At 70.9% G+C, this 57671-nt stretch carries 43 protein-coding genes (2 of these 43 cut by a window edge); 12 read left to right on the forward strand and 31 right to left on the reverse strand.

Going from position 1 to position 57671, the window contains the following annotated elements:
• The 16 genes from ACIBI9_RS44825 to ACIBI9_RS44900 all read right to left on the reverse strand — a co-directional run.
• On the reverse strand, positions 1–1278 hold the 5' portion of the coding sequence (locus tag ACIBI9_RS44825) for a hypothetical protein (RefSeq protein ID WP_397232088.1). The gene continues 735 nt to the left of window position 1, outside the view; 1278 of the gene's 2013 nt are visible here — the first part of the coding sequence; the start codon lies at positions 1276–1278; its stop codon lies beyond the left edge, outside the window.
• Positions 1275–2276 (reverse strand): DUF5605 domain-containing protein, encoded by a 1002-nt coding sequence (locus tag ACIBI9_RS44830; protein WP_397232090.1) that lies wholly within the window; start codon positions 2274–2276, stop codon positions 1275–1277. Before ACIBI9_RS44830 ends, ACIBI9_RS44825 begins: the two co-directional genes overlap by 4 nt.
• A 5-nt stretch (positions 2277–2281) precedes the next feature.
• Positions 2282–3682 carry a DUF5060 domain-containing protein gene (locus tag ACIBI9_RS44835; RefSeq protein WP_397232092.1) on the reverse strand — a complete coding sequence of 467 codons (1401 nt, stop codon included), beginning with the start codon at positions 3680–3682 and terminating at the stop codon, positions 2282–2284.
• Positions 3679–5109: an ABC transporter substrate-binding protein gene (locus tag ACIBI9_RS44840; RefSeq protein ID WP_397232094.1), complete on the reverse strand. Its 1431-nt coding sequence runs from the start codon at positions 5107–5109 to the stop codon at positions 3679–3681. The genes ACIBI9_RS44835 and ACIBI9_RS44840 overlap by 4 nt, the downstream gene beginning before the upstream one ends.
• On the reverse strand, positions 5106–6287 hold the full coding sequence (locus tag ACIBI9_RS44845) for an exo-alpha-sialidase (RefSeq protein WP_397232096.1): 1182 nt from the start codon (positions 6285–6287) through the stop codon (positions 5106–5108). Before ACIBI9_RS44845 ends, ACIBI9_RS44840 begins: the two co-directional genes overlap by 4 nt.
• Complete coding sequence (locus ACIBI9_RS44850; RefSeq protein ID WP_397232098.1) at positions 6284–7324, reverse strand: exo-alpha-sialidase; 1041 nt, start codon at positions 7322–7324, stop codon at positions 6284–6286. The genes ACIBI9_RS44845 and ACIBI9_RS44850 overlap by 4 nt, the downstream gene beginning before the upstream one ends.
• Positions 7321–8361 carry an ABC transporter ATP-binding protein gene (locus ACIBI9_RS44855; protein ID WP_397232100.1) on the reverse strand — a complete coding sequence of 347 codons (1041 nt, stop codon included), beginning with the start codon at positions 8359–8361 and terminating at the stop codon, positions 7321–7323. Before ACIBI9_RS44855 ends, ACIBI9_RS44850 begins: the two co-directional genes overlap by 4 nt.
• On the reverse strand, positions 8358–9353 hold the full coding sequence (locus ACIBI9_RS44860; RefSeq protein ID WP_397232102.1) for an ABC transporter ATP-binding protein: 996 nt from the start codon (positions 9351–9353) through the stop codon (positions 8358–8360). The genes ACIBI9_RS44855 and ACIBI9_RS44860 overlap by 4 nt, the downstream gene beginning before the upstream one ends.
• A gap of 114 nt (positions 9354–9467) precedes the next feature.
• Entirely contained in the window at positions 9468–10616 is a 1149-nt protein-coding gene (locus ACIBI9_RS44865; RefSeq protein WP_397232104.1) for an ABC transporter permease, read from the reverse strand.
• A 6-nt stretch (positions 10617–10622) separates the two neighbouring features.
• Positions 10623–11621: an ABC transporter permease gene (locus tag ACIBI9_RS44870; protein ID WP_397232106.1), complete on the reverse strand. Its 999-nt coding sequence runs from the start codon at positions 11619–11621 to the stop codon at positions 10623–10625.
• Between the two features lie 9 nt (positions 11622–11630).
• Positions 11631–13613 (reverse strand): ABC transporter substrate-binding protein, encoded by a 1983-nt coding sequence (locus ACIBI9_RS44875; protein ID WP_397232108.1) that lies wholly within the window; start codon positions 13611–13613, stop codon positions 11631–11633.
• A gap of 15 nt (positions 13614–13628) precedes the next feature.
• Positions 13629–15950: an Ig-like domain-containing protein gene (locus ACIBI9_RS44880; protein ID WP_397232110.1), complete on the reverse strand. Its 2322-nt coding sequence runs from the start codon at positions 15948–15950 to the stop codon at positions 13629–13631.
• A gap of 787 nt (positions 15951–16737) precedes the next feature.
• Complete coding sequence (locus ACIBI9_RS44885) at positions 16738–17760, reverse strand: sugar-binding transcriptional regulator (RefSeq protein ID WP_397232112.1); 1023 nt, start codon at positions 17758–17760, stop codon at positions 16738–16740.
• Between the two features lie 561 nt (positions 17761–18321).
• Positions 18322–19215 carry a nucleoside hydrolase gene (locus ACIBI9_RS44890; protein ID WP_397232114.1) on the reverse strand — a complete coding sequence of 298 codons (894 nt, stop codon included), beginning with the start codon at positions 19213–19215 and terminating at the stop codon, positions 18322–18324.
• A gap of 56 nt (positions 19216–19271) precedes the next feature.
• Complete coding sequence (locus ACIBI9_RS44895; RefSeq protein ID WP_397232116.1) at positions 19272–20387, reverse strand: hypothetical protein; 1116 nt, start codon at positions 20385–20387, stop codon at positions 19272–19274.
• Between the two features lie 657 nt (positions 20388–21044).
• A complete protein-coding gene (locus ACIBI9_RS44900; protein ID WP_397232118.1) occupies positions 21045–22400 on the reverse strand; it encodes a pectinesterase family protein in 1356 nt (451 codons plus the stop codon).
• A gap of 46 nt (positions 22401–22446) precedes the next feature.
• Here ACIBI9_RS44900 and ACIBI9_RS44905 point away from each other — a divergent pair, with 46 nt between their 5' ends.
• The 5 genes from ACIBI9_RS44905 (at position 22447) to ACIBI9_RS44925 (ending at position 27074) form a co-directional block, all read left to right on the forward strand.
• The gene (locus ACIBI9_RS44905) at positions 22447–22710 is read left to right on the forward strand and encodes a hypothetical protein (protein ID WP_397232120.1); all 264 of its coding nucleotides are present in this window, start codon (positions 22447–22449) and stop codon (positions 22708–22710) included.
• A gap of 283 nt (positions 22711–22993) precedes the next feature.
• Entirely contained in the window at positions 22994–24277 is a 1284-nt protein-coding gene (locus ACIBI9_RS44910; protein ID WP_397232122.1) for an ABC transporter substrate-binding protein, read from the forward strand.
• Positions 24278–24495: 218 nt separating this feature from the next.
• Positions 24496–25356 carry a carbohydrate ABC transporter permease gene (locus ACIBI9_RS44915; RefSeq protein ID WP_397232124.1) on the forward strand — a complete coding sequence of 287 codons (861 nt, stop codon included), beginning with the start codon at positions 24496–24498 and terminating at the stop codon, positions 25354–25356.
• 2 nt (positions 25357–25358) lie between these two features.
• Positions 25359–26177: a carbohydrate ABC transporter permease gene (locus ACIBI9_RS44920; protein WP_397232126.1), complete on the forward strand. Its 819-nt coding sequence runs from the start codon at positions 25359–25361 to the stop codon at positions 26175–26177.
• Between the two features lie 18 nt (positions 26178–26195).
• On the forward strand, positions 26196–27074 hold the full coding sequence (locus tag ACIBI9_RS44925) for a nucleoside hydrolase (RefSeq protein WP_397232128.1): 879 nt from the start codon (positions 26196–26198) through the stop codon (positions 27072–27074).
• Positions 27075–27089: 15 nt separating this feature from the next.
• On the opposite strand, the gene ACIBI9_RS44930 is transcribed toward ACIBI9_RS44925, so the two are convergent.
• On the reverse strand, positions 27090–28613 hold the full coding sequence (locus ACIBI9_RS44930) for a serine/threonine protein kinase (protein ID WP_397232130.1): 1524 nt from the start codon (positions 28611–28613) through the stop codon (positions 27090–27092).
• A 259-nt stretch (positions 28614–28872) separates the two neighbouring features.
• Between ACIBI9_RS44930 and ACIBI9_RS44935 the strand changes: the two genes are divergently transcribed.
• On the forward strand, positions 28873–31227 hold the full coding sequence (locus ACIBI9_RS44935) for an ATP-binding protein (protein ID WP_397232132.1): 2355 nt from the start codon (positions 28873–28875) through the stop codon (positions 31225–31227).
• Positions 31228–31229: 2 nt separating this feature from the next.
• Positions 31230–33332 (forward strand): ATP-binding protein, encoded by a 2103-nt coding sequence (locus ACIBI9_RS44940; protein WP_397232134.1) that lies wholly within the window; start codon positions 31230–31232, stop codon positions 33330–33332.
• A 22-nt stretch (positions 33333–33354) separates the two neighbouring features.
• On the opposite strand, the gene ACIBI9_RS44945 is transcribed toward ACIBI9_RS44940, so the two are convergent.
• Entirely contained in the window at positions 33355–34392 is a 1038-nt protein-coding gene (locus ACIBI9_RS44945) for a LacI family DNA-binding transcriptional regulator (RefSeq protein WP_397232136.1), read from the reverse strand.
• Between the two features lie 143 nt (positions 34393–34535).
• Here ACIBI9_RS44945 and ACIBI9_RS44950 point away from each other — a divergent pair, with 143 nt between their 5' ends.
• Both ACIBI9_RS44950 and ACIBI9_RS44955 read left to right on the forward strand, forming a co-directional pair.
• The gene (locus ACIBI9_RS44950) at positions 34536–36509 is read left to right on the forward strand and encodes an alpha/beta hydrolase (protein ID WP_397232138.1); all 1974 of its coding nucleotides are present in this window, start codon (positions 34536–34538) and stop codon (positions 36507–36509) included.
• Between the two features lie 81 nt (positions 36510–36590).
• Complete coding sequence (locus ACIBI9_RS44955) at positions 36591–37031, forward strand: hypothetical protein (protein WP_397232140.1); 441 nt, start codon at positions 36591–36593, stop codon at positions 37029–37031.
• On the opposite strand, the gene ACIBI9_RS44960 is transcribed toward ACIBI9_RS44955, so the two are convergent.
• The 7 genes from ACIBI9_RS44960 to ACIBI9_RS44990 all read right to left on the reverse strand — a co-directional run bounded on the left by ACIBI9_RS44960 (position 37021) and on the right by ACIBI9_RS44990 (position 47560).
• Complete coding sequence (locus tag ACIBI9_RS44960) at positions 37021–39924, reverse strand: glycosyl hydrolase (RefSeq protein ID WP_397232142.1); 2904 nt, start codon at positions 39922–39924, stop codon at positions 37021–37023. The two genes, ACIBI9_RS44955 and ACIBI9_RS44960, sit on opposite strands and share 11 nt — an antisense overlap.
• A gap of 108 nt (positions 39925–40032) precedes the next feature.
• Positions 40033–41847, reverse strand: a complete 1815-nt coding sequence (locus ACIBI9_RS44965) for a right-handed parallel beta-helix repeat-containing protein (protein ID WP_397232144.1) — start codon at positions 41845–41847, stop codon at positions 40033–40035.
• Positions 41844–42611, reverse strand: a complete 768-nt coding sequence (locus ACIBI9_RS44970) for a hypothetical protein (protein WP_397232146.1) — start codon at positions 42609–42611, stop codon at positions 41844–41846. Before ACIBI9_RS44970 ends, ACIBI9_RS44965 begins: the two co-directional genes overlap by 4 nt.
• 8 nt (positions 42612–42619) lie before the next feature.
• On the reverse strand, positions 42620–44554 hold the full coding sequence (locus ACIBI9_RS44975; protein WP_397232148.1) for a hypothetical protein: 1935 nt from the start codon (positions 44552–44554) through the stop codon (positions 42620–42622).
• Positions 44555–44556: 2 nt separating this feature from the next.
• Complete coding sequence (locus ACIBI9_RS44980; RefSeq protein ID WP_397232150.1) at positions 44557–45363, reverse strand: carbohydrate ABC transporter permease; 807 nt, start codon at positions 45361–45363, stop codon at positions 44557–44559.
• On the reverse strand, positions 45360–46202 hold the full coding sequence (locus ACIBI9_RS44985; RefSeq protein ID WP_397232152.1) for a carbohydrate ABC transporter permease: 843 nt from the start codon (positions 46200–46202) through the stop codon (positions 45360–45362). The genes ACIBI9_RS44980 and ACIBI9_RS44985 overlap by 4 nt, the downstream gene beginning before the upstream one ends.
• Positions 46203–46288: 86 nt before the next feature.
• A complete protein-coding gene (locus ACIBI9_RS44990; protein WP_397232154.1) occupies positions 46289–47560 on the reverse strand; it encodes an ABC transporter substrate-binding protein in 1272 nt (423 codons plus the stop codon).
• Positions 47561–47721: 161 nt separating this feature from the next.
• Between ACIBI9_RS44990 and ACIBI9_RS44995 the strand changes: the two genes are divergently transcribed.
• Entirely contained in the window at positions 47722–48810 is a 1089-nt protein-coding gene (locus ACIBI9_RS44995) for an FCD domain-containing protein (protein ID WP_397232156.1), read from the forward strand.
• 126 nt (positions 48811–48936) lie between these two features.
• On the opposite strand, the gene ACIBI9_RS45000 is transcribed toward ACIBI9_RS44995, so the two are convergent.
• On the reverse strand, positions 48937–51339 hold the full coding sequence (locus ACIBI9_RS45000; RefSeq protein ID WP_397232158.1) for a glycosyl hydrolase family 95 catalytic domain-containing protein: 2403 nt from the start codon (positions 51337–51339) through the stop codon (positions 48937–48939).
• Between the two features lie 193 nt (positions 51340–51532).
• Here ACIBI9_RS45000 and ACIBI9_RS45005 point away from each other — a divergent pair, with 193 nt between their 5' ends.
• Both ACIBI9_RS45005 and ACIBI9_RS45010 read left to right on the forward strand, forming a co-directional pair.
• Positions 51533–52411, forward strand: a complete 879-nt coding sequence (locus tag ACIBI9_RS45005; RefSeq protein ID WP_397232160.1) for an aldo/keto reductase — start codon at positions 51533–51535, stop codon at positions 52409–52411.
• A gap of 3 nt (positions 52412–52414) precedes the next feature.
• Positions 52415–53245, forward strand: coding sequence for an amidohydrolase family protein (locus ACIBI9_RS45010; protein WP_397232162.1), 831 nt, complete (start codon positions 52415–52417; stop codon positions 53243–53245).
• Here the strand turns inward: ACIBI9_RS45010 and ACIBI9_RS45015 are convergent.
• The 5 genes in view from ACIBI9_RS45015 to ACIBI9_RS45035 are tightly spaced (each overlapping or abutting the next) and all read right to left on the reverse strand, a layout consistent with a single transcriptional unit that may run on beyond the window.
• The gene (locus ACIBI9_RS45015; RefSeq protein WP_397232164.1) at positions 53242–54282 is read right to left on the reverse strand and encodes an aldose 1-epimerase family protein; all 1041 of its coding nucleotides are present in this window, start codon (positions 54280–54282) and stop codon (positions 53242–53244) included. The genes ACIBI9_RS45010 and ACIBI9_RS45015 overlap by 4 nt on opposite strands.
• Complete coding sequence (locus ACIBI9_RS45020) at positions 54279–54977, reverse strand: SDR family NAD(P)-dependent oxidoreductase (RefSeq protein ID WP_397232166.1); 699 nt, start codon at positions 54975–54977, stop codon at positions 54279–54281. Before ACIBI9_RS45020 ends, ACIBI9_RS45015 begins: the two co-directional genes overlap by 4 nt.
• A complete protein-coding gene (locus tag ACIBI9_RS45025) occupies positions 54974–55990 on the reverse strand; it encodes a hypothetical protein (RefSeq protein WP_397232168.1) in 1017 nt (338 codons plus the stop codon). The genes ACIBI9_RS45020 and ACIBI9_RS45025 overlap by 4 nt, the downstream gene beginning before the upstream one ends.
• Positions 55978–57168 (reverse strand): CaiB/BaiF CoA transferase family protein, encoded by a 1191-nt coding sequence (locus ACIBI9_RS45030; RefSeq protein WP_397232170.1) that lies wholly within the window; start codon positions 57166–57168, stop codon positions 55978–55980. Before ACIBI9_RS45030 ends, ACIBI9_RS45025 begins: the two co-directional genes overlap by 13 nt.
• A protein-coding gene (locus ACIBI9_RS45035) for an enoyl-CoA hydratase/isomerase family protein (protein ID WP_397232172.1) crosses the window boundary here: on the reverse strand, positions 57168–57671 show its 3' portion. 261 nt of this gene lie beyond the right edge of the window; only the last 504 of its 765 coding nucleotides appear in the window; the start codon falls outside the window, past its right edge; it ends in the stop codon at positions 57168–57170. Before ACIBI9_RS45035 ends, ACIBI9_RS45030 begins: the two co-directional genes overlap by 1 nt.

Here is a 57671-nt window from a genome sequence, read left to right on the forward strand (position 1 = left end):
GGCGGCGGCGTCCTCCACGGCCTCCTCCCACGCGGGCGGGACCGGCAGCCCCGCCTCACGGAAGTGCAGCGCGATCGCGGCCAGGTCGGCGACCGTCTCGCCGTGGGCGCGGCTGGAGACGAAGTCCGCGCCGTCCTTGCGGAACATCTCCCACCTGCCGCCGTCGAGCAGGTACCGGCCGTGCCGCAGCCCCGGGGTCGGCGTCCGGCTGCCCTCGACGTAGAAGTCCGCCGCCCGGCGGGTCCGCTCCGGGCGGCCGAGCAGGGCGTCGCACAACGCGAGCTTGAGGCACTGGCCGGTCCAGCCGTACAGGTACGACCGGGGCCGTCCGTGGCGGGTGCCCTCGTAGGCGAGGTAGCCGTGGCCGGCCCAGCGCGCGTCCATGGCGCCGGCCTTGAGCTGGACGATGTCCTCCCGGGCGAGCGGACGGGCACCCTCGTCGTCCTGGTAGAGCCGGGTGTGCACGAGCTTCCTGAAGCCGTGGCCGCGCGGCTCGACCGGGCCCCAGTCGAGGGTGTGCCTGGTGCTGATCGTCTCGCCCGGGGCCAGGGTCCGGTAGCCGACCGGGTCGTCGGCCACCTCGGCCTTGCTGACGTAGCAGACGTCGGGCCTGCCGTCGAACATGATCACGCCGGTCATGGCCGCCACCGTCAGGCCCGGCGACCTGATGACGCCCAGGGAGTCGTAGGTGACCTTGCCCTCCGCGTCGCGGCGGGGGGCCGGGTGGGCGAAGAGGCTGACGTACCGGCCGGACCAGGCGGCGTTGACGGCGGGGACGGGCAGGCGGTCCTGCTCGCACACGAACCCGCCGCCCGGCTCGACGCGGGGGACCCTGCGGCGGGGATCGGAGGAGGGGTTGCCGTTGTAGAGGACGCCGGGCATGGTGACGTTGGCGTCGGCGGTGGGGAGGGGGAGCAGGAGGCCCGCCGCCACGTCGGTCACCTCGTGCTCGGAGTCGTTGGACCAGGTGGCGGTGAGGGTGAGCAGGCCGTCAGGGGTGAAGGCCAGCTCCAGTCGGGCACCGAGCGGCCCCGTCCGCGCCGTCACCACCATGGCCTCGCCCCGGGGCTCGAGGTGGACGGAGCCCGGGTGCTCGACGTGCCAGGGGCGGCCGGTGGAGGCGGTGAGCAGGCCGCGCAGCGGCGCCCGCAGGTGCGGGCCGTCCGCGTCGCGGTGGCGCAGCCGCACCTCGGGACCGCCCTCGCCGGGCACCACCTCGACGACCTTCCCGCCCGGCTCGGCGAGGGCGGCGACGACACCGGGCGCCGGTGCCGTCATGGGCGCCGCCTGAGGCGGACGGCCTGGGCCCCGATGGCCGGCAGCGGGACCGTCAGCGTCTCGCCCTCCTGGATCCCCAGCGAGGCGACCGTCATCTCCCACGTGTCGATCACCTCGACCTCGTACCGCCCGGCCGGCACCTCGTACACCCGCTCCGGGAACCGGTGCTCCCCGCAGTACTCCAGGTAGAACTCGCCGGGCACCTCCAGCATCGGCGCGTCCCGATCCCGGTAACGCGCCTGCGCGGGCGTCCCGGCGATCACCTCCCGCAGCAGCCCCAGCCGCGCCACGGCCGAGCCCGCCAGCGTGCCGCCGGCCTCCGACCAGGTCAGCCCCTCGTCGTCGAGGTACGACTCCCCGTGCGTGACGTACCGGCGCCGCACCGACCCGTCCCAAGCCTGGGCGACGACCTCCTCGGGGGTCAGGCTGTGCCATGGATCGTCCGAGTCCCCCTCGTACCCGCACATGTCCATGAGCACCGGCTTGTAGTGGTCGCGCGTCCGCACCCAGGCGTCGCGCGGGCTGCGCGCGGCCACGCTCCCGTGCGTGAACGCGCGCCGCCACAGCAGCGGCGACCCCGCCTCGGCGGTGATCGACAGCGGGTGGTGCCCGGGGTCCTCCTCGGCGACCAGGTCCGCGAGACGTACCCAATCGTGTTCCGAAATTTCGGGGAAAAGGGTGGGGTCGGCCGCCAGCGACCACCACACGTTCGCGTGCCCGGCCAGCCGTGGCACCACCTCCGCCACCAGGCGCGCGGCCGCGTCCACGTCGCCGATGCCGTCGGAGGGGTGCAGCAGGACGAGCTCGGCCGTCACGCCGATCGCCCCCAGCTCCGCCACCCGCTCCTCCAGCGAGTCCAGCGAGCACCGGGTCGCGAACGCCGCCATCCGCACCCGGTCGAACGGCGACGACTCCAGCGTGGCCAGCGTCCGCGCCCGCCGCTTGTCGCCCTGCAGGTGCCAGCCGAGCGCGGTGGTGGCCATCGGACCGATGTTCATCGGCATCACACCCTCGTCATCCGCAGTGTCATCCGCAGGGCCAGGTACGGCCGGCCCGGCAGCCCGACGCACACCCGGTCCCGGTGCACGCCGTCCACCGGGGTGACGGTCATGTTCCAGGTGTCGATCAGTTCCACCTCGTACTCCCCGCCGGGCAGCTCGACCGTGACCTCGCGGGGCCGGCGCCGCCCGAGGTAGCGCAGGTGCACGCCGTCGCGGCGGGTCTCCATGACCTCGCGCAGGAACGCGATCCTGGCCGGGCTCTCCCCGCGCAGCGTGCCGCCGTTGCCGACCCACGGCCGGCCCGGCCCGCCGGTCACCACCTCGCCGTGCCCGACGTACCCGCCGCGCACCATGCCCTCCCAGAACCGGTCCACCAGCTCGGGCCCGCTGATGTTGCCCCAGCGTTTGCCGGCGTCCCCCTCGTAGGAGATCTCGTCGATCACCACTGGCTTGGGGCACGTACGCAGCCACCCGTCCGTCAGCGTGGCGTCCCAGTGCTGCACGCTCTGGTGCGTCACCCACGGCTTGGTGAAGTCGTACAGGGACGCGACCTCGTACATCCGCGTCCCGTTGTGGATCGACCGCAGATGCTCGTACGGGTCCAGCCGCACGATCGCCCGCAGCAGGTCGTCCCAGTCGGCGACGGACTTGGCGTGGTTGAAGTCGTACTCGTTGGCGACCGACCACCACACGTTGCGGTAGGCCGCCAGGCGGGCGACGACGTACCGCAGGTACGCGTGGTCGACCTCGCGCCCCATGTCCTCCACCCCGCGCAGACCCTCGTCGTACGGGTGGAAGAGGATCACGTCGGCCTCGACCCCGATGTCCCGCAGGTCCCGGATCCGGGCCTCCAGGTGCCGGAAGAACACCGGGTTGAAGCGCGTCTTGTCCAGCCCGCCGGGGTCGTCCCCGGCGAAGGGCACCTCGGGCGGCGACATCCGCCCGGTCGGCAGCACGCACATGCGGAGCTTGTTGAACGGCGAGGCCGCCAGCGTCCGCAGCGTCTCGCGCTCGCGGTCCTCCTCCATGTCGTGCGTCCAGTGGTAGCAGGTCGTCCCGAACGGCAGGTACGGCGTCCCGTCGGCGTACGCGAAGCCCGTCCCCACGGCCCGCACGGGCCCGTGGTTGCCGGCGGAGGCGGGCGTCACCTCGAAGCCGCCCGCGTGCCCGTCCAGTTCGCTCACGTTGCTGACGGTCGTGAACCGCCACGGACCCACCGCGTCCGGCATGAACCGGACGCGGTAGACACCGTCGCCGTCGTAGAAGCCCTCGGCCTCCACGACGCGGTTGCGGTAGCGGTACCGGGCCGACAGGCGAACCTCCGCGAAGGGGTTGCCGCCTGCCGGTCCGGCCAGCTCGATCTCGTGGACGTCCCAGCGCTCCACGGTCGCGGGAAAGGTCACCAGTCCTTCCCAGCGGCGGCCTGCGCCTTGATGTAGGCGGGGATGCCGTCCTGCTCGGTGACGGTCAGCGACTGCTCGGGCGTCATGCCGTCGCGCAGGACGTGCTGGCGGAAGACCTGCCACAGGGGCAGGTCCCAGTACTCGGTGTTCTGGTAGTTCTGCACGGTGGCGTTCTCACCCCAGTAGACGGCCGAGGTGTCGAGGGCCGCCAGCTCGGGGACGCTCTTGCCGAAGTTCGACACGACGGCGTCGGTCTGCAGCACCGCCTTGATGCCCTGCTTCGACAGCTCCGTCTGGGCCTCCTCCGACACCAGCCACTTCACGATCTGCAGCGCCTGGTCCTTGTGCGGCGCCGCCGGCGGGATGAACGCGGCCCGGGTGTTGGGCTGGTAGACCGCCTTCGAGCCCGCCTTGAGCACCGGCACCGTGGAGACGCCGATGGAGACGCTCTTCGCGTCCTCCTTGAACTGCTCCTCGTCCCCGTCCTCGATGAACAGCTCCCGGCCGGCGTACATGTTCAGCCGGGACAGCGTCTCCACCGCCATCGCCAGGTGGCCCGGCTTGGCCATGTCGCCCTTCAGGAAGTCGTTCACGGTGGTGAACTCGTTGCGCGGGATCATCAGGAACCGGTACAGGCTCTCCACCTGCTGCTTCCACCCGGCGCCGGTGATGCTCACCTTGACGTCCTCGGGCTTGGGCTCCTCGCTCCTCGTCGGCAGGAACGGGTAGAGCCCGAGCTGGTTGAACTCGAGGTACTGGTCGGGGTGCTGCATGTAGCCCTTGTAGTGGTCGAGCCCGTCGTCCCGGGTGAGCTTCTTGGCCAGCCGGTACGCCTCGTCGTACGTCTGGCCCGCCTTGGGGTACGGCACCCGGAACTTGTCGAAGATCTTCTTGTTGTAGAGCAGCACGTGCTCGTCGATGAACAGCGGCACCCCGTACACGCCGCCGTCGGAGCGCGACTTGACCAGCTCGACCGTCGCCTTGTTCAGCTTGCTCAGGTCGATGCCGGCCTGCTGCAGCGACGGGGTCAGGTCGCCGACCCAGCCCAGCGGCTCCAGGTCGCGGTCGATGCGGGTTCGCGGGTCGTCGATGACGATGTCGGGCGTGACGCCGGCCTTCTTGAGGTCCTCGTAGCGGACCGGGTAGTCCCAGGTCGCGTACTTGATCTTGACGTCGGGGAAGGCGGCGCGCAGCTTGTTGCCGATGACCTCGTCGAAGACCTTGCTCGCCTGCCGGCTCTCGTCGGCGGTGGCCTCGAACGGCTTGTAGTTGGCCGCGAAGACGAACAGCTCGTCGTCGCAGACGCTGAACGGCTTGTTGTACTTGTTCGGCACGTCCTTGCAAGCTGCCGCCGAGGCGTTGGCGGGGGCGGCGACGACGGTCATGGCGAGGGCGAGCAGCGCGAGCCCGCGGGCCTTGTTGTTCATTCAGACTCCCCGTTGGAAGGCGTGTAGCTGCACTGGCGCACGACATTCCGCCGGACGCCGTTCTTGAATTCGGTGATCGTGTGCTCGGGCCAGTTCGACAGCAGGCCCACGGCGTCACGGAGGTAGGACTCGTTGAAGACGACGTGCCGGATGTTGTTGCGGTTGTAGGAATAGACCATGTGGATGAAGCCGTCGCTGCTCTGCGTCATCACCGGATAGGTGAACTGCGGCCCCGACTGCGCCTCCACGTCGACGGAGTTCTCCCAGGTGCGGCCCTTGTCGGGAGACAGCGACACCCGCATGGGGGAGCGGTGCTCGACCCAGGGGTTGTAGGCCAGCACCAGCTTGCCGTTGTCCAGCTTGAGCGCGGCGATCCGCGAGTTCGGGTTGCCGATGGGCTCGGCCACGGGCGCGCTCCAGGTGCGGGCGAAGTCGGTCGACACGCTCTTGTAGATCGCGCCGTCGCCGGTGCGCATGTAGGCGACCAGCTTGCCCGGCTCCACCTCGACGACCGTCGGCTGGATCGAGCTCTTCGCCGTCTTGATCCAGCTCGTGTGCTCCTCCGGATACGCCTTCCACGAGCTCATGTCCTGGCTGAAGACGTAGAAGCCGGAGCTGGACTCCGCCTCGTCGTAGATCGGCAGCAGCACCTCGCCGTTGGACATCCGGATCGGGTTGGTGCCGACCATCCATCCCCACTCCTTGCGGATGTAGGTCGGCTGGCTCCAGGTGTGGCCGCCGTCGTCCGAGGTGATCAGCCGGATCGGCGCCTGCTCCCAGCCGTGCCCCTCGATCGTCACGAAGAACAGGTAGAGGCGCTTGCCGTCCGACCACAGGACCGGGTTGCCGTCGGCCTTGCCCGCCTCGTCGAACACCACCTCGGGCTTGGACCAGGTCTTCTTGCCCACCGCCAGGCGCGACAGGTAGAGCGCCTGGTTGGGCGCGCCCTCCGAGGTGCCGCCGTAGTAGACGGTCAGGATGTCGCCCGTCGGCGCCTGCGCGATCGCGGCCGCGTGCACCTTGGGCACGTTCGGGTCGGGGGCGGCCACGTCCTGGCGGCAGGCGTACGAGCCGGTCGGCTCCACCCGCACCACGCCGCCGCCGTCATCGGTGAGGTACGACGGGACGGCCACGGCCGCCGCCAACGCGCCGTACAAGATGCTCTGCCTGAATCTCATGGCTGGCCAATCTCCAGGTATTTGATGGTCTTCCGCAGGTAGGAAAAGGCGACGTGGAGGCGTCCGCCGCCGCCGTCGATGACGCTCGGGTAGGAGTAGCCGAGCTCGTTCTGCCAGTACTCGGAGTCGGCGTCCTGCAGCACCCGCCGGTGCGGCCAGCGGTCGCCGCCGTCCTCCGACACCGCGAGGACCAGCGGGGTGCGCAGCGCCTTCCTGCGCCGCTCCCCGTTCTTGGTCACCCATCTGAACTGGTCGCGCTCCAGGTTCGCGTCGTTGTAGACGAGCGCGAGCCGGCCATCCACCCTCGTGAGCTGGACGGAGGAGTCGTTGTTCGGCAGGTCGGTCCGTTCGGGAGCCGACCACGTACGGCCGTCGGCGGAGGCCGAGGCGTGGATGCGGCCCGCCCTCCGGTCCCTGAACAGCGCGAGCAGCCGGCCGTCCGGCCGCCGCGCGATCGTCATCTGCACCAGGTCGCGGCTGCCGGGGACCGGGTGCTCGGCCCACGTGCGCCCGCCGTCAGCGCTGACCTCGACGACGCTGCGGTCGCCGGAGGCCCCGCAGTGGTAGGCGGGCAGCAGCCAGGTGCCGTCGTCCTGGATCAGCGGCGGGTGCCGCACGAAGATCCCGGGCTCGGCGAGCAGCACCCGGGGCTCGCTCCACGTACGTCCGGCGTCCGCCGAGGTCCTGGCCACGACGTGCGCGCTCTTCTGGTCGTACGGCTCGCTGGAGGTGTGCAGCAGCCAGAGCAGCCCGTCCGCCTCGAACAGCACCGGGTTCTGCTCGCTGCGCTCCGGGTCGGCGGCGATCACCTGGGGCGGTTCCCAGCGGTCGCCGGTCAGCCGCGACAGCACGACGTCCGTGCCGGGGTGGCCTTCCTCGGGGCCGCTGAACCAGGTGCACAGCAGGTCGCCGGCCCGGGTGCGCAGCAGGTTGGCCGCGTGGTTGTCGGGGCCGTGCGGCGCGGGCAGCAGCGCCTCGCGCACGCCCGGAAGGTCTGTCGATGGCCGGATGATGCCGTCGAAGCGGGGATCCGTCATGCCTTCACCTCCCGCACGTCCGGGTCCGGCACGCCGCGCAGCTCCAGCTCCTCGGCCAGGTGGCAGGCCACCCGGCGGCCGCCGACCTCGCGCAGCGGCGGCGGCTCCGTACGGCAGGTGTCCCTGGCGTACACGCAGCGCGGGTGGAACGGGCAGCCCGGCGGCACGTGCGCCGGGTCGGCGATGTCGCCCAGCAGCTTGATCCGCTCCCGGTGCCGCTTGGCCGCCGGGTCCGGGTCGGGCACCGCCGACAGCAGCGCCTCGGTGTACGGGTGCAGCGGCCGCGTGTACAGCTCCTCGGTGGGGCCCTGCTCGACGACCTTGCCGAGATACATGACCGCGACCACGTCCGAGACGTGCTCGACGATGCCCAGGTCATGGCTGACGAACAGATAGGCCAGGCCCGAGTCCTCCCGCAGGTCCGTCAGCAGGTTCAGGATCTGGGCGCGGACCGAGACGTCCAGCGCGCTCACGGCCTCGTCGGCCACCACCAGCCGGGGCGACAGGGCCAGCGCCCGCGCGATCCCGACCCGCTGCCGCTCGCCGCCGCTGAAGGCGTGCGGGTAGCGGTTGGCGTACTCGGGGCGCAGGCCCACCCGGTCGAGCAGCTCGCCGACGCGCTCGTCGATCTCCTCCTTGGAGCCGCACCTGTGCGCCCGCATCGGCTCGCCGATGATCTCGCGCAGGGTCTTGCGCGGGTTGAGCGAGGAGTGCGGGTCCTGGAAGATCATCCGCACCTGCGCCCGGTACGGCTTGAGCTCCTTCTCCTTCAGCCCCGCCACGTCGATGACCGAGCCGTCCGGCTGCCGGTAGAGCATGCGCCCGCCGGTCGGGTCGTGCGCCCGCACGATGCACCGGCCGAGCGTGGTCTTGCCGCAGCCGGACTCGCCGACCAGGCCGAGCGTGCTGCCCGGCTCGATGGTCAGGTCGACCTTGTCCACCGCCTTCACCGCGCCCACCTGGCGGCCCAGCAGCCCGCTGCGGATCGGGAAGTGCTTGGTCAGCCCCTCGATGCTGAGCAGGGGTTCCGTGCTCACGCTTCCTCCTCGTAGAGCAGGCAGGAGACCTCGCGGTCGGCCATGGGGACCCGGCGCGGCAGCACGACGTCGCACTTCCCGGCCACGACGGAGTCGCAGCGCGGGTGGAACGCGCAGCCGTCAGGGCGCGCGTACGGCGGGGGCACCATGCCCTTGATCGCCGTCAGCCGGGTCCGCGAGGCCCGCCCGAGCCGGGGCATCGAGCGCAGCAGCGCCCGCGTGTACGGGTGCCGGGGCGCGGCCAGCACCTGCTCGGCCGCCCCGTACTCCACGACCCGGCCCAGGTACATGACCGCCATGCTGTCGGCCACCTGCGCGGCCACCCCCAGGTCGTGGGTGATCAGCATGATCGCCATGCCGAAGTCCGCCTGCAGGTCCCGCAGCAGCTCCAGGATCTGCGCCTGGGTGGTCACGTCCAGCGCCGTCGTCGGCTCGTCGGCGATGAGCAGGCTCGGCCGGCACGACAGCGCCATCGCGATCATCGCCCGCTGCCGCATCCCGCCGCTCAGCTCGAACGGGTACGCGTCCACCCGGCGCTGCGGCATGGGGATGCCGACCCGGTCGAGCATCTCGATCGCGCGCTGCCGGGCGGCGGCCTTGCCGACGTTCTCGTGCAGCCGGACCGCCTCGACGATCTGGCTGCCGATCGTGTGCACCAGGCTCAGCGAGGCCATCGGCTCCTGGAACACCATCGCGACGTCCCGCCACCTGACCTGCCGCAGCAGCCTGCGGTTCGCGCCGACCAGCTCGACGGGGCCGCCCTCGCGGTGCAGCGTGATCCGCCCGCCCTCGATGTGGCCCGGCGGGTCCACCAGGCGCAGGATCGAGCGGGCCATGACGCTCTTGCCGCAGCCGGACTCGCCGACGATGGCCAGCGTCTCGCCCCTGCGCACCCGCAGGTCCACGCCGTCCACCGCGCACACCACGCCGTCGTCGAGCAGGAAGTGGGTACGCAGGTCCTCGATCTCAAGCAGCACGTCGTCTGCGGCCACGCCGAGCCCTCCTGTTGCTGTGCCGATGGTCGCGCTCACTGTCGCCCTCCGCGGTTACGCCAGAAGGGCTTCCTTCTCCGGGCTCGGCTCGCCGCTCCGTGCCGATGGTCGCGCTCACTGTCGCCCTCCGCGGTTACGCCAGAAGGGCTTCCTTCTCCGGGCTCGGCTCGCCGCTCCGTACGGATCGGCGGCGTCCCGGAGCCCGTCACCGAAGAAGTTCATGGCCACCACGACCACCACCACCGCGACGCCCGGCGCCAGCAGCCAGGGGGCGTTCGCGACCACGCGGACGTTCTGGGCGCCCTCCAGCAGCACGCCCCAGCTCACCGCCGGCGCCTGCAGGCCCAGCCCGAGGAAGCTCAGGCTCGTCTCGCCGAGGATCATGCTCGGGATGGCCAGCGACAGCGACGCGATGATGTGGCTGGCGAACGACGGGATCATGTGCCGGAAGATGATCGACAGCCGGCCCACGCCGTCCAGCCGGGCGGCCATGACGAAGTCCTCCTCGCGCAGCGACAGGAAGCGCCCGCGCACGTCCCTCGCCAGCCCGGTCCACCCGATCAGCGACAGGATCACCGTGATGGCGAAATACCTGGTCAGCGGCCCCCAGTCGGTCGGGAGCGCGGCCGAGAGCGCCATCCAGAGCGGCAGCGTCGGGATCGCGATCAGGAACTCGATGACCCGCTGCACGGCGTTGTCCACGCCGCCCCCGAAATATCCGGATATGCCGCCTATGAGCATGCCGAGTAAGAAGCTGACCGCCACCCCCACCAGGCCGATCGACAGCGACACCCGGGCCCCGTGGATGAGCCGGGACAGCAGGTCGCGCCCGTTCTGGTCGGAGCCCAGCAGGAAGACCGGCTCGCCCTTGGTGACCGGGCCGATCAGGTGGAGGTCCGACGGGATCAGGCCCAGCAGCTCGTACTCGTCGCCGTGCACGAACAGCCCGACGTCGATCCGCCTGCCGGGGTCCTCGGTGTAGCGCTGCTCGTACGTCTTCGGGTCGCGCTCGGTGCGGTAACCGTTCACGTACAGGCCGAGGTCGCCCGAGAAGCGCAGCACCTGCGGCGGCGCGTACGTCATCGACGTGTTCGCGGTCGCGCTGGACATCGGCGCGAAGAACTCCGCGAAGATCGCCACGAAATACACCGGCGCCAGGATGGCCATCCCGGCCAGCGCGAGCCGGTGCCTGCGGAACTGCCGCCACATCAGCCGCCACTGCGGCAGCGTTCCCACTTCCTTGGTCGGTCGCCTGAGGAACATGCGGCGCTACTCTCTCTTGTACCGTTTGCGGATTCGCGGGTCCCACCACGCCAGCGCCAGGTCGCTCACCACGGTTCCGATCACGGTCAGCGTGCTGAGGATCATGATGAAGCTGCCGACCAGGTACATGTCCTGGTTCATGACGCCGTTGAGCAGCAGCGGGCCGCCGGTCGGCAGGCTCATGACCACCGACACGATCGTCTCCCCGCCGATCAGGCCGGGCAGCAGCCAGCCGACCGTGCTGAAGAACGGGCTGAGCGACATCCGCACCGGGTACTTCAGCAGCAGCTTCCACTCCGGCAGGCCCTTGGCGCGGCCAGTGTGCACGTACGGGCGGTAGAGCTCGTCCAGCAGGTTCGCCCGGGTGATCCGGATCATGCCGGCGGTGCCCGACACGCCGATCACCACGATCGGCACCCACAGGTGGCCGAGCAGGTCGAGGACCTTGCCCAGGTTCCAGGCGGCGTCCTGGAACTCGGGGGAGAACAGGCCGCCGACGCTCTGGCCGAAGAAGCGGAAGCCGACGTACATCAGGACCAGCGCCAGCATGAACTCCGGCACCGCCATGCCGATGAACCCGAGGAACGAAAAGCCGTAGTCGCCCCACGAGTACTGCTTGACCGCGCTGTAGATGCCGATCGGGAACGCGATCGCCCAGACCATGAGTAGCGAGCTGATCGACAGCACCGCCGACAGCGCCACCCGCTCGCCGATGAGCGTGGAGACCGCCTGGTTCCAGGCAAACGATTGACCAAAATCGCCGTGCAGGAGGATCGCCGTGATCCAGCGCCAGTACTGCAGCAGGAGCGGGTCGTCGAGGCCGTACCGGTGCCTGAGGTTGGCGATCTCCGCCGGGGTGATGCCCTCGCCGCCCGCCTGCGCGTTGGCCACGAGCGTCGAGACGTAGTCGCCCGGCGGCAGGTTGATGATGACGAACGTGACGATCGAGATCGCCCAGAGCGTCACCACCACGTACACCAGGCGGCGGCCGAAGTAGCCCAGCACGTCGGCCCCTCAGAGGGAGTACTGCTCGGGCTGGGTCGGCCCGGGGTTGGTGGGGGCGGCGGCCATCGAGTCGGGCACGTTCTTGAAGCTGTTCGACACGATGCCGTACTCGTCCGGGTACGTGCTGATCCCGATCGCGTAGAACTGCTGCGCCGCGATCTCCACGACCTTCTTGGCGGACTCGATCGCCTTGGCGGGGTCGTACTCGGTGCGCATCTTGGTGAACGCGTCCAGCTGGTCGCGCACCTCCTTGGGCGGCTCGTCGCCGGTCTTGCCCTTGCTGCCGTACCACTGCGCCCAGCGGATGGCGTAGCGGGCGCTGCCGGAGTTGCTCGGCACGTAGTAGTGGTCGCCGCCGGTGCCCGTGATGATGTCGAAGTCGCTGCAGGTGTACGCCGAGGCCTGCGGCTGGTTCGCCATCGTGCGCTCGGTGAACAGCGTGCCCGCGACCGGGTCCACCCGGAGCCCGACCCCGACCGCCTCCCAGCCCTTCTTCACGAACTCCAGCGCCTCGGTGTGGTGCGGGAAGTCGGTGCTGGCCATGACCGTGACGACCAGCGGCTTGCCGTCGGGGCCGAGGCGCTTGCCGTCGGCGTCCTTCTTGGTCAGCCCGGCCTTGTCGAGGTGCTCGTTCGCCTTCGCCGCGTCGAACTCGGTGTACTGCTTGGCGAACGCCTCGTCGTAGACCACGTTCCGCTTGGACGGGGCGGCCTGCCACGGCTCGCCCTGGCCCGCGTACACGCCGTCGATGATCTCCTTGCGGTTGATCGCGTACGACAGCCCGATCCTGAAGTCCTTGTCCTGGAACAGCTTGCGCAGGCCCTCGTCCGCGATGGTCTGGTTGAACTGGATGATCATCGTGTTGCTGAGCCGGCTCGGCACGTCGAACAGCCGGTACTTGCCCTTGGCGGCGTTCTGGGAGACCAGCGGCTTGTTCTCCGGCGTGTTGAAGTTGCGCAGCTGCATGCCGATCTCGCCGTTCATGATCTTCAGCAGCTCGACCTCGACGTCGCCCAGCACCTCCGCCCGGTAGCGGTCGATGTACGGGAGCTGGCGCCCCTGCTGGTCGACCTTCCAGTAGTACGGGTTGCGCTCGGCCACCAGCGCCGTGCCCTTGCCGACCGGGTTGCTCACCTTCCAGGCGTGCAGCGTGGGCTGGTCGGCGTTGTGCCACGGGTCCTGCTTCAGCATGAACAGCTGCGTCCAGTCCTCGAGCTGCTCGTCCTTGGCGAGCTGGTCGACGTCCGGGTTGTACTTCTTGTGGAACTGCTTGAGGTAATGCTTGGGCAGCAGGAACCCGATCGGGCCGGGCCGCTCGAACGTCGCGACCGCGATCTGGAACAGGAAGCCCGCCTTCGGCTCCTTGTAGACGTAGCGGACGGTCCGGTCGTCCACCTTCTCGACCTTCACCCGCTCGGTGGTGCTGCCGTTCTCCAGGTAGAGGTCGTAGATGCCGGTGGTGTGCAGGTCGTGGTACGTGGCCACGTCCTCGAAGGCGAACATCAGGTCGTCGGCGGTGCACGGCTGGCCGTCCGACCACTTGAGGCCCTCGCGGAGGCGGAAGACGTATTCCCGGCCGTCGTCCTTGACCTCGAACTCCGCCACGTTGGCCACGATGTCGTCGGGACCCTTCTGGCCGCTCGTGCCGGGCTTGAGCCTGACCAGCGGCTCGTAGCCGAGGGTGTTGGTCAGCCAGTCGATGTCGTCCTCGCCGACGATGGCCGAGGCCCAGGTGCCGCCGTACTTGCCCGGCTCCTTCAGCGGCGTGACGACGAGCGGGTTCTTCGGCAGGCGCTGCTCCAGCGGCGGCAGCTTGCCGCTCTTGACCAGCTGCGCCAGCGCCGGGGACTCCTTGGCGGACATGTCGGCGGCCTGGGCGGCGCCGCCCGTGTCGGGGCTGGTGTCGAAGAAGCTGCAGCCGGAGGCGGTCGTCAGCAGGAGGAGACCGCCGCCGCGGAGGAGGTTTCTCCTCGTCAACGGGTGCTGGGTCATAGGGGGTGCTCCGTTCTAACGATTGACCTTCACCAGGCTGAAGGTCGCCGTGGTGTAGGGGTGTACGCCGTTCGCCTCCTGGTTGCCGTCCACGGCCAGGCCGACGTAGAACCGGCTGGTTCGCATGACGATGCGCTCGTAGCCGATGCGCGTCCAGTTCAGCGAGTTGTCCGAGAGGAAGGCCTCGAACTCGTTGTCGCCGCCGGTCGGCAGGCTCCGGCAGACCAGGCGCAGCCAGTACGGCTTCTTCGACAGCGGATCCTCGCTGAGCGCCGGGTAGACGCCGACGCTGGGCTCCTTGCCGGTCGAGGCGACCCTGATGGCCTTGGCGCGCATGCCGCCGCCCACGTCACCGTTCGCCGCGTAAGCGATGCCGGCCATCATGAACGGCGAGTTCGGGGCGAGGTCCTGGCGCACCATGATCCCCGCCACGGCCTCGACGTGCGCCGCGCTCACGCTGTCGACCCGCGCGGTGATCTCGATGACCTCGCCGCGCTTGCTGAACCCGACCGCCTGGTAGGCGAAGTGGAAGGAGTCGTTCCAGCCTGCGATCTTCCCGGACCCCTTGAGCGTGAACACGTCGTCCTTGAGCGCCGTGCTGCCCGGGATCGGCACCCTGCCGACGTCCTGGACCTTCCATCCCGTGTGCGTCCTGGTGCGGGTGACGTGGATCGGCACGAGCGAGGAGGTGGTGGCGGTCCCCGTGCTGTCGGTGGCCCTGGCCGTGAGGCAGTGGTCGCCGTCGGTGGCGTCCGCCCAGGTCGCCTGGTACGGCGCCGTCGTCGCTTCGCCGATCTTCTCGTCACCGTGGAAGAACTCGACCTTGGCGATGGACGCGCCGTCCAAGGCCTTGGCGGCGGCCTGGACGACGACGGACTGCTTGTCCTGCGCCGCCGCGAACACCTGGTCGACCTTGGGGGAGGTGATCGCCACCTCGGGGTTGCGGGCCCCGGCTCGCTGGACGGAGTTCAGGTAGCGTTCCAGGTTCGTGTACCCGCTGCCGTCCACGGCCTTGGCGTCCTCGGCGTTCTCCGGGTTCAGCCCCTGGGCGGTCTCCCACTCGTCCGGGATGCCGTCGTGGTCGCTGTCGGCCGGAGCGGGCACCTCGGTCGGCAACGGCAGCCAGCCGCCCACGTCCTTCTGCGAGTTGATGTGCCGCCCGGTGCCGGTGCGCACCTCGTTGACCAGCCGCGCGTCGATGGCGTCCCGCCGCGGCAGGATGGCCCCGGCCTGCTCCAGCAGGGTCGCGAACGCCTGCTGCGGAGTCTGCTCGGTGATCCCGTTCTCGAACTCCACCGGCTTCGGCAGCAACGTGATCCCGCCGATCGGGTACGTGATGCCCTTGGTGTTGTCGGCCGTGATGTCCGGGTGGCCCTCGACCTCGTTGCCGCTGACGTGCCACTGGCCGAACCGGCCGGGCGCCACGATCTCCCTGGCGATCGCGGGCAGCGTGTTGGGGCCCGGCTTGTAGTAGTTCCCCACCATGTTGACGCCGTTCGACCACTCGCCGCCGTAGCAGGACGTGATCCCGTGGTTGTAGATCACGTTGTTGCGGTGGTCCACCACCATGGACATGCCCTCGGTGAAGCTGAAGCGCGGGTTGCGGGCGTTCTGGTGGACGAGCAGATTGTGGTGGTACGTGACGTTGTCGCCGCCCCATAAGCCGCCCATGCCGTGGCGGCCCTTCGGGTGCACCGAGTTCGTCAGACCCTCGGAGATGATGCACCACTGGACGGTCACGTTCGTGACGCCGTACACGGAGAAGCACTCGTCCACGCCCCAGCTGAAGGAGCAGTGGTCGATGATGATGTCCTTGACGCCCCGGGCGCCGAAGGTGTCGATGGGGGTGCCGAGCTCGTCGCCGCCCCGGAAGCGCAGGTAGCGGACGATGACGTTGTTGCCGCGGATCTTCGTCTCGTTGCCGGTGACGCAGATGCCGTGGCCCGGGGCGGTCTGGCCGGCGATGGTGAGGTTGGAGCCGGTGATGTCGAGCCCGCCCTTGAGCTTGATGTTGCCGGACACCCTGAAGACGACCGTCCCGTCGGACTTCGCCACGGCCTCCCGCAGCGACCCCGGCCCGGAGTCGTCGAGCGACGTCACCTCATAGACCGCGCCGCCACGACCGCCGGTGGTGTACTTCCCGGCCCCTTCGGCCCCGGGGAAGGCGGGCACCTTCGCCGCGCCCCCAGCGCTCGGGCTCGGCTCCGGGGCGGCCGCTTGGGCCACACCGGCCGTTCCACCCCATGCCACAGCGGGGGTGACCAGCGCGGCCGAGCGCACGAAATTGCGGCGACTTAATTCTGATTGCTGGAGATCGAAGCCGTCGGCCTCGGTCATGGGAAACGCTCTCTTTCCGCCCCGAATAGACAGGGCTGTGCCGTCTTTCGGCACGACTCCGGACCGCGCTGTCGGTAGGTGAGAATTTTTATTCAGCCATGAATGGAGTGGATTCATCACATCGTGAACGACACCGTTGTGACTGTCAAGAGCGCTTTCCAACCCAGCCAGGACCCGGCGTCAACTCCCCGCCACCCACCTCACGCGAGCCTTCAGCCGCCTCCATCCGGGGCCACAGGCTCAACGCCCCCCGCCACACGGGATGGCCGCCCCCGTCGCGCAAGCCCGGCGACCACCGCCGCGCAAGACCGACGGCTTCCGGCACGCGGGATCGCCGCCCCCGCCCGCAAGCCCCGCGACCCCCGCCACACGAGCTGGACGCCCTCCGCCCACGCGGGATCGCCGCCCCCGCCACGCGAGCCCAGTGACTTCCGCCCACGTGGGATCGCCGCCTCTCCGCCACGCGAGCCCGGCGACCTCCGCCCACCAAGCCCGGCGGATCCCCGCCGCCCAAGACCGACGGCCTCCAGCAGGCGAGCACGGCTCAGCGCACGATGCACGGCGCGCCCAGCCGCCGCGCCCTACGGTGCCCCTGCACTCACTGGCCCTCAGCACGCCATGGGCCCTCAGTACCTCATGGGCCCCAAGAAGGCTGTACACCCTCAGGACCCTGCCGGCCCGCTGCACTCCATGGGCGGCCCTCAGCCCTCATCGGACCTCGGCTCCTCATCGGCCTTCAGCCGGGCCCAGCTGACCCCCTGCTAGACCGCCCCCGACCAGGCGTAAGTCAATCCTTCAGGAGCTGCTCGGCCACACCCACATCCGTGATGAGCGTGTTCACCCACCCCCCACGAAGCGCCGCCCGAATGGCCGCCGTCTTCCGGCGACCCCCCGCGATGGCGATCCGCCGTGGCACCCGGAGCAGGTCAGCGGCCGAGATGCCAAGGATGCGCTCCTCGAGCGGCGAGGCGATCAGCCGTCCCTCGGCGTCGAAGAAGCGCAGGCACACGTCCCCCACCGCCCCCATCTCCCGCAGCGTCTCGAAGTCCTCCTCCGAGATGGCGTTGCCGCTGTCACGCAGCAGCGGCGACGGATCCAGGCTCCCGATCCCCACCAGCACCGTGGTCAGCCGCGACCACGCGTCCACGACCTGCCGTACGACGTGATCGTCCGAAAGCGCCTGCCGGGCGGCCTCCGACCCGACCAGGCCGGGCGCGGGCAGGAAGACGGGCTCGGCGCCCGTGAGGTCGGCCAGGTGGGCGGCCAGGCGGGTGGCCTGGACCTGCGCGGACCCCTTGCCCACCCCGCCGATGAGCTGGACGACCTCCTCCGCCACCTGCACCGGGCGGCGCTGCATGGCCTCCACCGTGGCCAGCAGGCTGGCGCTCCAGGACGAGATGCCGAGGTGCTCGCCGCCGATCAGGGTGGCGTCCAGGTGCGTGGCGCCGGCCGACCCCAGCGCGGCCACCACGTCGTGGTTGTCGCCGGTGGCGTCCACGACGATGATCTGCTCCACGCCGTACTTGCGCTCGAGATCCTCCTCCAGTAACGCGTGCACGCCGCTGGGCACCACGACCACCGTGCGTACGATGCCGATCTCCGCGGCCTCCTTGAGCAGCCGCGACACCCGCGGCTGCGAAATGCGCAGCTGCGCCGCGATCTGCGGCTGGCGCACCCCGTGCTCGTGGTAGAGGCGGGCGACCCGCACCAGGAGCCGCATGCGTTCCGACTCCTGGCTGAGCCGGCGACCGCTGAACCTCATGGGCTCGCCGCCGGAGCGGCCCTTCTCGAACTGACTGTCAGCTCCCACGATCGCTGGCCTCCGCTTCGGCTCCGCCGCTCATGCTGGTCCGGTGGCGAGCCCGGGCCACTGCCGAGTGCCATTCTGCTAGCCCGCGGCGACGCTCGCACCACGATGGCCTGTGTACGTGGCACAGGCCACGGCCCGGCATGGGGGACAGCACCCGCCAGGACCGCACACCGCCCGCGGCCCCCCCTGACCCCACCAGCCCCACCCGACGGCCCACCCGCCGCCGACCCAGCCCCCTCGACCCGCTGCCCGGCTGCCGTGGTCGGCCCAGCACCATCCGCCCGTGGCCCGCTCGCCGTAGTCCGGCCAGTCTCGTCGGCTCGCTGCCCGGTCGCCGTGGTGGGTCCTGCACCGTCGTCCCGCAGTCCGTTCGACGTGGTCGGCGGCGCCGCGCCGAGGTCGCCGAACGACCCCGGCACGCAACTCCTGCGGCCCCAGATCGCGAGCCCGGCGAGCTTGGCCCGAGCCGCAGACCGCCGACGGGGTGCCCGGCAGCCCCGCTCCCGTCCCCGAACGTCAGCGAGCCCACGTCGCACCCCTCCCTCCCGCCATCGCGCCCAGCTAACGCCGGGCGAAGGCCTGCAACTTCGCGAAAAAGTCCTCGAAGATGAACCGTGCGTCGATCGAGTCGTACACACGGATCGCCCGGTTCTCGAGGGAGAAGTCGTACGTTCCGTCGTGGCGGAAGTTCGGGGCAGGCCGCTCCACCCACGTCCCGCAGTCGGGGTGAAGCATCAGGCCGATCGCGGGGGAGTCGCCAAGCGCACGGAACTCGATCGACCCGCTGTGCTGCTCATTCCACTCGACGAGCTGTCGCACGAGGTACTCGCCGATCTCGCCGTACGGCGCCACCTTCGCGTCGAGCTCGGCGTATCCGACGGCCGTCATCCGGTACGTCGGCGCCGGGACCTGCCAGACCTTGACCGCCGAGGAGAACACGACATTGGCCGCCACGATGTCGTTGGACAGGTTGAACTCCGGCCGGGCGGGCCGGCCGCCGCGCCCGTCGTACCCGTTGCCGCCGATCCAGATCACGGTCACGTCCCGCTCGGCGATGCGCGGCTCCAGGAGCAGGGCCGAGGCCATGTCGGTCAGCGGGCCGAGGAAGGCCACGTACAGCGGCTCCGGGACGTCCCGCATGGCCTCCTCGATGATCAGGTCCGCGCCGGGCGACGGGACCGGGGTGACCACGTCGTGCAGCGCGTACGGGGCGCCGTCCTCGACCCTGACCGTGTCGTCGAGCTTCATCAACCGCAGCAACAGGTCGATTTCGGCGCGGCTTTCCTCCATGCTCGACCGGGTGCGGCGGTTGCCGAAATGTGCGGCGATCAGGCCGCGAATATCGAGGCTCGGTGAGAGCAGGGCGTGCACGATCGCGAATTGGTCGTCCGCCTCGTTTTTGGCGTCGGTGTTGACGATCACTCTGCGCCGGTGGGAAAAGGTACGACCCGCCATGCACGCCCTTCCATCTGTCTTGAATATCTATTCAAGTGAGTATCTATATTCTGATATTATGTTGTGACATTTGTGGTGTCAAGGTCCCAGAGGATGACGGACAGCGCGAACGGCGAGATGGTGTGGTCGTCGTGCGTGGCGTCCTCGAGGAGATCCCACCGTCCGTGCTCGGGCCGGCCACCGGCGAGCAGCGCCACCCGGTCGCGTACCGCGGCTTGGTAGACGCGGTGCCCGACCCCGTTGAAGCAGCACTCGTCGAACCGGTTGAGGATCTGCACCTGCCCGCGCCCCGGACCGACGGACGCCAGCACGTACATGTCGAGGAAGTCGTCGGAGGCGGCGGCGTAGAAGCCGGGCAGCGCCTCCTTGGTCTGCTCCCAGTCGCCGGTCGTGGGGCGGGGCTTGGGCGAGGCGGGACGCAGGAAGAACGGCAGTGACCCGGCCGTGGGATAGCTGCGGGTGACGCGCGGGTCGAGCGCCGCGAACACCGTCGTCGTCCAGCCGCCGCCCGACAGGCCGATCATCTCGACGGAGGTGGGCCGGTACGTGGCCTGCGCGTGGTTGAGGGTGACCGTGAGCGGTTCGAGGAAGAAGGTCAGGGCGGAGAACTCGGCGCTCTCCCAGGGCGGGAGTTCGCGGTGGGAGGGGTTCGGCAGCAGCTTCGCCGGGTCCTTGGGGTCGGCGATCTGCTGCTGGTTCCAGTGCTGGAACGGCATCGCGTACGCCATCACCCGGTAACCGCGGTCGAGCAGGGCCTGGACGGTGCGGAGCATGGTGTCGAACGGCTCGCCGTGGCCGTTGTGGTAGAGCGCGAGGCGCCGGTTCCACGCGCGGCGCGGGACGATGTCGTACACCTTGGCCGAAACCTGGTACCGCAGCGGGACCGTCAGCCGGTCGATCCGGCGAACACCCGTCAGGGAGGCGAAGTCTGGAGCCGACACGTCGGTCTCGACGGTGGGGAGCGTCTTCGGCTGGCCCGCGCCCTTCCAGATGTAGTCGATCATGCCCTTGCGCTTGGCGGCGATGTCGGCGGCCGACGCGATCCCGATCAGCGGCTCGATGTCGACGCCTGCGACGGCGGCCGGCAGCGTCTTGTACTCGGGCCCGAACCTGGCCGCCACCTCCTGATTAACCGGCGCCACCGGCCGCGCCGCCCCCTTCCCCCCGCGCACCCCCTCCTCCGGCCCACCCTTCTCCACAGCACTCCCGACCCCGGCCGCACTCCCGCTCCCGGCCGCACTCCCGACCCCGGCGCGGCCCACGGCCCCGGACCCCGCACCGCTACGACTCACCGCCTCTGCCGGACCCGCGACCACGGCCGTACCGATACCACCCAGCACCCCACCCAGCAGGGCACGCCTACTCGCCAACCTGTCCATTTCATCCATTCCTTCCACTAGGTAAAACCCGTGATCTCAGCACCCACCCGCCACCCCGACCCGCCGGGATGCGCACCGCCTTGGTCCGATGATCGGGAGGTTTATCGCTCTGGTCCGGTCGCCGGAATGTGGCCCGGTCGCTGGGGGCGCACCGTCCTGGCTTGGTGGCCAAGGGGCGCACGGCCCTGTTCCGGTGGCTGGGATGCGCACGGCCCTGGCTCGATGGCCTGGGATGTGCACCGCACCGGTCTGGTGGCCGGGATGCGCACGGCCCTGGCTCGACGGCCGGGAGGTGTGTCGCCCTGGTCTGGTGATCGGGATGCGCCGTGCCGGTCTGGTGGCCAGGAGGTGCGCTGCTCCGGGCTCGGTCGCCGGGGGCGTATTGCCCTGGCTCGGTCGCTGGGAGGCAGATCGCCTGGTCCGGGGCCGGGATGTGCGCCACCCCCCCTCTCAGCGTGACCGGGGATTCCAGCCGCTCAGGACGAACGAGGGGTCGCTCCACTTCTCCGCCTCCGCGGTCGTCAGTTGGCGGGAGCAGGGCAGCCGTTGCGTCGTGTCGATGGCGCGGCCGGTGGTGAGGTCGGTGCTCCCGTACTCCCAGAAGGAGAGCGTCTGTGCCTGCGCGCAGTCGTTCGGGTCGATGGCCCAGCCGACGGGGGCGATGTGGCCGTCCATCTTGGTGTCGATGAACACCGCCTGGCTGTGCGTGAACCGCCACACAGCGCTGCGGCTCAGCACCACCGAGCCGTCCGGTACGCCGGGAGCGCGCGTCAGCCTGGTGCGGACGAACACCGCGCCCGGCCGGGTCGCGTCGTTACGGCTCTGCGAGATGTAGCCGGCGTCCGTCGACTCCAGCACCGAGTCCTGGATGAACACCGTGCCGGTGCCCCACACGAAGTCGGTGTCGCCGCTGATCCGGCTGTCGGTGACGAACCCCTTGCCCTGCAGGCGCAGGGTGTCCTGGTGGCTGCGCAGGTCCACGCGTTCGAGGGCGATCCGCTCGTTGTTGCCCCGGAATGCCTCCGCCTGCGAGCCGCCGTCGGGGGTCGTGTTGTGAAGTGTGAGGTTCTGAATCCGGAAGTCCGCCGCGTCCACCCCGAACATGGCCCGCCAGCAGTTGTGCAGGTCCGAGGTTTCCAGCACGCGGCGCGGGCACACGTCGGCGGGGCCGCCCTGGCGCAGCGCGGCGTCGCCGTTGCGCAGGTCGTTGTTGGCGTACTGGATCACGGTCCGGCCCGCGCCCGCTCCGCGCACGGTGATGTACGGCCGGTCCTCGCGAACGTAGACGATCTCGGTGTAGACACCCGGCCGGACGTCGATCGTCACGGGCGACTGATTGCCGGTCGGCACGGCATCGATGGCGCCCTGCACGGTGCAGAAGTCCCCGGTCCCGGCCCCGGAAACCGTCAGATGCCGGCTCTGAACCCCCCGCTTCCGGGTTTTGAACCCCCACCTTCCAGCTTCCCGCACGCCCCCGAACCCCGCGAACACCTCGGGGTCGACGGTGACGTAGTACTCCTGCCCGTACTCGAGCTGCCGGTGCAGGTACACGTTGGCCGTGTTGCCGTCGATCATGATCGATTCGTACGAGAAGTCGTGCGGCAGGCCCGTGTCGGAGACGGCGGCGCCGATGTTCTTCTTGTCGGCTTTGGCCGCGGCTGCTTCGACCCGATCGAACAGCGTGCCGTCGACCCGCCGCACCTCGATCGCGCCAGAGGAGCCCAGCGTCGGGGCTGTCGGGAAGCTGATCCTCAACGGCGCGTCCACGCAGGTCCCCCTCGCCCGCACCGGCACCGAGAACCGCACCCCAGCTCCATCGGCCACGCCCGACCCGCCGAAGCCCCCCGCCCCATTGGTCGCGCTCGGTTCGTCGAAGTTCGCGGACCAACTGGCCGCTGTGGCTCCGCCGAAGCTCCCTGCCCTGCTGGCCACCCCGGCCCTGCTGATGGCCGTCGTCCGGTTGATGGTGGATGCGGTGGTGCTGATGGGTGCGTTGTCGCTGGTCATTGCTGGCTGGGTGCTGGTCCACGCCGCTTCGGTGGTGGTCCAGGCGGCTTTGGTGGTGGTTGGGGGTGCTGTGGCGAAGGGCGGTGTGTTTGTCCTGGTGGTGGCTTGAGGGGGCGGGCCTGGGGAGGTGAAGGGTGGGGGAGGGGTGGGGGATAAGGCGAGCGCTGTGGTGAGGAGCGCGGTGATCGGGGCCTTCACATTCACCTCTCTAGGAGCGAATGGATAGTTGGCTTTGAATATATATGTAGACGCCTTGACAAGATCGGTCAAGGGTGGGAGGTCTTGTCGGCTTGTGGGGGTTCGTGGCATGCTGGGCGGCCATCGTGGATGTGACACGTGTAGACTCGGCGCTTGACCTGGTCAGCGGCCGGAAGGCTTGAAGGAGCAAAGCCATGAAGAAGAGCCTGGCCCTGGTGAGCCTCCTGGCCGTTCTGGCGGCCGGGTGCGGATCCGGCGGGGGCGGTGGCGGGGGAGATTCGGCGTCGAAGACGCTGCGGTTCGTCGGGCCCGAGGATCCCAAGACGTTCCAGCCGGTCATCGACGGGTTCCAGGCCAAGAACCCCGGCGTGAAAGTCGCGTACACGCAGATCCCCTTCGACCAGCTCAACAGCACGCTGCAGCAGCGGCTGGCCGCCAAGGACGACACGATCGACGTCTACACCGTCGACCAGCCGCGCGTCGCGGCGCTGGCGACCCGGGGGTTCCTGGTCGACCTGAGCGACTGGAAGGACCGGGTCAAGCAGGCGGCCCTGCCCGCCCAGTACGAGGTCAACGAGCACAACGGCAAGCTCTGGTCCGTCCCCATCTGGACCTCCGACCAGTTCCTCTTCTACAACAAGACCCTGCTGAAGAAGGCCGGGATCACCCCGCCGCCGAGCGACCCCGCCAAGCGCTGGACGTGGGAGCAGACGATCGAGGCGGGCAAGAAGGCCCAGGCCGAGGGCGGCGCCCAGTGGGCGTTCATCCCCGAGCAGATCGAGCAGTACTACCAGTTGCAGAGCCTGGCCGAGTCGCTCGACGGCGGCTCCGGGATCACCGGGCCCGACATGCTGACGCCCGACCTGACCACCGACGGCTGGGTGAAGGCGATGACCTGGTACCGCGACCTGTTCGCGAACAAGCTGGCGCCGCGCGGGGTCGGCTCGTTCCAGACCTCGCCGCTGTTCAGCGAGGGCAAGGTGGCCTTCTTCGCGGGCGGCCCGTGGGACGTGGGCGTCTTCTCGGCGGCCAAGGACCTCGACTGGGGCGTGGCGCCGTACCCCTACTTCAAGGGCGGCAAGCAGGTGACGCCGACCGGCTCGTGGTCCTGGGGCATCAACCCGGCCTCGGAGAACCAGCAGCTCGCGCGCAAGTTCCTCGAGTACGCCTCGCTCGACCCCGAGGGCAACCTGCTGACCACCAAGGCCACCACGATCATCCCCTCGAACCGGGCCGCCTTCGAGAAGTACGTCCCCACCCTCGACGCGCTGGGTGGTGACAAGAGCAAGGGGGTCGGCGAGATCCTCACGTACGACGCCGAGCACACGGCGGTTGCGCGGCCCACGTCGGTGGGGTACATCCAGTTCGAGGACATCATGACCAAGGCGTTCGCCGACATCCGGAACGGCGCCGATCCCAAGACCCGGCTCGAACAGGCCACGCAGGAGATCAAGACGGCCTGGGCCCAGCTGCGATGACGGGCGCGTCGGATGGGCGCCTGCCGTCCGAGGGCGTGTCGGGCGCGTCGGATGGGCGCCTGTCGTCCGAAGGCGTGTCGGATGGGCGGCCGTTGTCGGCAGGCGTGTCGGATGGGCGGCCGTTGTCGGCAGGCGTGTCGGGCGCGTCAGCCGGGCGCCTGTCGTCTGGAGGCGTGTCGGACGGGCGCCTGTCGTCTCGAGGCAAGTCAAACGGGCGCGTGGTCGGGCGGCCGGTGCTGGTGTCGCTGGCGTTCCTGGCGCCCGCCCTGGTCGCCCTCCTCGTCCTCCGGCTGATTCCGGCCGCCATGGCCTTCGCCAGCAGCCTGAGCCACACCAGCCTGGTCACCGGCGAGACCACGTTCGTCGGCCTGGGCAACTACGCCACGCTCTTCGCCGACCCGACGTTCCTCCAGAGCGTACGCGTCACGCTCGTGTTCAGCCTGATCGTCAACCCGCTGCAGATCGCCGCCGCCCTCGCCCTCGCGGTCCTGTTCACCCGCCGCTTCGCGGGCGTCCGGTTCCTGCGGGTGCTGGTGATCCTGCCGATCGCGGTGCCTCCGGCGGTCTCGGCGGCCATCTGGAGCGTCGCGTACCGGCCGGACGGCCTGCTCAACTCGGTGCTGAGCGTGCTGGGCATCCCGCCGCAGCCGTTCCTCACCTCGCCGGGCCAGGCCCTGTGGTCGCTGATCGTGCTGCTGTCGTGGATCGGCGTCGGCTACTGGATGATGTTCCTCATCGCCGGGCTCCAGGACATCCCCACCTCCCTGTACGAGGCCGCCGCGATCGACGGGGCCTCGGCCTGGGCGCGCTTCTGGCACGTCACGCTGCCGCTGCTGCGCAGGCCGCTCGCGTTCGTGCTGGTGGCGGACACGGTCTCGAACTTCCTCGTCTTCGCCCCCGTACAGATGCTGACCAACGGCGGCCCGCAGGGCTCCACCAACGTCACCATGTTCGACATCTTCACCCGCGCCTACTCCGTGGGCGACCTGAGCCTCGCCCAGGCCGAGGTGATGCTGCTGGTGCTGCTCGTCCTGGCCGTGGTGATCGTGCAGTTCCGGCTGCTGCGGGGGAGTGACTGACCGTGTCCAGACGTCTGTACGCCCTGCTGGCCACGATCATCGGCCTGGCCTTCGCGCTGCCCCTGCTCTGGGCCCTGTCCAGCTCGTTGCGCGGCGGCTCGGAGGTCTTCCGGCACATCTCGCGCCTGTCGTGGGAGACGCTCGTGCCGGCCGATCCCACCCTCGGCAACTACGCGAGCCTGGTCACCGGCGACTTCGGCCGCGCGATACTCAACTCCCTGCTCGTGGCGCTGGTCACCGTGGCCGTGGGTCTGCTGATCTCAGCGGCGGCGGCGTTCGGGCTGTCGGCGGTGCGGTTCAGGGGCCAGGGGGCGCTGTTCGCGATCGTGGTGCTCAGCTTCCTCATCCCCTTCGACGCGATCGCGATCCCGCTCGCCACGCTGTTCCGCGACTGGGACCTGACGAACACCTACGCCGGGCTCATCCTCCCGGGCCTGGGCCACGGCCTGGCCATCTTCCTGCTGCGCCAGTTCTTCCTGGCCATCCCGAAGGATCTGGTGGAGGCGGCGCGCATCGACGGGCTCGGCTGGTTCGGCGTGTTCGCCAGGATCTACCTGCCGCTCTCGCGTCCCGCCCTGGTGAGCGCGGGCCTGACACTGTTCATCTTCCAGTGGCAGTCGTACGTCTGGCCGCTGCTCATCGGCACCGACGCCGCGCACCAGCTCGGCCCGATCGCCTTGGCGAACATGCGCGGCCAGTTCACCATCGACTACGGGCAGCTGTTCGCGGGCTCGATCGTGCTGACGGTCATCCCGCTGCTGATCATCCTGCGCTTCCAGCGTCACTTCACGCAGTCCATCGCCACCACGGGTCTCAAATAACCTCCGAGAAGGGTCTTCATGAGTTCTTCGACCATGCGCGTCATCTTCGACACCGACATCGGCTCCGACGTGGACGACGCGCTGGCGCTCGCCGTCCTGCTCGGCTCGCCGGAGGTGGACCTGGTCGGCTGCACGACCGTCTACGGTGACACGCTGCTGCGGGCGCGCCTGGCCAAGCGGCTGGTACGGCTCGCGGACCGGTCCCTGACCGTCATCCCGGGGGCGGCCAAGACCCTGACGGACCGGCCCGTGTGGTGGGCGGGCCACGAGGGCAGGCTCTTCACCGACCTGGAGACCGAGGCGGTCGACCCCGGGGACGCGGCGGCGTACCTGGTGGACCAGGTGAGCCGCGCGCCCGGCCAGGTGGACGTCGTGGCGGTCGGCCCTCTCACCAACATCGCCAACGCCCTGACGGCGTCGCCGTCGTTCGCCCGGGACGTCCGGCACCTGTGGATCATGGGCGGCCGCTTCGACGGCCCCGACCCGGAGCACAACCTGCGCTGCGATCCGGAGGCGGCGGCCATCGTCTTCGGCTCGGGCGCGCCGATCACGGTGACCGGCCTGGAGGTCACCACGACGGTCCGGATGGACGCCGCCGACGTGGCCGCCGTCGCGGGGGCCGGGGCGCTCGGGGAGGCGCTGAAGGCCGAGATCGAGCAGTGGTGGCGGTTCTGGAACGAGGAGTGGAACAGCCCCCACGACCCGATCACGGTGCTGAGCATGCTGGTGCCCGACCTGTTCGCGTTCAGCCCGGAGGGGCGGGTGGAGGTGGGGGCGGACGGCTCCAGCACGTTCGTGCCCGGGGACGGCCGGACCCGGGTCACCGTCTCGGGCTCGCCGGAGCCCATCACCCGGGAGATCGTCGGCCGCATCGTGGCCGCCGCCGCGAAGGCATGATCCTGAGGCTGTGCCTTATGACAACCGGCAGGTTGTCTCCTGCGAATACGCGAACTGGGGCTGCTCGGCGACCGCGTCGCGGCCCTGGTACTTCCACTGGCACACCGCCGTCGCGGTGATGGCCTTGTTCGTCATGCCGAAGCACGAGAGGGAGTCCCAGTTGCCGGCGGCCATGCTGTAGCCCTGCGTTTTGCAGTATTCATGGGCGTCGTTGAAGGTGATCGAGCCCTGGGAGGGCGCCGGCGGGTTGCTTGTGGGCGGCCTCGTCCTGGTCGGGCTGGTCGTGGGCTTGCGGGTCGGCTTCTTGGTCGGCTTCTGGGTGGGCTCGACGACCGGGGCTTTCGTGCGCGTCGGTTTCCGGCTCGGGCTCGGCGTGCCGCGCGGGACGGCGCTCGTGCTGGGCACGACCTCGGCTGACAGTGACCGTTTGGTGGCGGCCGGGGCGGGTGTGTCCTGCGTGACCGGCGTTTCAGGTGGGCTGGAGGAAGGCACAGCCACCGGCAGCGACGCCACGGGCATCGACGCCGCCGCCGTCGCCCCGGCCGCCTTGTCGCCGGGCACGCCGGGCGCGCCGGGTGCGAGCGCGAAGTAGCCGGCCGCCGCGGCGGCGACGAGGACGACCGCGCCCGCCGTACCCATGATCAGGCCGCGCCGCCGGCTGTCCGCTGCCTGAACGGCGACGGCGGGGCGTCCCGGCCGGGTCACCGGAACGGTGTGCCAGACGGGGGACGGAAGAGCGCGCAGGCGTTCGATCACCTGGGCGGCGGTGGGCCGCTGGGCCGGAACCTTGGACAGGCACTCCTCCAGCAGCGCCCGCAGCGCCCCGTCCAGCCCGCCGAGGTCCGGCTCGCCCTGCAGGATCGCGTGCAGGACGCCGGGGATGGACTCGCCGGTGAAGGCGTGCTGCCCGGTGGCCGCGTAGACCATGGTCGCCCCCCAGGCGAACAGGTCGCCCGCGGGCCCGACGGCGCCGCCGGAGATCTGCTCGGGCGCCATGTACGCGGGGCTGCCGATGGCCTGGCTGCTGACGACCGACTGGCTGAGGTCCAGCGCCCGGGCGATGCCGAAGTCGATGACGACCGGTCCCTCGGGCCCGAGCAGCACGTTGCCGGGCTTGAAGTCGCGGTGCACCACGCCCGCCTCGTGGATGGCCATCAGGGCGGTCGCGGTGTTGATCGCCAGCCGCTGCAGGGCGGCCGCCCCGCGCGGCCCGTTGTCGCGCACGGCAGCATGCAGCGACGGCCCGTCGACGAACTCGCTGACGATGTACGGCCGGCCCCCGAGAAACCCGCAGTCGAGGATCTGGGCCGTGCAGAAGGGCGCCACCCGCCTGGCGGTCTCCACCTCGAGCAGGAACCGTTTCTGCTCCCGCTGATCGGCCATCAGGTGCGGGTGCAGGAGCTTGACCGCCACCGGAACGCCGTCGCCGCCTCGCCCCACGTAGACGGTGCCCTGCCCGCCCACCCCGAGCCGCCCTTCCAGGCGGTAGGGCCCCACCGTTTTGGGGTCCTCGGCCAACAGGGCCAACGCTTCGGCCACCAAGCCTCCAGCCGGTCAAGTGGGCCAAGATCGTATCAGAGCGCCGCCATGGTCAGTTAAGTGACGAGTCAGACACTCAGCGACAAAATTTGTTCCATGCGCGAGGCCGAGGTTGCCCATGATTCGGTACGCGATCCTGATATAGGCGTTGACCAGGCATACTGTGCGGGGGGTCAGCACCCGTTATGGGCATATGTTGGTTATATCGGCTCTTGGCGGCGTATGGTGACCCACTCGCCTGAGCCGATGCGAGGCATCGATGACCATTGCCACGTTGCGCACCTCGGCGCAGACGTACGCCGGCGGGCTGCCCGCGGAGGTGACCAGTTTCATCGGGCGCCGGCACGAAGTAGCGGCGATCAAGCGGCTGCTGTGCGAGGCCCGCATGGTCACCCTCACCGGTCCGGGCGGCGTCGGCAAGACCCGGCTGGCCCTGCGGGTCGCCACCGACCTGCGACGGGCCTTCCCCGACGGTGTCTGGCTGGTCGAACTCGCCGAACTGGACAACCCGGCACTGCTGGCCCAGGCCACGGTCGCCGCACTGAAGATCCAGAGTCACTCCGCCCGGCCGCCCCTCCAGGTGCTCACCGAGCACCTGCGCGAGCGGCGGACGCTGGTCGTCCTGGACAACTGCGAGCATGTCCTCGACGAGTCCACCAGGATGGCCCAGCTGCTGCTGCGTTCCGCCCCTGACCTGCGCATCCTGGCCACCAGCCGGCAGCCGCTGGGAGCCGTCGGCGAGCAGGCGTTCCCCGTGCCGACGTTGCCGCTGCCGGGCGGCGATCCCCAGCGCGACACGGCGCTCCCCATGTCCGACGCGGTACAGCTCTTCGCCGAGCGGGCCGCGGCCGTGCTGCCCGGGTTCACCGTCACGAGCGAGAACCAGGAGCTGATCGAGCAGATCTGCCGCCGCCTGGACGGTCTGCCGCTCGGCATCGAGCTCGCCGTCGTACGGCTGCGCGTTCTCTCGGTCCACCAGCTGCTCGACCGGTTGGACGATCTGTTCGGGCTGCTCAGCGCGGGATCGAGCGCCACCGTGTCCCGCCACCGGACGCTGCGCGCCCTGATCGACTGGAGTCACGGGCTCTGCACCGAGGACGAGCGCCGGCTGTGGGCGAGCCTGTCGGTGTTCACCGGCAGCCTGGATCTGGAGGCGGTCGAAGCCGTCTGCGCCGGGGCCGGCATCGCCCGGGACGAGATCCTCGATCTGATGATCGGCCTGGTGGAGAAGTCCGTCCTGATCCGCGAGGAACATCCGTACGGAGTGCGATTCCGCCTCCTCGACACGATCCGGCAGTACGGGCGCGAGCACCTCGTGGCCTCCGGGCAGGAGCAGGAGCTGAAACGCCGGTACCGCGACTACTACCGCCGGCTCTCGCGTGAGGCGCAGGCACAGTTGTTCGGCCCCGCGCAGGTCAAGCTGCTGACCCGGCTGCGCGTCGAGCACCCCAACCTGCGCACCGCCCTGGAGTACTGCCAGGCCGAGCGCGCCGGGCTCTGCATCGACATGGCGAGCGACCTGCTCGACCACTGGATCACCAGCAGCCACCTGGGCGAAGGCCGCGACTGGCTCGAACAGGGACTCGCGCACGCCGCCGGCCGGTCCGAGGTCAGGGCCCGGGCGCTGTGGGCATGCGGCTCGCTCGCGATCATCCAGGGCGATCAGGCCTCGGCCGTCGGGCTGCTGGCCAAGAGCAGGACGCTCGGCGAGAAGCTCGGACTGGAGCCGGTGCTCGGCTACGTCGCGCTCTACTCCGGAATGGTGGCCATGCACGCGGGGGACACCGAATCGGCCATCAAGTCCTTCGAGGAGGCGGTGACCCATCATCGCGCCGGCGGCGACCCCGCGGGCGAGGTCCAGGCACTGACCTGGCTCTGCCTCGCGCACTCGTTCCTCGGCGGCTCGGAAAGCGCCGTCGCCGCCGCGGAGGAGGGCATCGCCATCTGCGACGCCCATGGCGAGAGCTGGCACCGGGCGTACACGATGACGGCGCTCGGCATCGAACTCTGGCGCCAGGGCGACGTGCGGCGCGCGACCGCCCTGGAGCACGAAAGCCTGCGCGCCTTCCACACCCTGGGCGACTCGGTCGGCGTCGGGCTCACGATCGAGGTGCTGGCCTGGATCGCCGCCTCACAAGGGGAGTACGCGCGGGCCGGCACGTTGCTGGGCGTTCTGCGCAACGTCTGGGAGGCGATCGGCGCGCCCCTGCTGGGATTCGGCCACCTCATCCGGTACCACGACGAATGCGAGGCCCGTACCCGTCATGCCCTCGGCGAACAGGCCTTCCAGACGGCCGTCAAGCGAGGAGCCAAGCGCTCCCCTGACCAGGCGCTCGCGTACGCCCTCATGGAGGAGGCGCCCTCTCCCGGCCCATCCGGTGAGGCGAACCAGTACACCCCGCTCACCCCACGGGAGACGGAGATCGCCCAGCTCATCGCCCGTGGAATGAGGAACAAGGAGATCGCGGCGGCGCTGGTGATCGCCCAGCGCACCGTCGAGGGCCACATTGAGCACATTCTGTGCAAACTCGGCTTCAACTCCAGGACCCAGATCGTCGGCTGGGTCGCCGAGCAGGCCCGCCTCGGCGGCGAGGGGCCACCCGGCGGCGAGTGATCATGCCCGTGGAAGACACGATCTGGAACGCCCCGGACGCCGACGAGCCGGCGGCGGACTGGCGGCAGGCCGACATTCCCGGCTTCGTCGGACGGCGGCACGAGATCGCCGAGGTCAGGCGGCTCCTGACCAAGACCCGCTTGCTGACCCTGACCGGCGTGGGCGGGGTCGGCAAGACCCGGCTGGCGCGACGGATCAGCGAGATCCTGCCCCAGAGGTACCGGGAGGGTGTCCGGCTGGTGGAGCTGGCCACCATCGACGACGAGGACCTGCTGGCCCCGGCCGTGGCCGCCGCGCTGGGAATCCACGACCGCACGCCGGACCTCGTGGCCCTGCTGATCGAGCATCTGGCGGACAAGCAGCTGCTGCTGGTGCTGGACAACTGCGAGCATCTGCTCGGCTCGTGCGCCCGGCTGGTGCAGCAGCTCCTGCGCGGCACCTCGCGGCTGCAGATCCTGGCCACCAGCCGGCAGTCGCTCGGGGTGTACGGCGAGCGGGTGCTGCCGGTGCCGTCCTTGCCGATCCCGCGGCCCGGCGACAGGACCCGCGACATCGCCCGGAGTGAGGCGGTGCGCCTCTTCACGGAGCGGGCGGCGACGATCCGGCCGGGCTTCCGCGTCGACGCGGCCAACGCCCGCGCGGTCGCCCGGCTGGCCCGGCGCCTGGACGGGATTCCGCTGGCCATCGAGCTGGCGGCGGTACGGCTGCGGACGACATCGGTGGAAGACCTCGTGAACGAGCTCGACCAGCGCCTGGAAGTGCCGGCCGAGGTCGGCCCCGGCACGCTCGCCCGCCACCAGACCCTGCGGGCGACCATGGAGTGGAGTTTCGAGCTGTGCTCGCCCGGCGAGCGGCGGCTGTGGGCGCGGCTGTCGATGTTCGCGGGGGGTGTGGATGTGGAGACCGCCGAAGCGGTCTGCCCCGGGCAGGGGCTCGACTGCGAGGACGTGCTGGACCTGATGATGGGGCTGGTGGACAAGTCCATCCTGGGCGTCGCGGAGCCGCACGGCGCCGGGGGCCGCCACCGCATGCTGGAGACCATCCGCGCGTACGGCCGCGAACAACTGCCCGCCGCGGAGGCGGAGGCGCTGCGCGAGCGCTACATCGGCCACTATCGCCGGCTGGCGGAGCGAGTGCGCGTGGACCGGGTGGAGCCGGACCAGATCGATCGCATGCGTGTGCTCCAGCCAGAGCTGCCCAACGTGCGCGTCGCCCTCGACCTCTGCTTCGCCCGGCCCGGCGACGCCCCCGCCGGTCTGGAGATCGCCTCTGAGCTGTGGGCCAACTGGCTCGTCGCCGGTGCTCTCAGCGAAGGCCGGCACTGGCTGAAGCGCGGCCTCGCGCTCGTGCCCGGATCGAGCGTCGCCCGGGCGATGGGCCTGTGGGCCGACGGGCTGCTCGCCCACTACCAGGGCGACGCGGCGGCGGCCGACGCGCGGGAGTGCCTGGCGCTCGCGCGGCAGCTGAGGGACGAGGCGGCGCTCGCGTTCGCCGTGCAGCTCTCCGGCGTCGCGGCGTTGTCCGAGGGCGACGTCGAGGGCGGGCTCGCGTTCCTGGAGGAGGCCCGCACCCGGCACTGGGCGAGGGGCGACGTCCACGCCGTGGGGGTCACCCTGTATCTCGCCGCCCTCTTCGCGGCCACGATGCGCCCGGACCGGGCCGCCGAGTACGGCGAGGAGCTCGTGACATTGTGCGAGAAGCGCAACGCGACCCTGTTCCGCGCTTACGCGCTCTACGCGGTCGGCATGGCCCGGTGGGAGCAGGGCGATTGGCGGCAGACCGAGGCCAGGATGCGGGAGGTGACCGCGTGCTGGAGCGCCGCGGACGACCGGTGGGGCCTTCCGCAGTGCCTGGAGGCGCTGGCCTGGACGGCCGGGGCGCGTGGCCGGTACGAGCGGGCCGCCCGGCTGCTGGGCGCCGCCCACCTCCTGTGGGAGGCGGTGGCCTCCTCTCCGACGCGGCTGCCGTACCAGGCGAGATCGCACCAGGAGTGCGCCGAGCGGGCACGCCGCGCGTTGGGGGCTCAGGCGTTCACGGCGGCTTTCCGGGACGGCACGCGGCTCGAGCTCTCCCGGGCGGTCGCGTACGCGCTGGAAGAGCCGTGACGCCGCATGCGCAGTCGGGCGATCAGCGGTGCAGGCGGGGCTCGGGGCAGCCGCAGGAGCCGCGGGTGACCAGGGTGGCGGAGAAGATCTTGGTGACCGGCTCCACGCCCTCCGACTCGATGGCGCCGACCAGCGTCTCCGTCGCGTGGCGGGCCATCTCGTCGATGGGCTGGCTGATCGTCGAAAGCCCGGGCACCGTGTACGCGGCCTCCCGCGCCCCGTCGAACCCCACCACCGCCACGTCCCCGGGCACCCGCAGCCCGAGATCGGCGGCGGCGCGCATCGCGCCGATGGCCTGGCCGTCGATCGAGGCGAACAGGGCCGTCGGACGCGAGGGCGATGACAGCAGCCGGAGCGCGGCCTCGTAGCCGCCCTCCAGGCTCAGCTCGCCCACCTCGACCAGCTCGCCCTCCTCGGCAAGGTCCGCCGTCAGCCCGGCACCGGCCTCCTGGAGCGCGCGGCGCCAGCCCGCGGCCCTGAGCCGCACGGGGGTGATGTCCAGCGGGCCGCCGACGAAGCCGATGCGGCGGTGGCCGTGCTCCAGGAGGTGCCTGGTGGCCTGGTAGCCGCCCTCCTCGTCGTCCACCGCGAGCCGGGAGAAGAACGGCGGCGCCGCGTGGTCGATGGTGACCACCGGAACGCGTCCCCGCATCTCCTCGGCCTGATCGGCAGAGACCGGCACCCGCATCAGCACGAGCCCGTCGACCTGCCGCTCCAGGAACCGCATGACATAGCCCTCCGCCCGCGCCGGATCCTCGGCGGAGTTGCCGAACAGCACCGAGTAGCCCCGCTGCCAGGCCACCTCCTCGCAGGCCCGGGTGAACTGGCCGAAGAAGGGACTCTTCCCGCCGGCGCTGTCGGAGGCGATCACCCCGATGGTCCACGAGCGCCGCGAGCGCAGCGACCTGGCCACCGCGTTGGGGCGGTAGCCGAGCTGCTTGATGGCGTCCAGCACACGCTGCCGGGCCGACTCCGAGACCGGCCGGGGCCCGTTGTTGATCACGTAGCTGACCACGGCGGGCGAGGTGCCCGCCAGCCGCGCCACGTCGTTGCGCGTCACCACTCGCGTCTCACTCCGGCATTCACGAAACCAGCTTATGGGCCGGAGCACCCCATACAGGTCCGCGGGTGGGCGGCGCCCGGCCACTCAGCGCTCACAGCCGATAACGGCTGGTTATGGCGTGCCGCCGTACGGTGAGGGCTGTGTCACCGTACGAGGTTGTGGCAGGTGACACCGCAGGGTTGGAGGAGGCCCTGGCCCGGGTGGTGCGACTGGCCGGCGATCACGTCGGCGCGCTCGACTCCGGCATGCGTTACATGGCGGCACACGCCTGGGTCGGCGGCGGCGCGGGCCCGTTCACGCAGGCCATGGGTGACCAGCGGGCCCGGTTGCAGCGTGCTTTCGAGAGCGCGGCCGCGCAGATCGCCGACCGTATCCGCGCCCTCGGCGGGCACGCCGCCCCGCCGTCGCTGTCCACCCCGCTCGCCGCCGCCCCGTCCGCGCGCGGCGGCCACGCCGGGATGGACGTGGAGGCGATGACCCGCCTGGTGGCGGACCTGGAGCGCGCCGGGCACGAACTCCCCGCCGCAGGCGGCCTGCTCTCGGCGGCGCTGGGTTCAGCGGGTGGCACCGCCGCGCCCGCCGAGCAGGTCGGGAACGTGGGCGCCTGGGCCGCCGGACAGGTCGTCGACCTGCGCAGACGGCTGACCGTGCTCCAGCGTCGCCCCGGCGGAGAGGCTGCCACCGCGGCCGTGCTCGGCTTCGGGCTGTTCGGCGGGTCCGCCCCCGCCCCGGGGCCCATCGGCGACGTCCTGTCCGCCGCCGCGGCCGGCGACACCTCGGCGCTGGAGAAGCTGGTGGCGACGCAGAACACCGGCAAGGACCCGACCCTCGCCGCCCGGGTCAGCGCCTGGTGGCAGCTGCTCGACCCGGCCGCCCGCCGACGGATCGTCGACGCCGCGCCGCAACTGGTCGGCTCGCTCAACGGCGTGCCCGCCGCCACCCGCGACCACGCGAACCGCGCCTACCTGGCCATGCGGAAGGACGCCGTCGCCAAGCGGCTGGCGGAGCTCCGGGCCCTGGACGAGTCCCTGGCGAAGGGGATCATCGTGGCGGACGCGTGGCGGCGGATGACCACGCGCCGCGAGATCGAAGAGCTGGACAAGCAGCAGCGGCAGATCGAAGCCGTCACCAAGAGCCTGGCCCTGGGCGGGGTCAACGGCCGCCCGCCCGCCTTCCTGCTCGCCCTCGAACTGGGCGGGCTCGGCAAGACCGCCATCTCCTTCGGCGACCCCGACAAGGCCGACTCGGTGGTCACCTCCGTGCCGGGCACGGGCAGCACTCTGGAGGGGATCGGCGCAGACGTGGCCCGCGCCGGAACCCTCTGGGACCAGGCGAGCCGTTCGGCCCCCCGTACGAAGACCGCCTCGATCCTCTGGCTCGGCTACACGGCCCCCCAACTCGACGCCGGGATTCTCCGGGCGGACACCTCCGTGGCCTCATCCCATCTCGCCCAGGCGGGAGCCGGCCCGCTGGCCAGTTTCCTGGACGGCCTGCACGCCACGCACCAGGCGGCCGGCACCCCACGGTTCACCGTTCTCGGCCACAGCTACGGCAGCGTGGTAACCGGCATCGCCGCCCAGACGCGGAAGGGGGCGTTCGCCGATCAGCTCATCCTCGTGGGCAGTCCGGGGACGATGGCGATGCAGGCGAGCGATCTGGGGGTCAAGCAGGTGTGGGTGGGGGAGTCGCCACAGGACCCGGTGGCCGACCTGGGGCATCTTCCGGTGAGCGGCGGGCGGGACCCGGTCTCGGGCGCCCTGCAACCCGCCTTCCCGAACGGCCCCGGCCCCTTCGGCACCGACCCCAGCAACATCGCCTTCGGCGCCAACCGCTTTGTTGTCAGCCCCACGCCGGTTTCGGGCTTCCTGAGTTTCACCGGGTACGACATCGGGACACACTCCGATTACTGGAACGATGAGTCGGTCTCGCTGAGGAACATGGGATTCATCATCGCTGGTCGGTATGACCAAGTGACGAAGCTGCCGACGCCGAAGCAGGTGCCGACTCCGACGCCCTTGCCGACGCCGTCGCCACCTCCGGCCCGCCCTTCTCCGGAACCCGTGTCCCCACCGTCGCCCGCTCCGCAGCCCTCGCCTACCCCGCCAGGAGACTAGATGTTCCGCTCCGTCAGGTTGGTCATCGCAGCCGCGGTTCTCGTCGCCGGGTGCGCGCCCGGCGGAGCTCTAGGAGGAGCGATGAACGCATCGGCCGACAAGCCGACGATCACCAAGGCTCAGGCACTGGCTCGCATTGAGCAGCTCATCAACGGGACCGTCGCCATCATGCGTCCCAAGCCCGAACTGGAGCTGCACCAGCCCAGCCTCAACGACAGCCTCTGCTTGGACCCGCTCGACGGAGGCTCCGAAGATCGGCTCATCATCAACCGCACTTACTATCTGCGCGGCCTGCCCAAGGACTCGCTCAAGGAGGTGATCGCCCAGGTGAAGGCGTACTGGCAAAGCCAAGGCCACTCCATCGAGGCCCAGTCCGACAACGGCCTGCAACTCTATGGGCGCTCCCGGCCCGACGACTTCTTCATCACCATCGGTTGGACGGAGGGTGATGTGCTCACGCTGGGCTCCACCTCCACCTGCCTGTGGCCCGACGGCACCCCCGAGCCCTCGTCTACCCCCTGATCCGAAGGCGGGCCTCGCCGTAAGGGATGAGGCGGGCCGGGCCGAGGAGGCCGTAGGGCTGGCGGGTCAGGCCGCCGTAGATCGGCGGGTCCGTCACTCTGAGGCGGTTGCCGAGGGGGGTGGCCACTTCCACCTGCAGGGTGCGGACGCCCCGGCCGAGGTCCATGACCGGGTTGAGCTGGTTCACGGGGTCCAGGGGGCGGCCGTCGGCGAGTACGCGGCAGGTGTCGGTGACCGCGCCGAGTTCCAGGTAGGCCCCGCCCTCCAGCTGTACGTCGGTGGTGTAGAGGCCGATGCCGGATGTGTCGGCCAGGTCGGGGATGTCCGACCAGGGGGTCAGGTGGTCGAGGGTCAGCCGGTGCGTGGTCGTGCCGTCCGGGCGCCAGTCGGCGACCTCCAGCCGCCATGACGACAGGGCCACCGGCTCGGGGACCGGGCCGATCACGGTGGTGACGGTGCGGCCGTCGGACAGGGTGGTCGTGTAGGTGCCGGCGCGGGAGGCGCGCACCACCAGCGTGCCCTTGTCGTACCTCACCAGGTCGGCGTCCGTCGACACGGCGTGAGGTCCCTTGACCGGTTCGGTGCCGAAGAGGCCGGGGCGGCCGATGGCCAGCACCTTCGACTCGCCCGGCCGTAGCTTCACCCGCAGCCGGATCCCGTCGGCGTCCGCCGCATAGAGCGCCAGCCGTTCGGCGCGGCCGGTCCACGGGTCCAGGAGGTACGGGACGCCGTCCCGCGCCGTGCGTGCCAGCGTGACGTCGTGGTCGATGGGCGCGACCGGTGGCTTCGGGTTCTCGGTGTGCTTGCCGTTGCACAGGTAGTAGTAGTCCACCTCGCCGGCCACCCGGCGGGCCGCCAGCAGTGTGGACGCGGTGGCGTACCGGATGTCGGGCCGCACGCCGAGGGCGGCGAGCGCGCCCGGGACCTCCGCCTGGTCGGCGATGAGCCGGACGGACGGCTCGGCCAGCAGGTCGGTCAGAACCGCTCGAAGCCGCTCGTTCTCCCCCTCCTGGGCCACCCCCGGCACCGAGGCCGACCGCCACGCGCCGAGGAGCACGACGGGCAGCCCGGCCCGCGCGTACGACAGCAGCCGCCGCGCCACCGCGACCGTCATCGTGCACTCGGAGGCGTAGAAGCGGTCGCCCTCCACGAAAAGCGCCTTGTAGGCAGGCCCGGAAGGCGCCAGCCGGCGGCCCGAGACGCGGGCGGACGGCAGGTCGAGCAGGGGTGCGCTGACGAACTGGTGGGTCCACCCGGTGGGGACGCCGCTCGCGGTGAACCAGCCGGCGCCGATGCCGGTCTTGGTGTAGCCGGTCTGCCGCAGCACCGCCACGTCCGCGCGCGGAACGCCCTCCCGCAGGACCAGGTGAACGCGAGCGAAATATCCGGAAATATCGGTGATGTGCCGCCACGTAGGCTGGCGGGGCCCCCAGGACTCGGCGTAGCCGGCCGTCCCTGAGTAGGGGGTGAAGGCGGCGAACCCGGGCCAGGCCGCGCCCGGCGCCGTGGCGTAGGAGAAGCCGTGCAGAACGGTCTGGTTGAGCCCCGCCGCGTACGCGCCCCCCATCGTACGCAGCAGCTTCGTCCAGGTCGTGGTGTACGCCCCGCCCGCGTACGCCCCCGCCTCGCACGACAGCACCTCGCGCCCCGCCAGGTCCCTGCCAGCGGCCAGGCAGCGGTAGTCGTCGAGGTTCTTGAAACCGAGCGACTCACCTTCGGCCACGTCGAGGATTGCCGCGGCGGCGATGGCATCGGTCTGCAGCCCGTACGGCTGCGCCCGCAGCTCGAGGCCGATCGAATGCGCCCAGTCGCGCAGCATCCCGAAGTGGTGCTCGTTGAACAGCTCGGACACCGTGTCCCAGTAGTCCTTACGGGCATGCCTGGTCAGCACGGCGTCGTACGCGAAGACCGGATCCTCCTCCGCCAGCACCACCACCGGCAGGAACGGCGCCAGGGAGTACCCCCGCCGCCGCTCGAACTCCGCGAGCAGCCCCGGCGTCCACGGCAGCGCGTCGCTCTCGATCTCGATGGAGTCCTCGAACAGCGCACCGCCCGCCCGCTTCAGCAGCCTGCGCACGGTGGGCGTGAGCAGCGTGGACTCCCAGTAGTCGATCAGCGCCCTGGTGCCCGCCCGGCTGAAGTGGTCCACCACGTACGCCTCGGGCACGGTGTGCGGGCCGGACTCGGGGCGCTGGCCCGAGCCCCGCTCCCAGTACGCGATCAGCACCCACTCGCCCCCGGCGGGCGCCGTCCAGTCGACGCGCCCGTCGCTCACGGGCACCCGTACCACCGAGCCGGGATCGAGGCCGGTCTCCTTGCGGGTGGAGTTCGCGGGGTCGAGCCGGGCCGCCTGGACCAGCAGCAGCGTGTGCGCGGGATGCCCGGCGACGGCGGGCGGCGGCACCTCGCCCGCGTACGTGGCGCCCCCGGCCACGGTGACCGAGCCGTGCGCCAGCTCCTTGACCGCGGCCGGGTGCTCGGGCGTGATCGTGGGGACGGCGGCCGGCCACGAGGGGCCGATGGTGAGGTCGATGGTCAGCCCGCGCCGGGCCGCCTGGTCGAGCGCGGCCTCGACGGCGGCGTTCCAGGCGGGGGTGCCCCAGCCGTGCCCGGCCGGGTCCAGCAGGGACTTGTCGCGGATGCTGTGGTGCACCGCCGCGATCTCCGCCCCGCCGAACCCGGCGTCCGCGAGCTCGTCCACCTCCCGCCGGATCTCGGCGGGATCGACGTGGGCGTCGGGCCACCACCAGCGCACCATCGGCCGCACGGCCCGGCGCGGCCGCGCGAACCACCCGGCCCCCGGGGGACCGGCGGCGGAGACGGGCGAGCCGGAGGGGAGGGTGACGGCGAGGGTCGCGGTGAAGAGGAAGCCACGGCGGGAGAGGTCGTCCATGATGCGTGCGCTCCAGGGGGTGCGACGCCCGCGCGACGGCACGCGGGACACAGGCTGCTCGGAGGCCCGGGGCGAGGGCCCGGCCGGGCCGGACCCTCGCGACCGCGTCTAGCTGGGGATCGGGTACGGGAACGCGCTCGTCACACCGATCTTGTCGTACTCCATCTTCGAGGTGTCGAAGCCGTCCGCCCAGTTGGCGTTCTTGACGTCGTTGCACTTGTAGGCCTGGTACTTGTCGTCGCTGACCTTGCCCACCTCGACGTTCTCGATCGAGAACCCGCAGCCGCCCGCGTCCATGTGGACGCCGCGCGTGCCGGAGTCCGGCATCTGCCCGGCCGGGTCGTTGAGGACGTCGCCGATCACCATCTGCGAGACGTGGTTGTCGATCGGGTGCGGTTCGACGTTGTGCACGCCGTAGGTGTAGAAGGCGCCCATGTCGCCGCTGTCGAGGCCGGTCTCCTCCAGGCGGATGTAGGAGAACCTGTTGTTGCGGGCGTAGTTGTCCTCGTTCTTGATCTCGGGGCGGACCTCCAGGCTGATGCCGTAGCGGGCGCTGTGCTTGACCACGATGTTGCTGACCTGGTTGTTGCCGGTGTTCATCAGCTCGATGCCGGCCGCGTCGCCGGGCACCAGCTCACCGACGTGGTAGATGTAGTTGTTGGCGAACGTGTGGTGCCCGGTGATGTCGCCCTCGCCGGGATAGCCGCCCTCCACCTTGATGCCGTCGCCGCCGATGTTGTCCAGCAGGCTGTCCGTCACCTTGACGCGCTCGTTGGCGAAGAGCAGGAAGACGCCCGTGTAGCCGCTGTCGGACAGGTGCAGCCTGGTCAGGTCGATGTCGCGGGAGTTCGTCACGGTGATCATGCCGAACCGGTTGCGCGGCATCTCGATCTGCCGGTCGTAGATCGGGTACTTGTGCTCGTAGCCCGAGTCGCCGGGGCCGTTCCACCCGTAGCGGTACCAGTCGACGAAGTCGGAGTACTGCAGCGCCAGCCCGTCGAAGACGAGGTTCTGCACCCGCCGCTCGGGCGAGGACCCGGCCAGCGAGATGAGCGTCTTGACGGTGGGCGCCACGACCTTGTCGATCGAGCCCTTCGGCCAGTAGTAGACCTCGCTGTTGGCGAAGTCGAAGTAGTACTCGCCCGGCTGGTCGAGGAAGCGCAGCGTGTTCTGCAGGAAGTAGCGCGAGCCGCTGCGGCTGTTGACGAGGCTGAAGCGGGCGTCGTAGTTGAGCGTGAAGAAGTTCTTGCGGAAGTCGGCCCCGCCGAGCGGCACGGTGTCGGTGAACCAGCTCCACGACCCGCCCGACCAGACGACCATCTGGGAGTTCTTGTCGAAGTCGGCGTCCCACTCCTTCGGGACGTCCTTGGCGTCGAAGAAGAGCCAGTTGTGCACGGCCTGGTACTCCGCCTCGGGCAGCACCGAGAACAGGTACGGCGACCAGAGGTCGTCGCTGGTCCTGTTGGGGAAGCGGGCGGTGGTGGCGCGCTTGCCGTCCTCGAAGAGCGTGTAGAAGTTCCGGTCGACCTTGGTCTTGTAGATGTTGTCGTCGTACTTCTGCCAGCCGGTCAGCGGCCTGGCCCCGAGCAGCCTGGCCTTGCCCGGGCCATCGGCGCTGCGGTAGATGATCTTGTGGCCGTTCTCGCCGGAGTCGGCCTCGGTGAAGGTGATCGTCTTGTCGACCACGTAGTCACCGGTCTTGAGGTTGACCACGATGTCGCAGTTCTGGTGGTACTTCTTCTTGGCCCGGAGCTGGTCGCGGGCCTGTTCGATGGACTTCCACGGGCGCTGGGCGCTGCCGTCGCCGCGGTCGCCGCCTGAGGGGGAGACGAAATAGTCGCACGTCTTGGCGGCAGCCGCCGGGGTCGGGGTCGTCAGCCCGCCCAGGAGTAAGACGACCGCGCCCAGGGACCTGAGGATCACTGGCTCTCCTTAACTTCCCGCCACCGCTCGTACTCGGCGCGGGTCTCGGGGGTGAGTGGGTAGTAGTCAGAAAGCGCCCCGCCCTCCTCGATGCGGGCGCGGCTGTAGCGCTCCCACTGCTCGTGGTCGGCGGCGGCCTCGAGCACCGACGCGGCGCGCCTGCGCGGCACGACCACGGCGCCGTCGTCGTCGGCCACGCACAGGTCGCCGGGCAGCGCGAGCGCCCCGCCCACGGCGATCGGCACGTCGTAGGCCCACGGGAACAGCTCCGCCTGCGAGGCGTAATGAGGGGTCGCGCCCGTCGTCCAGAGCGGCAGCCCGATGCCGCTCACCCGGGGCAGGTCCCGGATCCGGCCGTCCACGACGATGCCCGCGCCGCCCTTGCGCTTGAAGTAGCGCACCAGCATGTCGCCGAAGCAACCGGTGTAGGCGCTGCCGTACGCCTGCACGAGCAGCACGTCGCCGGGCTCGATCGTCTCCAGCACGGCCCACAGCGCGGTGTGCCGCTCGACGTACTCCTGGCCGAGCCCGGAGGCGATGTCCTCGCGCTGCGGCATGAACTGCAGCGTGCGGACCCGCCCGGCGATCTTCAGCCCCTGGGCGATGGGACGCGGTCCCTCGATGAAGGTCCGCCGGATGCCCTGGGCGTGCAGCTTGGCGCAGGCGGTGGCCGAGCTGATCCGCTTCAACCCTTCCACGAGGACGGGATCGGGTCCGGCGGGCAGCTGCCCGCGAACAGGCAGATCCCAGATGGCGTCGTCCATGTAACTCCTCAGTAGTGCTGGTGTGACGGCGTGCGGACGCGCGCGGTCGTGTGCAGGTCGAGCCGGATGCGGCGGCCGGGCGGCAGCTCGACGAGGAGGCGCGGCCCGTCCACCGTCACCTCCCGCTCGGTCTCGGTGATCGGGGGAGTGGTGTAGGCGCGCGGGTCACCCGGGTAGCCCTCGTCCGTCCGGGTGACGACCGCGCGGTCGATGCGGTGCTCGCCGAACGCGCCCGCCTGGACCACGACCCTGCGGGTGTGGGTGAGGCCGAGGTTGACCAGCTCGACGCGGGTGCCGTCAGGGCGTACCGAGTCGACCAGCGCGGCCACGTCCCGGGGCAGCCCCGGCCGGTGGCGGTCGGCGTCGAAGTAGGCCAGCCGGGTGGGCAGCAGCCCGCCGTTGTAGAGCACCTGCGGGGTGCCGGTGACGAGCTGCAGCAGCGCCTCGGTGAGCACGGGGTTGAGCCGCTGCCAGTGGTGCACGTGGATGGCGGACAGGTCCGCGCGGTCGGCGTCGATGAGCGCCATGCGGCGCTGCACCTGCCCCAGCGCGGTGGACAGCATGGCCTCGGGGAAGCCGGGGTTGGCGCCGCGCAGGAACTCCAGCCAGGGCGCCTCGTGCCCGGCCTCCTCCTTGTTCCTGAACGGGCGCACCGTGGCCCAGTCGTAGCCGGAGGCGGCTCTCAGCCGGTCGAGCCGCTCGGTATCGCCTCCTGCGAGGGAGGCGTGCCAGAGCCAGACGGGCAGGCCGAGCTGCGGCGGCTGGAAGTCGAACCAGCCCCGGTCGTCGTGCCGGTTCGGCACCAGCATGGTGGGCTTGCCGGCCTCGTCGCCCAGCTCGGCCAGCCAGCGGTCGCTGATGCTCATCTCCGTCTCGGTCACGCCGGCCTGGACGGCCTTGTCGTACACGATCTCCAGGGGGTCGCGGCCGATGGCGAGCGCCGCCTCGTCGCCGGTCAGCAGGTGGGCGTTGACGGCGGCGATCGCGGCGGCGGCGCCGACGCTGTAGAGGCCGTGCGGCCACTGCCAGCCGTAGTTGCCGCCGTACCAGCGGCCGCCGTGCAGCTCGCCGACCTCGCCGGACGGGCCCACGTTGTCGGGCAGGATCCCGCCGTTGGCCGCGGCCCGGCGCTCCCAGGCGCCGATGTAGCGCAGGGCCCAGTCGCGGTAGCGGTCGTCGCCGTCGTACAGCCAGGCGTTGACGGCCAGGCTGGTCGCGGCCAGGTTGACGGCCACGTCGCCGCGGCCGAGGCGCTCGTTCATGGCGGCGCCCATGCGGGCGGCGTTGCTCGGGTCGCCCAGGTCCTCCCACTCGGCGATGCCCGGCAGGTCACGCAGCGGCAGGCCGTACGGCCGCATGCTGACCAGGTCCGTGTGGTAGGAGGCCCACTCCCACTGCAGGCCGTAGCGGGGGCCGCCGGCGCCGTTGTGCGGGGCGCGGATGATGTCGTGCTCGGCGTCGTAGTTGGCCGAGCCGGGCAGGTAGAGGTCGGCGAAGCGGCGGGCGCGCTCGCGGAAGCGCTCGTCGCGCGGGTCGGCGGCGCAGATGCCGTAGAACAGCAGCAGCGACTCGCCCTGGTGGAACCAGTCATAGCCGCGCTCGAACTCGTCCACCAGGTAGCCCAGCTCCGTGAGCTGCGCGGTCACGCCCTCCCAGTGGTGCTTGGAGGCGTCCAGCAGGTCGTCGGCCCCGCCCAGCTGGTAGAGCGTGGGCCAGTTGAAGAACGCCTCGTAGAAGTCGTCGGCGCCGTCCCGGTCCGCGGCCGGCCCGTGGTAGACGAGCCGCCCATCGGGGCCGCAATAGCGGGCGGCGAAGGCCCGCCAGGCCTCGTCGAGGGCGTCGAACAGCCTGCGCTCGAGCACCGCCCAGACCGGTGGCACGCCGAGCGGGACGGTCGCCGTGACAGAGGGACCGTTCGCGGGTCCCGGAGATACTGTCCGCATCTTCACCCTTTCGTTGCTCCGGCGGTCAGGCCGCTGATGATGTGCCGTTGCATGAAGACGAAGAAGACCAGCAGCGGGGCTATGGCCAGCAGCAGCGTCGGGAAGACCACCGTGTAGTCGGTGGAGTACTGGCTGACGGCCGCGTAGACGCCGGTGGTCACGGTGTAGAGGCCGCTGCCGGGGCCCAGGATGATCTGCGGGTTCACGAAGTCGTTCCACACCGAGAAGGTGTTGAGGATGACCATCGTGGCGACCGCGGGCCTCATCAGCGGGAAGACGATCTGCCAGAACGTACGCAGCCTGCTCGCCCCGTCCACGGCCGCCGCCTGGTCGAGGACGGCCGGGATGGTGGCGATGTAGCCGGCGTACAGGAAGATCGAGAACGGTAGCGTTAACACGGTCTCGAACAGCACGAACCCCCGGATGGTGCCCATCAGGCCGAGGGTCTTGAGCACGTACACGACGGGGATGACCAGCACCTGGCCCGGGATGAACGTCCCGGCCAGGAAGAACAGCATCAGCACCCGGAAGCGGCGCTTCGGGCTGCGCGCGATCACGTAGGCGGCGGGCGCGGCCAGCACCACCGACAGCACGTTGACCGCCACCACGAACAGCAGCGTGACCGCGTACCCCTTGAACACGTTGAACTGCGGGTTCGTCAGTGCCCTGCCCAGCGGCTCCAGCGTGAGGCTCCCCAGGCCGAACGGGTCGGCCAGGATGTCCTGCTGGCCCTTGAACGCGTTGACGGTCAGCACGTACAGGGGGATGAGCATGAAGGCGACGGTCGCCCAGAGGAAGGTCCTTCTCACTGGTGCACCGCCAGTTCGCCGCGCCTGCGCAGCCTGGTCACGACGAACGCCAGCGCCGCCGTCACCAGCATGAGCAGCACCGACTGCGCGGAGCCGAAGCCGAGGCGGGCGTCGTGGAAGGAGTTCCACAGGATGAGGTAGGCGACGGTCTGCGTCTGCCCGGCCGGGCCGCCCGCCGTCAGCGACACCACCAGGTCGTACGTCTTGAGCAGCGTCACCAGCGACAGCACGATGTTGACCGTCACGGACGGGCCGAGCGCCGGGAACGTCACGTTCCTGAACACCTGCCAGCGCGTCGCGCCGTCGATGCGCGCCGCCTCGATCAGGGAGTGCGGCACGGCCTGCAGCCCCGCCAGGTAGAGCACCACGTTGACCCCGAACCCGGCCCACACCAGCACCCCGATCATGGTGACCGTGGCCCACGCCGGGTCCGACAGGAACGGCAGCACCTCGCCGCCCCACTTCGTCACCAGGTTGTTGACCGCGCCGTTGGTGCCGAGGATCGCCGACCAGAGGAAGCCGACCACGAGGGCGCTGAGCACGTGCGGATAGAACAGGACGATCCGGAAGAACGTGTTCGCCTTCGAGGCCCCGTTCACCAGGAGGGCGAAGCCGAGGCCGAGCAGGTTGAGCCCGGCCGTGCCCGCGGCGGCGACCAGCAGGGTGACGAGTGCGGCGCGGCGCAGCTCGGGGTCGTCGAGGAGGTCGAGGTAGTTGGCGGCGCCGACGAAGGCGGGGTCGGCGCTGAAGCCGTCCCAGTCAGTGAGGCTCAGGTAGAGCGCCAGGCCGACCGGGACGATCAGCATCACGGTGTAGAGGACGGTGGCGGGGGCGACCATGATCGTGTTGGCCCACCCGTCGCCGCGCCTTCTTTTCGGAAGGGCGGGAGCTTCGGGGATGGCTGGGGGCGCTTCCCGGGTGAGCGTCATTTGCGGCCGGCCAGCCACCGGTCCACGCCCTCGGCCACTTCCTTGGGTGACTTGCCCACGTACAGGCCCTGCACCTCGGTGTTCCACGCGGCGTTGAAGCCCTTGGGGAGGGTCGCGTCGCCGTACCCCTCGCCCTGCGGGACGCCGGAGGGGGCGCCGTCGAGGATCTCCTGCACCTGCTTCTCCAGCGGGGTGAACTCGCGCTCCACGCCGGCGCGGAAGTTGCCGTCCTGCTTGAGCTGGCTCTTGACCGCCGCCTGGTCGGTGACGAGCCACTGCACGAGCTTGAGCGCCGCGTCCTTGCTCGGGGTGGACTTGAGGATCATGTACGGGGCCGCCATCGTGGCGCCCTGCGGGCCCGGGTACGCCTGGCCCTTGTCGACCGGGGCGGGGAAGACGCCGACCTCGAAGTCCTTCTTGGACTTGGCCTCGGCGGCGGTGAACCAGCTGCCCATCACGTACATGGCGGCCTTGCCGGACAGGAACGCGGTCTCGGCGTCGGCGTACTTCGTGCCCAGGGCGTTCTTGTCGACGTACCCCTTGTCGATCCAGGTGCGGTAGCGCTCCAGGTAGGGCAGCAGCGACTCGCCGGCCTTGAGCTTGCCCGCCTTGACGTCCTGCTGCCAGGTGGGGTGGAGCTGGGCGCGCGACGGGCCGGAGAACTGCAGCAGCTGGAGCCCGGTGAGGAACTCGCCACCGGTCTGCAGCGGCAGCCACCCGGCCGACTTGAGCTTGCCCATCGCGGCGTCGAACTCGTCGAGCGTGGTCGGCGGCTTGTCGATCCCGGCCTTGTCGAACGCGCTCTTGTTGTAGAAGACCAGCGACTGCGCCTGCACGCCGACGCCGACCGTGTAGATCTTGCCGCCCAGGCTCGCCTCCTTGGCCAGCGGCGTGTCCTTCGCCCACGGCTGGTCGGTCAGGTCGAGCATCTGCTTGGAGAGCGTCTCGTCCACCGTCAGCGTCTCGACCACGTCGGGCGCGTTGCCCGCCGCGAGCTGCTGCGGCAGCGTGTCGGCCACGCCCTTGCCGGTCGGTGCCTCGACCTTGACGTCGATGCCGGGGTTGGCCTGCTCGAACGGCTTGACCAGGCCGTCCCAGTACGCCTGGGTGAGGTTGGGTGTGATGTTGACCAGCATTCGCACCGTGATCTGGCCGCCCTCGCCCTGCTTGGCCTGCGAGTCGCCGGCGAAGCCGCCCCCGCCACAGCCGGTGAGCAGGAGCAGGCAGCTGAGGGCTGTGGGGGCGAGGAATGGATGGGGGGAACGCATCGCACCTCCAAGGGGGCGAGATCTGCGACGCCTTTTAATGGGTCGATACTCGATTAGCGATTATTTAATACGTTGGTCACATGGCCTCGTCAAGGGGCTATGTGGAGCTACAAATAAGTTTCCAGTGAGTGACTGAGTCATAAATACGTTAAGGTGGGGCCGTGGCTGGACGCGATGACGACAAGCGGCTGGTGCTGGGCGAGGAAGAGCGCACCGCTCTGCGCGAGTGGGCCGAAGGGGCCTCCGGGGGGCTGGGGTTGCGCAGCCGGATCGTGCTCGCCTGCGCGGACGGGCTGCCGCGCAAGGAGATCGCCGACCGGCTCGATGTGAGCACGGCGACGGTGGCCAAATGGCGGGCCCGCTTCGTGGAGCGCGGGCTCGACGGACTGGCGGACGCGCCGCGGCCCGGCCGCCCGCGCAGCGCGGAGCGGCAGGAGGCCGAGCGCGTGATCGCCGCCGCGGCCGACGGGCCGGCCGTGCCCTCGACCCGTACGATGGCGCGCCAGCTCGGGCTGTCGCAGTCGACGGTGGCCCGCATCTGGCAGGAGCAGCAGATCGCGCCGCCCGCCGCCCGGCTGCTGCCCAGGGAGCTCCTGTCCGACCGCGTCTACGCGCTGCTGCGCGGGTGGATCGTCTCGGGGGAGCTGGTGGCGGGGCAGCGGCTGGTGGAGGCGGAGATCGCCCGCCGGGTCGGCACCAGCCAGGCCCCGGCCCGGGAGGCGATCAAGCGGTTGGCGCACGAGGGGCTGGTCATCTCCTATCCCAACCGGGGGAGCTACGTCGCGGAGATCTCGGACGAGCAGGCCCGGGAGGTCCGCGACATCAGGGTGCTGCTGGAGGAGTATGCCGCACGGGGCGCCGCCGTCCGCATCCAGGCCGACACGCTCAGGGAGCTCTCGGCCGACGTGCTGGCCATGCGGCAGGCGGCCCAGGACGGGGACATCGGCGCCTTCCGCGACGCCGACCTGGTCTTCCACCGGCGGGTCTGTGCGGCGTGCGGCAACTCGTTCCTGCTGCGGTTGTGGCGGACCATCGAGTCGAACCTGTGGAGCCTGCACGTGGTGGGCAACCCGCTGTACGACGGGGACTGGACGGCGATGGCGGGCCACCACGACGACCTGGTGGCGGCCCTGGCGTCGGGCGACCCGGACGAGGCGGCCCGCCTCTTCGCCGCCCACGCCCGCGGCGAAGCCTCCCGCACCCGCCCCCGGGCCCGCACATCCCTGACCACCCCAATGGACACCATCTGAGCGACGCCGCGTCGGTGGGATGTGGCGCGGTGGAGCCCGGCGCCCGGCTGAGCGCGCCGCGTGCGTGTCATGGGCGCGCCCGGGCGCAGACGCCCCGCCGGAGGGGGCGCGGACGGGGGCGGGGGCTCAGGGGGATGGGGTGAGGTCGTAGGTGGTGTTCCGGCGGGTGTCGAGGACGACGACGTTCGGCTCGGGGCGGGAAACGGTGACCGGGCGTCCGTGGGAGGTGACCGTCACCGGCGCCGCCGTCCGGAGGGTGAGTTTGCGGCCCAGGTCCGAGCGGATCCGCCCCCGGGTCAGCGCACCCGCGCTCCACGACAGGTCCACCTCGAAGCCGCCCCGCGCCCGGAAGCCCCGGACCGACCCGGCCGGCCAGGCGGCGGGCAGGGCGGGCAACAGGTGCACCTGGTCCCCGTGGCTCTGCAGCAGCATCTCCGTGATCCCCGACGTCCCGCCGAAGTTGCCGTCGATCTGGAACGGCGGATGCAGGTCGAACATGTTCGGCGCCGTACGGGCAGGCAGCAGCAGGTTCGACAGCCGCTTGTACGCCTCGGGAGCATCCAGCAGCCGCGCCCAGAAGTTGATCTTCCAGGCGAGCGACCACCCGGCCCCCGCCTCGCCGCGCAGCTCCAGGGTGCGCCGGGCGGCGGCGGCCAGGTCGGGCGACAGGCGGGGGTCGATCTGGTGACCGGGGAAGAGCCCCCACAGGTGCGAGATGTGGCGGCTGCGCGAGAGCGCCGCGTCCCCCCGGTAGTCCTCCTGCCACTCCTGGATCTGCCCCAGGTGGCCGATCTGGTTGGGCACGAGCCGCGACCGGGCGTCCGCGGCCTTGGCCCGCATCTCCGCCTCGACCCCCAGGACCTCCGACGCCTCCGAGAAGGCCCCGAACAGGTCACGCAGGATCTGCATGTCCATCGTGGGCCCCGCGCAGATGCTGACGTTCTCCCCGCCGTCCTCGTGGTGCCCGACCTCAGGGGAGTGCGACGGGTTCGTCACCAGGTAGCCGCTCCGGGGATCGGTCTGCAGCGTGTCCAGGAAGAACTCCACCGAGCCCTTGATCAGCGGGAAGTGCTCGCGCAGGCGCCGCTCGTCCCCCGTGTAGAGGTAGTGCTCCCAGAGCATCAGGCACAGCCACGCCCCGCCGCTGGGCCACACGCCGTAGAACGCGAAGTCCACGGGCGCCGTGCCGCGCCAGCCGTCGGTGTTGTGGTGCGCCACCCAGCCCTTCGCGCCGTAGTGCGTCGCGGCGGTCCTGGCCCCCGTCTCCGCCAGATCCTTGATCAGGTCGAACAGCGGGTCCATGCACTCGACCAGGTTCGCGGGCGCGGCGGGCCAGTAGTTCATCTCGCAGTTGATGTTGATCGTGTACTTCGACTCCCACGCGGGCGTGAGCGAGTCGTTCCAGATGCCCTGCAGGTTGGCGGCGTAGCCGGGCGAGCGGGAGGAGGAGATCAGCAGGTAGCGGCCGAACTGGTAGTACAGGGCGGCCAGCCCGGGGTCGGTGTCGAGCTGCTTGCGCGCGATCCGCTGGTCGGTGGGGAGCGCGGCGGCCTCCGAGGTGCCCAGGTCGATCTCGAGCCGCCCGAAGAGCCGCTGGTAGTCCCGTACGTGCTTGCGCTTCAGCACCTCGTACGGCTGCCCGCACGCACGCGTGAGATGCCGGCCCGCCACCTCGGCGGGGTCGCCGCCGACGTCCTTGTAGCTGCGGTAGCTGGAGCCCATTGAGATCAGCAGCGTGACCTCGTCCGCCCCCTCGACGATCAGCGTGCCGCCGTCGGTGCGGACCGCGCCGCCGTGGGCCTGCGCCCTGGCCAGGGCGCGGAAGCGGACCTCGCCCTTGAGGCCCTGCGTGTCGGTGCTGACCCCGTCCAGGGCGATGGAGTCGCGGCCGGCGGAGGAGCTGGAGGACGCCTGCGGGCTGGTGAAGGCCGCCTGGAACGTCACCGCGCCAGGCTTGTCGGCCGTGTGGCGTACGACGATGACCTGGTCGGGGTTGCTGGCGAAGACCTCGCGCGTGTGGCGCACGCCGTCGCGCACGTACGTGACCGTGGTGACGGCCCGGGTCAGGTCCAGCTCGCGGCGGTACTCCGTGAACTCCGCGGCGCCGGGGAACGTCAGCGTGAGGTCGCCCAGCACCTGGTACGGCGCCTGCTCGCTGGGCTTGCCGAGGAACTTCTTGTCCGCCAGGTTCTGGGCGGCCTGCCACTTGTCCTCCCAGACCAGCCGCCTGATCTCGGGGAGCGCGGCCAGGGCCTCGGGGTTGTCGTAGTCGTGCGGCCCGCCGGCCCAGATGCTGTCCTCGTTGAGCTGCAGGCGCTCGGTGGCCACGCCGCCGAAGACCATGGCGCCGAGCCTGCCGCACCCGACGGGCAGCGCCTCCAGCCAGGCCGCCGCCGGGCGGTCGTACCAGAGCGCGAGCGGGCCGGCGGCCGTGGAGGCGTGCGCGGGGGTGGTCACGAGCAGGGATCCGGCCGCGGCGCCTAAGCCGGTCTTGAATACGCCTCGTCGTGTGTAGCCGTCGTTGGACACCGTCACTCCTGTTCCAGAACACGGTGGAGGAAAGAGCGCATGGATGCGTACGACCCGTCCGGCTCAGCAGCCGCTCACAGGGACGCCACAAGCGCGGTGAACGTAGGATGTATCTTTACGCGAAAAAGTCATCTGATGTCCATACCTCCCGTAGATCTAGCCGAAAGATGGGAGCTCTGCTAGGTTGCCGATCATGGAGAAGCTCGGGCGCAGCGGCGTTGGCGTTTCCCGGATCGGTCTCGGCACCGCGCCCCTGGCCGGGCTCTACACCGCGGTCGGTGACGAGCAGGCCGCCGCCACGCTCGACGCCGCCTGGTCCGCGGGCGTCCGCTACTTCGACACCGCCCCGCGCTACGGCTCCGGCCTGGCCGAGCGGAGGCTGGGAAGCTTCCTCGCGGGCGTCGACCGCGCCGAGGCGACGGTGTCCAGCAAGGTCGGCGCGCTGCTCGACCCCGCCAGGCGCGACTACACCGTGGAGGGCGTCTACGCCTCGCTCGCCGGAAGCCTCGAGCGCTCCGGGCTCGACGCGTTCGACATCCTGCTCATCCACGACCCCGACGACCACTGGGAGGAGGCCGTGCGGCACGCCTACCCGGCGCTCGCGCGGCTGCGCGAGCAGGGCGGGGTGCGGGCGATCGGCGTCGGCATGACGCAGGCCGAGATGCTGGTCAAGTTCGTGCGGGAGACCGACGTCGACTGCGTGATGGTGGCCGGCCGCTACAGCCTGCTCGACCGCACGGCGGCCGACGAGCTGCTCCCGCTGTGCGCCGAGCGCGGCACCGGGGTGCTGGTGGCGGGGGTGTTCAACGGCGGCATCCTGGCCGACCCGGGGCCCGGCGCGTACTACGACTACGCCCCGGCGCCCGAGCCCGTGCTGAAGCGGGCCCGCGGCCTGGCCGAGCGCTGCGCCGCCCACGACGTGCCGCTCGCGGCGGCCGCGCTGCAGTTCCCGTTGCGCCACCCGGCCGTGACCGGCATCGTGGTCGGCGCCCGCAGCCCCGAGGAGGTGGCCGAGGACCTCGCCCTGGCCGCCACCCCGATCCCTGACGCCCTCTGGACCGAGTTGGACTGAGCCATGACCCGCATCGACGCCCACCACCACATCTGGGACCTCGCCGCCCGCCCGCACGGCTGGCTCGACGCCGAGCCGATGGCGCCCGTCCGGCGCACGTTCACCCTCGACGACCTCGCCGGGCCCGCGGCGGCGGCCGGGGTGAGCGCGACCGTGCTGGTGCAGGTACTGCCCGATCTGGCCGAGACGCGCGAGTTCCTGGCGCTGGCCGCGGAGTCCGACCTGGTCGCGGGCGTCGTGGGCTGGATCGACCTGACCGCGCCCGACGCCGCCGACATCCTGGCGGGCCTGCCTGCCGGGCTGGTGGGCGTGCGGCACGGCGTCCAGTCCGAGCCGGACCCCGACTGGCTCACCCGGCCCGACGTGCGCCGCGGTCTTGCCGCGGTGGCCGCCGCCGGGCTGGCGTACGACCTGCTCACGCTGCCGCACCAGCTCCCCGCCGCCGTCGACACCGTGACGGCCATGCCCGAGCTCACGTTCGTGCTCGACCACCTGTCCAAGCCGCCGATCGCCGCCGGCGAGCTGGAGCCGTGGCGCAGCCGGATCCTGGAGCTGGCCGCCCGCCCCAACGTCTACTGCAAGCTGTCCGGCATGGTCACCGAGGCCGACTGGGCGTCCTGGCAGGTGGCCGACCTGCGGCCGTACGCCGAGACCGTCCTGGAGGCGTTCGGGCCCGAGCGGGTGATGTTCGGCTCCGACTGGCCGGTCTGCCTGCTCGCGGCCGGGTACGACCAGGTCGCACAGGCCGCGGACGACCTGTGCGCCGGGTTGTCGGAAGGCGAGCGGGCCGAGGTCTTCGCCGGTACGGCCCGCCGCGCTTACCGGCTCCACTAGGAGACGCGGAAGGTCGTCCGGTACGTCCGCGACTCCTGCGGGCCCAGCCAGATCATGCTGCCGTCCTCCCGCGCCGCCGCGTCGCCCGACACGTGGTGGGTGGACGGCTCCAGGCCGACCGCGTAGTTGCCCGAGCGCAGGTTCAGCCACTCGAAGAAGTACGGGAACTCCTCCGCCCGCCACTCCACGGTGACCTTCATCCCGAGCCGCTCGTTGGCCACCGCGACCCGGTGCAGCCCGTCCGCGCCGGGGTTGAGCGCGTGCTCGTACACCTGCTCCACGAACCCCGGCACCGGCCCGGGGAAGGTCACGTGGTCGGCCTTCTGCTCGGCCACGCTGTCGCTCTGCCAGAGCGTCTCGCGGATGTCGGCCTCCAGCCTGGCACCCTCGTCGAGCAGCGGCCAGCCCAGGTTGATGTGGTAGAGGAACATGTGCGGCGCCGGCTCGAACCCGGCGTTGGTGACGGTGTCGACGAGCCTGATCTCGTCGCCGCCCAGATCGGCCTCGATCCGGCGGACCAGGCGCAGGTTCTCGGCGAACACCGCGGCCTGGCGCACCTCTCCCTCGGCCCACAGCACGCAGCGCTCGCCGTCCCAGCGCTCGCCGTACCCGGTGAGCCGGGCCGGGATGTTGCCCGCGCGGCCGTGCAGCCCGTGCCGCACGGACTGCCGGGGCGGGTAGTGGTAGGTGTCCGCGGCCACCTCGCCCCCGAACAGGGTGTGGTCGAGCCCGGCCGTGACGATGAGCCCGGAGAACGAACGCAGCCAGGACAGCCCGTCCTCGTCGGCGTTCTCGTGCAGGCCGGGGTGGCGGAAGCCGGTGGGGGAGCGCCAGCCGAACGAGCGCCCGGCGTGCTCGGCGTGCCCGATGTCCATGCACCTGTCCACCAGCACGTCGAACGCCAGCCCCGAGCCGGTGCGGAACTCCAGCGTCCTGATGCCCCGCTCGACCCCGTCCCCGAGCGTCACCAGCCGGACGCCGCCGGCCGCGCTCAGGTCCCCGGTCAGCTCGGCCAGCCGCCTGCGGTCCGGCGTCATGCCATCACCCACCCTCCGTTGACTTCGATGGTCTGGCCCGTGACGAACGACGCGTCCGGGCCCGCGAGGAACGACACCACGGCCGCCAGCTCGTCGGGCGTGCCGCGCCGCTGGAGCGACTGCCGCTCCAGGACGAACCGGTTGTACGCCTCGGGGTCCTCGTGGATCTCCTCGGCCGCCGTCGGGAACGCGCCCGGCGAGACGCAGTTGACCCGGATCTCCCGCGGCCCCAGCTCGCGGGCCAGCGCCCTGGTCAGCGCCGCCGCCGCGCCCTTGGTGGCCACGTACGCGGCCAGGTCGGACCAGCCGCCGTGCATGGTGATCGAGGCGATGTTGACGATCGCGCCGCCCGAGGTCATCTGCCCGGCCGCGTGCTGGGCCGCCAGCCAGTAGGCGCGCTGGTTGATCGCGTGCACGTCCTCGTACTCGGCCAGCGGCACCTCAAGGAACGGCCTGGCCGGATAGATCGCCGCGTTGTTGACGAGGATGCCGACCGGGCCGAGCCGCGCGGCCGTCTCGGCGAACGCCGACTCGATCGCGGCCGGGTCGCGCAGGTCCACCTTCAGGTTGAGCGCGCCTTCGAGGGAGCCGGCGTCGAGGTCGAGCGCCGCCACTTGGTGGCCGTCGGCTGCCAGTCGGCGGACGATCGCCCTGCCGAGCGCTCCGGCGGCGCCTGTCACGAGCGCCGTGGTCATGTCTGCCTCCATGTCTTGTGCAGGTCCGTGAGCAGGTCGCGGGGCCGGACGCGGGCGAGCAGCCCGTCGCGGATCAGCGCGGACGAGCGCTCCTGCAGGGCGATGTAGCCGGGGAAGCGCGGCCTGATCCAGGCGGCCTCCAGGGTGGCGAGCGTGGGGCTGCCCTGCCAGGCGGAGCGGGCCGCGGGCTGTCCGCCGGTGGCCGGGAACAGCTTCGTCTGCACGGGCTCCGACACCAGGCGGCGCAGGTGGGCTCGGACGGCCTCGCGGATCGAGCCGATGCGCCGCCTGGAGACCACGAGCCCGGTGCCGCCGAGCACGCTCCCGGGCGGCTCGCCCGGCCAGGCGGGGGCGTCGGAGAAGGTCAGGGGGTAGGTCACGTAGCCGTACAGCAGGGGACAGCAGTCCACGCCGCCGGCCGTCATGGTGTCGAGCACGCTGATCGGGTTGAGCAGCGACACGTCGCGGTCGGACAGCGCGAGCAGCTCCGACATGAGCTCCAGCGCCCGCGCCCCGGCCGCCTCGTCGAGGAAGTCACCCGAGCACAGCGCGCAGAACATGAGGAACGCGTGCGGCCCGCCCAGGCACAACGCCATCCGCGCGTCCCGCGCGAAGTCCGTCATCTCCGGCCACGTCCTCGGGACCCCGACGCCGGGCCTGGCCGCGCTCACCTGGGTGGCGGCGTCGAGCGGCAGCGCCCACTGGCGGCCCTCCAGGTGGTAGCTCTCGTAGCTCCTGCCGACGAACCGCGTCTCCACCGGCTCGTCGAACAGCTCGTCCATCGGCACCAGCGCGTCCATGGCCGCGCCCAGCCCGGGATGGTCGATCACGAGCACGTCGTACGTCTCGCACAGCTTCGCGATCGGCTCCGACTCGAACCCCTCCAGGGGCTGCCGGTCCCACTCGATCGGCTCCGGCACGTCCCCGTAAGGATTGTCCCCGGACAGGTCGAGCCGCGTCAGCTCGTCCAGCGGCGCGTACCCCCGGGGATGGTCCCAGGTCAGTCCTCGCATGCCAGCACGCCCTCCGCCACCAGCGCGGCCGTGCGCTCCGGCGGGTAGCCGAGCTCCTCCAGCAGCTCCCTCGTGTGCTCGCCGACCAGCGGCGCGCCCCGGCGCACCCGCGGCGGGGTGGCGCTGAAGCCGTAGGGGAAGCCGGGCGTGGTGACCGTGCCCTCGGTGCGGTGCTCGTACGTGACGAACGAGCCGTTGTGCTCGACCTGCGGGTCCGCCACCAGCTCCGCGTACCCGTACACCGGGCCCGCCCACAGGTCGTGGCGGGCGCAGATCTCCAGCCACTCGGCCGTCGTCCGCTCCGGCAGCCGCCCGGCGACCATCGCGGTGATCTCGTCGCGCCTGGTGTGGCCGTCGGCGTCGCCGTCCATGGCGGCCAGCTCCGGCAGGTCGAGGGCGACCGCGAGCGCGTCCAGCCTGGGCATGCCGAGCGCGAGGTAGCCGTCCTTGGTGGCGAACACCCCGTACGGCGCGCGGATGTAGGTGTGGCCGTGCGGCTCGTGCCCGCGCCGCTGGGGCACGCCGCCGACCGTGAAGATCGACAGCTCCTGCATCTGCACGGCAACGGCCGCGTCCAGCATGTTGACGCTCACCCGCTGGCCCTCGCCGGTCCGCTCGCGGTGCAGCAGCGCGGCCAGCGCGCCCTCGAAGGCGCTGTAGGCGGTGATCGCGTCTATGGCGTACGTGCCCGCGGGCGCGGGCGGGTCGCCGTCGCGGCCGGTGCTCAGCATGGCGCCGCTCATGGCCTGCAGGAGCAGGTCCTGGCCGGGTCTCGACACGTACGGGCCCGTCTCGCCGTACCCGGACATGGAGACGTACACGATGCCCGGGTTGATGGCGCGGATCGTCTCGTAGTCCATGCCGAGCCGCTCGGCCACGCCGGCGCGGTAGTTCTGCAGGAACACGTCCGCCGTCGCGGCGAGCTTGTGCACGATGGCGCGGCCCTCGTCGGACTTGAGGTTGACGGCGAGGCTGCGCTTGTTGCGGTTGAGGGACAGGAACGAGGCGTTGACCTTGTTGCCCGTGGCCCCGCCCGCCGGGGCGTGCCGCTGCCACTCGCCGGACACCGGCTCCACCTTGACCACGTCCGCGCCCAGGTCGCCCAGCCGCATGGCGGCCAGCGGGCCCGCCATGGCGATGGACAGGTCGACCACGCGGTAGCCGTCCAGGACGCCCATCAGCGCCCCTCGAAGACGGGCTCACGGCGCTCGGCGAAGGCGGCCCGGCCCTCGGCCGCGTCCTCCGTGGCGAAGCAGACGGTCTGCAGGTCGCGCTCGTACTGGATGGCCTGGTCGAGCGGCATCGAGTAGGCCGCCTTGAGGTTGGCCTTGGCGGTCTGCGCGGCGATCGGCGGTCGCTTGGCGATCGTCCCGGCCAGTTCGAGAGCCGCCGGCAGCAGCTTCTCCTGCGCAAACACGTCGGTGACCAGCCCCCAGCTCTGAGCGCGGGCGGCGTCGACGGGGTCGCCGGTGAGCAGCATCGTGGCGGCGTTGCCGGGTCCGACGGAGTGGGCCAGCAGCGCGGACTGGCCGCTGCCGCCGATCCAGCCGAGCTTGATCTCCGGCGCGGCGAACGTCGCCGTCTCGGCCGCCAGGCGGATGTCGCAGGCCATGGCCAGCTCCAGGCCGCCGCCGTAGGCGTAGCCGTTGACGGCCGCGATGATCGGCTTGCGCAGGGCGCG

It is taken from the genome of Nonomuraea sp. NPDC050451, from assembly GCF_044458585.1.

Bases quoted from the DNA above. Each gene is read 5' to 3' on its own strand.
- ACIBI9_RS44830 (WP_397232090.1), bottom strand. From the start codon at position 2,276: ATGAACATCGGTCCGATGGCCACCACCGCGCTCGGCTGGCACCTGCAG.
- ACIBI9_RS44840 (WP_397232094.1), bottom strand. From the start codon at position 5,109: ATGAACAACAAGGCCCGCGGGCTCGCGCTGCTCGCCCTCGCCATGACC.
- ACIBI9_RS44845 (WP_397232096.1), bottom strand. From the start codon at position 6,287: ATGAGATTCAGGCAGAGCATCTTGTACGGCGCGTTGGCGGCGGCCGTG.
- ACIBI9_RS44850 (WP_397232098.1), bottom strand. From the start codon at position 7,324: ATGACGGATCCCCGCTTCGACGGCATCATCCGGCCATCGACAGACCTT.
- ACIBI9_RS44865 (WP_397232104.1), bottom strand. From the start codon at position 10,616: ATGTTCCTCAGGCGACCGACCAAGGAAGTGGGAACGCTGCCGCAGTGG.
- ACIBI9_RS44875 (WP_397232108.1), bottom strand. From the start codon at position 13,613: ATGACCCAGCACCCGTTGACGAGGAGAAACCTCCTCCGCGGCGGCGGT.
- ACIBI9_RS44880 (WP_397232110.1), bottom strand. From the start codon at position 15,950: ATGACCGAGGCCGACGGCTTCGATCTCCAGCAATCAGAATTAAGTCGC.
- ACIBI9_RS44890 (WP_397232114.1), bottom strand. From the start codon at position 19,215: ATGGCGGGTCGTACCTTTTCCCACCGGCGCAGAGTGATCGTCAACACC.
- ACIBI9_RS44910 (WP_397232122.1), top strand. From the start codon at position 22,994: ATGAAGAAGAGCCTGGCCCTGGTGAGCCTCCTGGCCGTTCTGGCGGCC.
- ACIBI9_RS44925 (WP_397232128.1), top strand. From the start codon at position 26,196: ATGAGTTCTTCGACCATGCGCGTCATCTTCGACACCGACATCGGCTCC.
- ACIBI9_RS44935 (WP_397232132.1), top strand. From the start codon at position 28,873: ATGACCATTGCCACGTTGCGCACCTCGGCGCAGACGTACGCCGGCGGG.
- ACIBI9_RS44940 (WP_397232134.1), top strand. From the start codon at position 31,230: ATGCCCGTGGAAGACACGATCTGGAACGCCCCGGACGCCGACGAGCCG.
- ACIBI9_RS44955 (WP_397232140.1), top strand. From the start codon at position 36,591: ATGAACGCATCGGCCGACAAGCCGACGATCACCAAGGCTCAGGCACTG.
- ACIBI9_RS44960 (WP_397232142.1), bottom strand. From the start codon at position 39,924: ATGGACGACCTCTCCCGCCGTGGCTTCCTCTTCACCGCGACCCTCGCC.
- ACIBI9_RS44970 (WP_397232146.1), bottom strand. From the start codon at position 42,611: ATGGACGACGCCATCTGGGATCTGCCTGTTCGCGGGCAGCTGCCCGCC.
- ACIBI9_RS44975 (WP_397232148.1), bottom strand. From the start codon at position 44,554: ATGCGGACAGTATCTCCGGGACCCGCGAACGGTCCCTCTGTCACGGCG.
- ACIBI9_RS44985 (WP_397232152.1), bottom strand. From the start codon at position 46,202: ATGGTCGCCCCCGCCACCGTCCTCTACACCGTGATGCTGATCGTCCCG.
- ACIBI9_RS44990 (WP_397232154.1), bottom strand. From the start codon at position 47,560: ATGCGTTCCCCCCATCCATTCCTCGCCCCCACAGCCCTCAGCTGCCTG.
- ACIBI9_RS45005 (WP_397232160.1), top strand. From the start codon at position 51,533: ATGGAGAAGCTCGGGCGCAGCGGCGTTGGCGTTTCCCGGATCGGTCTC.
- ACIBI9_RS45010 (WP_397232162.1), top strand. From the start codon at position 52,415: ATGACCCGCATCGACGCCCACCACCACATCTGGGACCTCGCCGCCCGC.
- ACIBI9_RS45015 (WP_397232164.1), bottom strand. From the start codon at position 54,282: ATGACGCCGGACCGCAGGCGGCTGGCCGAGCTGACCGGGGACCTGAGC.
- ACIBI9_RS45020 (WP_397232166.1), bottom strand. From the start codon at position 54,977: ATGACCACGGCGCTCGTGACAGGCGCCGCCGGAGCGCTCGGCAGGGCG.
- ACIBI9_RS45025 (WP_397232168.1), bottom strand. From the start codon at position 55,990: ATGCGAGGACTGACCTGGGACCATCCCCGGGGGTACGCGCCGCTGGAC.
- ACIBI9_RS45030 (WP_397232170.1), bottom strand. From the start codon at position 57,168: ATGGGCGTCCTGGACGGCTACCGCGTGGTCGACCTGTCCATCGCCATG.